The following is a 57,671-nucleotide window of genomic DNA, read 5'->3' on the forward strand; positions in this document are numbered from 1 at the left end:
GCTGTCCCAGTTCACCGCCGCCCCGCACATGCGCGATGGCATAAACAAACCCCCGATCCAGCAGACTCAGGCGACTGCTGCTGAAATCTGCGTCCATGCTAGCGCCATAAGAGCCATAACCATAAACCAGTAAGGGATTTTTCCCTTTGCGAAAATGCTTTTGATGGTAAACCAGCGAGACAGGAACCTCCGTACCATCGCGCGCGGTGATCCACACATGCTCACTGCGGTAATCGGCCGCGTCGAATCCGGGGACATCCGTCTGTTTGAGTACACGTCGCTCTCCGGTGTCCATATCCAGTTCAAACAGGGTGTCCGGCGTCGTCATGGATGAATAGCCATAACGCAGGCGCGATGTCTCCGGCTCGGGATTGTACGCCAGCCACGTTACGTAAGCCGGATCGTCGAAAGCAATCCCGACCACTTCACGCGTTTTGCGGTTGATTTGTCGTAAACTGGTTAAACCGCGCTGACGCTCCTCCACCACCAGCCAGTCGGTAAACAGCGTAAATCCTTCCAGCATGACGCTATCACGCGGCGGGATCAGCACTTCCCAGGCCTGTTCATCACGCACGCGGGTGCGATACAAACCAAAGTTTTTCCCCTGACGGTTAGATCGCAGATAAAACGCGTGCTGATAGTGATCAAGGCTGTACTCATGGTCTTTACGCCGTGGCAAAAATACCAGCGGCTCGGCATCGGCCAGCTCCGCATCAAGCAACAATACTTCGCTGGTTGTCGCGCTGGCGACATGGATAACAACATAATGCTGCGAGGTGGTTTTGTGCAGACTGACATAAAACATATCGTCAGCTTCTTCATACACCAGTTGATCATGAGTGGATGGTGAGCCAACGGTATGCCGCCATACCTGATACGGTAATAATGTTGTTTCATGTTTGCGAACATAATAAAAGGTCTGCGAATCGTTCGCCCAGACCAATTCCGGCTCAACATTATCCAGTACTTCCGGATACCAGTTCCCGGTTTGTAGATTGCGAAAACGAATGCCATATTGCCGACGAGACAGGTAATCCTCCGCCAGAGCCATAACGGTATTATCGGGTGATATTGCGAGTCCTCCCAGCGTATAGAATTCGCTGTGGGCTGCACGCTGGTTACCATCCAGCAAGGTATCCCATTCATCCCACTCTTCATTGAGAGCAGACTGGCGCTGATAAATGGCATATTCACATCCCGGTTCATAAATATGCCGGTAGCGATAACCATTTTTCACATAAGGAGCGGAAACATCCTGAGGGGGAATACGGTCGATAATTTCTTTCAGCACACGATCCTGCAATGCCTGCTGGGAAGCCATAACCTGGCGGCCATATGCATTTTCTTGTTGCAGATAGTCCAGCACTTCTGGCTGCGAGCGGGTGTCATCTCGCAACCAGTAATAATTATCAACACGAGTATCGCCATGCTGCGTCATGGCATGTGGAATACGAGGAGCTTTTGGTAGCATGTCATTGTTCTTCTGCTTAAACATCCTATAAGGGTGGCAAAAGTCAGCAATGATGCAAGCGAAACGTGCTCCTCAAGCGTAACTATTTAACCCGGCAACGCCTGTTTTTGCTGTTTGAGATCCTGCTCAATACCCTCACGAACATCCTGTGGGATCTTCAGTGCATCACCCAGCGCATTCAGATAACTGCGCTCCATAAAGTGGTCGATATCAATAGCTGCACAGCTCAGGAAGTAAATTTCCAGCGCCTCTTCTTCGTTGCGGATCCCTTGAGCGAGGCGTTGAGGATCAAGCGGTTGTTCAATGGCCCGCTCAATCAGAACACGCCCTTGCTCTTCCACTCCCGCGTCACGCAGCTGTTGTTCGATAGCGGCTCGCTCTTTAGCATCAATATGACCATCGCTTTTAGCCGCAAATACCAGCGCCAGGATCAGACGTTCAGTACGTTCATCCAGCGGTGTACTCTGCGTGCCAAACTGAGGTTCATCCTGGTGCGCTGCGCGGACTTTATCTTTGTATTTATTCCATAAAACGCTACCGGCGATCGCACCGCCACCAACCAACAGTGCGCTGGTACCGTATTTAGTGAGTAATTTGCGTGAGGATTTGTTGGCGACTAGTAATCCTGCCAGACCGCCTAATGCACCGGGAACCAGCAGTTTGCTCAGTCCTTGTTCACCGGAAGATGAACCGGATGATCCTTTTTGCCCAAGAAGAGATTGAAGTTGATTCAGCCAGTTAGCCATTTTGCCCCTCAAGTACAGACGAATAATCATCAAAGCGTACCCGAGGGGATGTCAGGAAGTGTTCAGGTCATCAAAAGATGTGCAAATTCAGCTACTGACGTTGCAGGTACTCCGCCGTGCCGGCTTTACAATCAAGCTTAACCTGATATTGAATATCGCTGCTTTTCCCACGAACGGTAAGAGGTACCGTCCATTGTCCGTCTTTACCAACAATATCCTGCGGGTTCACCCAGGCAACAGGATCAAGTTGCCCGAGCCTTTTTTGATCGTCGGCCCAACGTACAATACGGTTTTGCAGGTAGTCGCGTTTCACACTTGCCGCGATACCGTCAGCTTTCAAACCTTCACAGTTTGGAAAATTGACTGATTTACTCTCCGTATTAGCCGCAAAAACTGACACGCTGGCAGATAACAGCAGCAGGCTCAACAACGCTCTTGTTTTATTCATTCTTTTCTCCTTTATCCCCTTCGTCTTTCAGTCGCTATTAATGCAACGTGAAATCAGTTGGGTACAGCACAATGATTCAGGGAAAAGCATGGTACAAAACCTCAGGAGCGCAAGTCGGATCAGGCAGCCTGTGTATCATCCTCAGCAGAAGCATCGTTATCGACCACCTGTGGGGATGGCAGTTTGCCGTTTTTCAGGATCGCGCTCAGCACATCTTTTTGCTCAGCCAACCACAGGGAAAGCGCTTCACGCTGCTCATCTTCCAGCGCGACCGGTGACTGCTCCAGCCACGTATCGAGCAGATCTGCTGTATCAAGCATTTTGTCATAGGCATCGGCTTCCTTTTTGCTGGTAAACGACATTTTTTCCTCACCTTCCCGAATGACTACGTATTTAACTTCAACCGCCATTTTTGCAGCCTCATAAATTACCTGTATTTATGTACAGTATATTCTTTTTCACCCTTGAAATCAACCTGGTAATAAAGACAGACGCAAACGTTTTCGTATATACTGCGCCCAGATAAAACAGGGGATTAATTTATGACGTTATTAGGCACAGCGCTGCGTCCGGCAGCAACGCGAGTGATGTTATTAGGATCAGGTGAACTGGGTAAAGAAGTCGCGATTGAATGCCAACGCCTGGGTGTAGAAGTCATTGCCGTGGATCGTTACCCTGACGCACCAGCTATGCACGTTGCCCATCGCTCATACGTAATCAATATGCTGGATGGTGACGCTTTGCGTCAGGTTGTCGCGCACGAAAAACCACACTATATCGTTCCTGAGATTGAAGCCATTGCCACGAGTACGTTGGTAGCGCTGGAGCAGGAAGGTCTGAACGTCGTGCCTTGCGCGCGCGCGACCCAACTGACCATGAATCGTGAAGGTATCCGTCGCCTCGCCGCGGAAGAACTGTCCTTACCGACCTCATCTTTCCGCTTTGCTGACAGCGAAACTCGCTTTCGCGAAGCCGTGGCCGAAATTGGATTCCCCTGCATCGTGAAGCCGGTGATGAGTTCCTCCGGAAAAGGACAGAGTTTTATCCGTTCAGCCGATCAGCTTGCCAGAGCCTGGGATTATGCCCAGCAGGGTGGCCGAGCGGGCGCAGGACGCGTTATCGTGGAAGGTGTGGTTAATTTCGACTTTGAAATCACCCTGTTGACCGTAAGCGCCGTCGATGGTGTGCACTTTTGTGCGCCGGTAGGCCATCGTCAGGAAGATGGCGACTATCGTGAATCCTGGCAGCCCCAGAAAATGAGCGAACTGGCGCTGGAACGTGCACAGGAAATCGCTCGCAAAGTGGTACTGGCGTTGGGCGGTTACGGATTGTTTGGCGTAGAGCTGTTTGTGTGCGGTGACGAGGTGATTTTCAGCGAGGTATCCCCTCGCCCACATGATACGGGTATGGTGACATTGATTTCACAGGATCTATCCGAGTTTGCCCTGCACGTTCGCGCATTCCTCGGGCTTCCGGTTGGCGCAATCCGCCAGTATGGGCCATCTGCATCAGCCGTTATCCTGCCACAACTTACCAGTCAGAATGTCACATTTGATAACATTGACAGTGCCGTTGGTGCAGGGTTGCAACTCCGTCTGTTCGGTAAACCTGAAATCGACGGAACCCGTCGCTTAGGCGTCGTACTGGCGACGGCAGACAACGTTGACGAGGCGGTTGAACGCGCGAAAAACGCCGCTGCACAGGTGAATGTAGCAGGATAAAAAAAACGGGCCCGATGGCCCATTTTAAAGTATTCGCAGGCCGGGTCAGTGCAGCACTGCCCGGCACAACAGATCTTACTGCTTCGCGCCTTCTACGGCTTCGCGAGCCAGTTTAGTGATGCGATCGTAATCACCCGCTTCCAGCGCGTCTGCCGGAACCAGCCAGGATCCACCGATGCACAGTACGCTTTTCAGCGCCAGGTAGTCACGGTAATTCGCCGGAGAGATACCACCGGTCGGGCAGAAACGTACCTGGGAGAACGGACCTGCAATCGCCTGCAACGCTTTAGTACCGCCGTTAGCTTCTGCCGGGAAGAATTTAAACTCTTTCAAACCATAGTCCATACCCAGCATCAGTTCAGAAACGGTGCTGATACCTGGGATCAACGGAATAGTTCCTTCAGTTGCGGCTTTCAACAGGGGCTCGGTCAGACCTGGGCTAATCGCAAACTGCGCGCCCGCTTCCGTTACTTCCGCCAGTTGCTGTGGATTCAGAACGGTACCTGCGCCGACAATCGCGTCCGGGACTTCTTTAGCTATCGCGCGAATGGCATCCATCGCACATGCGGTACGTAAGGTCACTTCCAGAACGCGCACGCCCCCTGCAACCAACGCTTTCGCCATCGGCACCGCGTGTTCCAGTTTATTTACCACGATAACCGGTACTACCGGGCCAGTGGTCAGGATTGCTTCTGCACTTGTCTTCCAGTTTTTCATCAGAGTTTTCTCTCGCCTGATTACAAAATTTGTCGTTTAAAAAGTGATACAGGTTGCGCCCTGCTCCGCACCGGACAGCTTTTCGCGCAACGCGCTGAACATCTCACGGCCTGTTCCCACACGCGAAGCGCTGAGGTCAGGAATATGAGGCTGACGAGAGGCAAGTTCCTCTTCATCCACCAGCAGCGTCAATTCACCTGTCTGTCCATTCACACGAATGATGTCGCCATCACGCACTTTAGCCAGCAGCCCGCCATCATAGGCTTCCGGGGTTACATGGATTGCTGAAGGCACTTTACCTGAAGCACCTGAAAGTCGTCCATCGGTAACTAACGCGATTTTGAAACAACGGTCCAATAATACACCAAGTGGCGGCATGAGTTTATGTAATTCTGGCATTCCATTCGCTTTTGGTCCCTGATGGCGCACAACCACCACGCAATCGCGGTCCAACAGACCAGCATCAAAAGCAGGTAACACATCATGCTGACTTTCAAAGACAATAGCCGGAGCCTCTATGACCTGGTTCTCTACCGGCACGGCTGATGTCTTCATCACCGCACGTCCCAGGTTACCACTCAGCACTTTAGTACCGCCGTGATGCGAGAACGGCTTATCGAAAGTCGCGATCACATTGCTGTCGAGAGACTTCGTGGCACCTTCACGCCAGTCCAGCTCACCGTTGTTAAGCCACGGCTCAAGGGTGTAGCGAGATAAACCAAACCCGGCTACGGTGTTAACATCTTCGTGCAGCAGACCAGCATTAAGCAGTTCACGCATTAATACCGGTACACCACCTGCAGCCTGGAAGTGGTTGATATCCGCCGGACCATTCGGGTACAAGCGTGCCATCAGCGGCACGATATCGGACAGATCGGAGAAGTCATCCCAGTTGATCAAAATTCCGGCCGCGCGCGCCATCGCTACCAGATGCATCGTATGGTTGGTAGACCCCCCTGTCGCCAGCAGCGCTACGATCCCGTTGACCACCACTTTTTCATCGATCATTTTGCCGATCGGCATCCATTCGTTGCCATTTCCGGTCAGGCGCGTTACCTGACGAGCAGCAGCGGCTGTCAGCGCTTCACGTAACGGAGCATCCGGATGTACGAAAGAGGAGCCTGGCAGTTGCATCCCCATAAACTCAACGACCATCTGGTTGGTATTAGCGGTGCCGTAGAACGTACAGGTTCCTGGTGCGTGATAAGACGCAGCCTCGGATTCAAGCAGAGCCATACGGTCCACTTTTCCTTCTGCATACAGCTGACGAATACGCACTTTTTCTTTGTTCGCCAGACCGCTCGCCATCGGACCTGATGGGATAAAGACAGAAGGCAGATGACCAAAGGACAACGCCGCCATCGCCAGGCCCGGGACAATTTTATCGCACACGCCGAGGAACAATGCGCCGTCGAACATATTATGAGATAAACCCACCGCCGCAGACATCGCAATCACTTCGCGGCTTAGCAGTGAAAGCTCCATCCCATCCTGCCCCTGGGTCACGCCATCACACATAGCAGGCACACCACCGGCAACCTGCCCTACCGCATTGGCTTCATGCAGTGCTTTGCGAATGATAGCCGGATAATGTTCATACGGCTGATGCGCGGAAAGCATGTCGTTATAGGAGGTAATAATCGCGATATTGTTACGCAACATGCTTTTCAGCGATGCTTTGTCGTCAGGCTGACAGGCAGCAAAACCGTGCGCCAGATTTCCGCATGCCAACTGTGAACGGTGAACAGTTGTCGTTTTAGCCTGTTCGATGCGCGAGAGGTAGGCGGAACGTGTCTCACGAGAACGTTCGATGATACGTTGTGTTACGCGTAACAAATTCGGATTCATAGAGGCTCCTAAAATTTATCTGTCAGAGCGGTCGGATTAACAATGCGTTTCAAGATAGTTAAATTATGCTGAATCGCTTACTAGCCGTAGCTCAGGGGCAAAATCGTTTCAGGCAGTGTAATAAAAAAAGCCTCGCGGGTGAATCCACGCGAGGCTTAAAAGTGCAAAAATTATTCTACAATCTGTGTTAGATCATGTTACCGGTAAAATAACACCTAATGATTAGGTGATATTTTATTCGAATTCATTCCAGGAACGACCGTCACGAGTGATCATCGCCACGGAGGCAACCGGTCCCCAGGTCCCCGCCTGGTATGGCTTCGGCGCGTCGTTATCCATCGCCCAGGCTTCGGTGATGGAGTCGACCCACTTCCACGCTTCTTCTACCTCATCACGGCGTACAAACAGCGCCTGAATACCACGCATGGTTTCCAGCAGCAAACGTTCGTAAGCATCGGCCAGATGCGTTTGATTGAAGGTTTCGGAGTAACTCAGATCCAGCTTGGTGATCTGCAGATTATGCTTGTGGTCCAGGCCCGGTACTTTGTTTAGCACCTGAATATCGACACCCTCATCAGGCTGCAAACGGATTGTCAGTTTGTTCTGCGGCAGATCCTGCCAGGATTCTTTAAACAGATTCAGCTCAGGCGTTTTGAAGTAGACAACAACTTCAGAGCATTTCGTCGGCAGGCGCTTACCGGTACGCAGGTAGAATGGAACACCCGCCCAGCGCCAGTTGTCGATATCCACGCGGATAGCAACAAAGGTTTCCGTATTGCTGCTCTTGTTCGCGCCTTCTTCTTCCAGATACCCCGGAACTTTTTTACCCTGAGCAAATCCAGTGGTGTACTGGCCACGAACCGTTTTTTCACGAACGTTCGAGCGATCAATACGGCGCAGTGATTTCAGGACCTTCACTTTTTCGTCACGGATGCTGTCAGCGCTCAGGTCGGACGGCGGCGACATCGCGATCATGCACAGGATCTGCAACAGGTGGTTCTGGATCATATCGCGCATTTGACCGGCCTGGTCAAAATAACCCCAACGACCTTCAATACCCACCTCTTCCGCCACGGTAATTTCTACGTGATCGATAGTGCGGTTATCCCAGTTGTTCACAAACAGGGAGTTGGCAAAACGCAGTGCCAACAGGTTCAGTACCGTCTCTTTGCCGAGATAGTGGTCGATACGGTAAACCTGGCACTCTTCGAAATACTCGCCCACCTGGTCGTTGATTTCGCGGGAGGTCGCCAGCGACGTCCCCAACGGTTTTTCCATTACCACACGAGCAGGTTTAGCGTTCAGTTTTGCTTCGCCCAAACCTTTGCAGATTGCGCCAAAGGTGCTTGGCGGCATAGCAAAATAGTTAATAGTGGTACGTGCTTTCTGATCCAGCATCTCGCCCAGACGGTTAAATGCCGCGGTATCATTAACGTCCAGATTACAAAACTCCAGGCGACCACTGAGGGTGTCCCACAAACCTTCATCAATCTTTTCTTTCATGAAGGTTTCGAGCGCTTCGCGTACAACCTTGGTATAGGCTGCTTTGTCCCAGTCGGCACGTCCTACCCCAATAATGCGGGTATCCGGGCTAATCTGACCGGCCTTTTCCAGTTGATACAGGGAAGGCAGCAATTTCCGTCGCGCAAGATCGCCCTTCGCACCGAAAATGACCAGGTCACATGCCTGGGCTGTTTGCGTTACCGCCATGTCATTCTCCTCAGTTAAGTGCCTGGTGCTTTTGCCAGACACTGGTTGTAATTTTATTACAGTGCACTGTACTGCTTTTACGTGATTCAGTGAACCGTAAACGCTTATCCAGCCGTGCTGTTACCGTAAACAACGGCTTTGTTGGCGTTTACCGCAGCAAAATGGATAAAAAAGTCGCTTTTTTTCGTAGCCATAAAGAACCAGGAAAACCCGACTCCGATCATGTAATGAAAAAAAACAACAACTTTTCTGTCCATTTTGCCCCGTTCCTTCCTTAGCAGGGGTACTATCTACCAAAATTATCTCTCGATTTCCTGTATCGTTGAAATCGTTTTTGCCCATGACCCATGAGTCCACCTACATCATGAATATGCTGGAAAAAATCCAGTTAAAACTGGAACATCTGAGCAAGTCAGAACGTAAAGTCGCCGACGTTATTCTTACTTCACCCGACCAGGCAATTCATTCAAGCATTGCCACGCTGGCCCTGGAAGCCAATGTCAGCGAACCGACCGTCAATCGATTCTGTCGCAGTATGGACACGCGTGGTTTTCCTGATTTTAAACTGCATCTGGCGCAAAGTCTGGCAAATGGTACCCCTTATGTTAATCGCAATGTGGACGAGGATGACAGCGTAGAATCCTACACGGGGAAAATATTCGAATCGGCGATGGCTAGCCTGGATCATGTTCGTCAGTCGCTGGATAACTCGGCGGTAAATCGTGCAGTCGATCTATTAACCCAGGCGAAAAAAATTGCCTTTTTTGGGCTGGGTTCATCAGCAGCCGTGGCGCACGACGCCATGAATAAATTCTTCCGTTTTAACGTTCCAGTTATTTATTCAGACGACATAGTTCTGCAACGCATGAGTTGTATGAATTGTAGCGATGATGATGTCATTGTGCTCATTTCCCATACCGGAAGAACAAAGAGCCTGGTGGAGCTGGCTCAGCTGGCACGGGAAAACGATGCTATGGTAATCGCACTGACTTCTCCCGGAACGCCTCTGGCGCGAGAAGCTACGTTAGCTATTACCCTCGACGTACCGGAAGATACTGACATTTATATGCCCATGGTCTCTCGACTTGCTCAACTGACCGTGATAGATGTGCTGGCTACAGGATTTACTTTGCGCCGAGGGGCAAAATTTAGAGATAACTTGAAGCGTGTCAAGGAAGCGCTCAAGGAATCGCGTTTTGATAAAGAATTACTCATCAAGGGTAATGACCGCTAAAAGCAATAACAATGTTCTACCCTTTTATCATCCGGGTCGTTCATTTTTACCGTTAATTTTTGAGAACGGCCGGATCAATGTTCACGCAACACCTAGTTGTTTCAGTCAACGGAGTATTACATGTCCAGAAGGCTTCGCAGAACCAAAATCGTTACCACGTTAGGCCCGGCAACTGACCGCGATAACAACCTTGAAAAAATTATCGCTGCGGGTGCGAACGTCGTACGTATGAACTTTTCACACGGCTCTCCAGAAGATCACAAAATGCGTGCGGATAAGGTCCGTGAAATAGCCGCAAAACTGGGACGCCATGTAGCCATTTTGGGTGACCTGCAGGGGCCTAAAATCCGCGTATCCACCTTTAAAGAAGGTAAAGTATTTCTCAATGTTGGCGACAAGTTCCTGTTAGACGCCAACCTGGGTAAAGGTGAAGGCGACAAGGAAAAAGTTGGTATTGATTATAAAGGACTGCCAGCCGACGTCGTGCCAGGCGATATCCTGCTGCTGGACGATGGTCGCGTACAGCTAAAAGTACTGGAAGTTCAGGGCATGAAAGTCTTTACCGAAGTCACCGTCGGCGGCCCGCTCTCCAACAACAAAGGCATCAACAAACTGGGTGGTGGCCTCTCTGCTGAAGCGCTGACCGACAAAGACAAGGCCGACATTATTACTGCCGCACAGATAAGCGTCGACTATCTGGCGGTCTCCTTCCCACGCTGCGGCGAAGATCTTAACTATGCCCGCCGTCTGGCGCGCGATGCAGGTTGTGATGCGAAGATTGTCGCAAAAGTAGAACGTGCAGAAGCTGTCTGTGACCAGAATGCGATGGATGACATCATCCTTGCGTCTGACGTGGTCATGGTTGCTCGTGGTGATCTGGGCGTTGAGATTGGCGACCCGGAACTGGTGGGTATTCAGAAAGCGTTGATTCGTCGTGCTCGTCAGTTGAACCGTGCGGTCATTACCGCTACGCAGATGATGGAGTCGATGATCACCAACCCGATGCCAACCCGTGCGGAAGTCATGGACGTAGCTAACGCCGTGCTGGATGGCACCGACGCCGTGATGCTTTCGGCAGAAACAGCCGCAGGCCAGTACCCGGCTGAAACCGTCGCGGCAATGGCGCGCGTATGTCTGGGTGCTGAAAAAATCCCAAGTATTAATGTCTCTAAACACCGCCTCGACGTACAGTTTGATAACGTTGAAGAAGCGATTGCCATGTCCGCAATGTATGCCGCTAACCACCTGAAAGGGGTGACCGCTATCATCGCCATGACGGAATCAGGACGTACTGCGCTGATGACTTCGCGTATCAGTTCCGGTCTGCCAATTTTCGCCATGTCCCGTCATGAGCGTACGCTGAACCTGACATCTCTGTACCGTGGCGTCACGCCGGTTCATTTTGACAGCGAAACTGACGGCGTAGTTGCGGCCAGTGAGGCAGTTAACCTGCTGCGCGACAAAGGCTATCTGGTCTCCGGTGACCTGGTTATTGTGACGCAGGGCGATGTCATGAGCACCATTGGCTCCACTAACACCACGCGTATTCTGACCGTAGAATAGTGACGCGGTTGTATGTAAAAAAAGCCTCTCTGACGAGAGGCGTTTTTTTACTTTTTTAGGGTAGAGATCTTTGCGTTTGTACGGCTCAATTTCGCCAGGTTTACGGGTCTTAAGCAACTTTAAAATCCAGGTATACTGTTCGAGGTGCGGAGCGACAAAAATCTCCACCTCTTCATTCATCCGTCTGGCAATGGTGTTGTCATCCGCCGTCAGAATGTCGTCCATGGGTGGACGTACCTGAATCGTCAGACGGTGCGTTTTGCCATCATACACCGGGAAAAGCGGCACTACGCGAGCATGACATACCTTCATCAGGCGGCCAATCGCCGGCAATGTTGCTTTATAGGTGGCAAAGAAATCCACAAACTCGCTATGCTCGGGACCATGATCCTGATCCGGCAAATAGTATCCCCAGTATCCCTGACGAACCGACTGAATAAAGGGTTTGATACCATCATTACGCGCATGTAAACGACCGCCGAAACGACGGCGTACTGTGTTCCAGACATAATCAAATACCGGGTTTCCCTGGTTGTGGAACATCGCGGCCATTTTCTGCCCCTGAGACGCCATCAGCATCGCCGGGATGTCCACGCCCCAACCGTGAGGAACGAGAAAAATCACCTTCTCGTTGTTCTGGCGCATCTCATCAATGATATCCAGACCTTGCCAGTCTACCCGATGTTGAATTTTCTCCGGACCACGCAGCGCCAGCTCTGCCATCATGACCATCGCCTGAGGTGCGGTCGCAAACATCTCATCGACAATGGCTTCGCGCTCGGCTTCACTACGTTCAGGAAAGCAGAGAGATAAATTGATTAACGCTCTGCGGCGGGAGCTTTTCCCCAGACGACCAACAAGACGCCCCAGCTTCGCCAGAAGAGGATCGCGAAACGACGCAGGTGTTAATGCAATCCCGGCTATCGCCGCCACTCCCAGCCAGGCGCCCCAGTAGCGCGGATGACGAAATGATTTATGAAACTCCGGAATGTACTCAATATTCTTTTTTTTCGTTTCCATGCTCTTCCAGTATCTGGTGCCGCGAAAAGTAAATCTGCTGATAGTGTAGCGGCGCAGTGTGTCCCGTACAAAATAAAAAAGCCGGCACGCATTGCGTACCGGCTCCATCAGTATGTTTATTAATCGAAGCGCAGTTGAGGCAGAACCTCTTTCACCTGTGCCAGGTAATCGGTACGATCCGAGCCGGTCAACCCTTCCGTACGCGGCAGTTTTGCCGTCAGCGGATTCACGGCCTGCTGGTTAACCCATACTTCGTAGTGCAGATGTGGACCGGTTGAACGTCCGGTGTTGCCTGAAAGCGCAATACGGTCGCCACGTTTCACTTTCTGCCCCGGCTTAACCAACAGCTTACGCAGGTGCATATAGCGGGTGGTATAGGTACGGCCATGACGGATAGCTACATAGTAACCAGCAGCACCACTGCGTTTCGCGACAACCACTTCACCATCACCCACCGACAGTACCGGCGTCCCCTGCGGCATCGCAAAATCGACACCTTTATGCGGTGCAACGCGTCCGGTTACAGGATTCAGGCGGCGCGGGTTAAAGTTCGATGAGATACGGAATTGCTTCGCCGTAGGGAAGCGCATAAAACCTTTCGCAAGCCCCGTACCATTACGGTCATAGAATTTACCGTCTTCAGCGCGGATCGCGTAATAATCTTTGCCTTCAGAGCGTAAGCGTACGCCCAGCAACTGACTTTGTTCACGCTTCCCGTCCAGCATTTCGCGAGACATCAGAACCGAGAACTCATCGCCTTTTTTCAGTTTACGGAAGTCCATCTGCCACTGCATGGCCTTGATCACCGCACTGATTTCAGAACTGGTCAATCCGGCATCTCTTGCGCTGGCGACAAAACTCCCGCCCACGGTTCCTTTGATACGGCTGTTAACCCAGTCGCCCTGCTGCATTTCGCTGCTCATTTTGAAACCCGTCGCGGTGCGATCGTAAGTGCGGGTTTCACGACGAGAAACTTCCCAGGTCAAGCGCTGTAAATCACCTTCCGAACTCAGTGTCCAGGAAAGCTGCTGACCAATTTTCAGGTTTCGCAACTCTTTATCCGCAGCGGCAAGCTGGCTGATATCACCCATATCAATTCCATACTGATTCAGAATGCTGCTCAGCGTATCACCGGTAGAAACAACATATTCATGAACGCCAACCTCGCCAGAGGTTTTATCATCCAGCTCATCCTGTGGAATTGCTTCATCTTCCTGAGCGGCCTGATCGATAGGTTCGCTGGCCTCGGGCAACAGAGAACGGATCTCGCTTTTTTCCAGCTCGATGGTTTTAACAATTGGTGCAGATTCGGGGTGGTAAACATAAGGCCGCCAGACGGCGACGGCCAGTGTAAGAACGGTAAGCGACCCCAGCATAACGCGATGGGGTCGGGGCAGATTATTAAATGCCAGAGCGACAGAGCGGGCTATCTGTTGCACGTATTCACTTCCTCATTAATCTCCTTTCAGGCAGCTCGCATACTGGTTGGCTAATTGGTTCAGAAACGCTGAATAGCTTGTTTTACCCAGTTTGATATTTGTTCCGAGGGGATCCAACGTTCCCATTCGAACGGACGTCCCTCTCGCAACGGCTTCAACGACCGCTGGCCTGAACTGTGGCTCAGCAAAAACGCAGGTTGCTTTTTGCTCAACCAACTGTGTTCTTATTTCATGTAAACGCTGCGCACCAGGCTGAATCTCAGGGTTCACGGTAAAGTGACCAAGCGGTGTTAGTCCGTAGTGTTTTTCGTAGTAGCCGTAAGCATCATGAAAAACGAAATAACCTTTACCCTTGAGCGGCGCGAGCTCGTTACCTACCTGCTTATCGGTTGCGGCTAATTGTGCCTCAAAATCCTTCAGGTTGGCGTCAAGTTTGGCTCGACTTTGCGGCATAAGTTCCACTAATTTTTCATGGATTGCAACCGCTGAAGCCCGCGCTATCTCTGGGGAGAGCCAAAGATGCATGTTGTAATCACCATGATGGTGATGTTCGTCACTTTTTTCACCATGTGCATCACCGTGCCCATGATCGTCATCGTCATCGTCAGCCCCTTTCATGAGCAACGGTTTCACGTCGGAGAGCTGCGCAATCGTTACCTGTTTTCCATTAGGAATATTCTTGACGGATTTTTCCATAAACGCTTCCATTTCCGGACCAATCCAGACAACTAAGTCCGCGCCCTGTAAGCGTTTTACGTCTGATGGACGTAATGAATAATCATGTTCGGATGCGCCATCAGGCAGGAGAACCTGGGTGTCTGTTACCCCATCAGCAATCGCTGAAGCGATGAAACCTAGTGGCTTGAGAGAGGCCACCACAGCGGCATTTGCAGCCTGTGTTGCACTACCCCAAAGAGCAGCGGATAATGCTGCGAAAAGAAGCGTATTTTTATGTAACATAATGCGACCAATCATCGTAATGAATGTGAGAAATGTGATATTATAACATTCTATAACTTCTGCAAGACTAAAATTGATATGACGACTTTGGTTTCACTGGAAAATGTCTCGGTCTCTTATGGTCAACGCCGCGTCCTTTCTGACGTATCGCTTGAGCTTCGACCCGGTAAAATTTTAACGCTCCTCGGCCCGAATGGCGCCGGGAAGTCTACGCTGGTGCGCGTTGTCCTGGGGCTGGTAGCGGCTGATGAAGGAGTTATCACGCGCAACGGACAGTTGCGAATTGGCTATGTGCCACAAAAACTATACCTCGACACCACGCTGCCACTAACGGTAAGCCGTTTTCTACGCTTACGTCCAGACACGCAAAAAGCAGATATTCTTCCTGCTCTCAAACGCGTTCAGGCCGGACACCTGATGAATGCGCCGATGCAAAAGCTGTCTGGCGGAGAAACACAGCGTGTTCTGCTGGCCCGCGCATTGCTAAACAAACCCCAGTTACTGGTGCTTGATGAGCCGACTCAAGGAGTCGATGTGAATGGTCAGGTCGCTTTGTACGACCTTATTGATCAACTGCGACGTGAACTGGACTGTGCCGTACTGATGGTTTCTCATGACCTGCATCTGGTGATGGCAAAAACAGATGAAGTACTGTGTCTGAACCATCACATTTGCTGCTCCGGCACGCCGGAAGTGGTTTCTATGCATCCGGAATTCATCTCTATGTTCGGGCAGCGCGGCGCCGAACAACTCGGAATATACCGCCACAACCATAATCATCGCCACGATTTACAGGGTCGTATCGTATTACGTCGGGGAAATGGTCACTCATGATTGAATTGTTATTGCCCGGTTGGTTAGCCGGGATCATGCTGGCCTGCGCTGCCGGCCCACTCGGCTCGTTTGTTGTCTGGCGTCGTATGTCCTATTTTGGCGATACGCTGGCGCATGCCTCACTGCTGGGTGTCGCCTTTGGCCTGCTGCTGGATGTTAATCCTTTCTATGCCGTCATTGCTGTCACGCTAATGCTGGCTGCTGGCCTGGTGTGGCTGGAGAAACGCCCTCACCTCGCGATCGATACTTTACTCGGCATTATGGCGCACAGTGCGTTGTCACTGGGTCTGGTTGTCGTTAGCCTGATGTCCAATATTCGCGTGGATCTGATGGCTTATCTGTTCGGTGATTTGCTGGCTGTTACGCCGGAGGATTTGATCTCCATTGCCATTGGCGTTGTGATTGTTCTGGCAATACTTTTTTGGCAGTGGCGCAACTTACTGTCGATGACCATCAGCCCGGACCTCGCATTTGTCGATGGCGTGAAGCTGCAGCGCGTTAAATTGCTGCTGATGCTGGTGACAGCGTTAACTATTGGTGTCGCGATGAAGTTCGTTGGGGCTCTGATTATTACCTCACTGCTGATAATCCCGGCAGCAACCGCACGTCGTTTCGCTCGTACGCCAGAGCAGATGGCAGGCGTTGCTGTTGTAGTGGGAATAATAGCGGTTACAGGCGGGTTAACGTTCTCAGCCTTCTATGATACGCCAGCAGGTCCTTCAGTAGTGCTGTGCGCTGCGCTGCTGTTTATCTTCAGTATGGTGAAGAAGCAGGCTAGCTGAGTGCGCTGTATTAGCGAATAGTGATGCTGATGTATCTTATCCGGCCTACAGAATTGTAGGTCGGATAAACGCATTACGCTGACTCAGGGCATTGCAGGCGGTGTAATACCGAAATGGTTCCACGCGCGAACCGTCGCCATGCGTCCTCGCGGCGTACGTTGCAGGAACCCTTGTTGAATCAAATACGGTTCCAGCACGTCCTCAATGGTTTCGCGTTCTTCCCCAATCGCAGCGGCCAGGTTATCCAGCCCCACAGGTCCACCAAAGAATTTATCGATCACTGCCAGCAGCAGTTTGCGGTCCATGTAGTCGAACCCTTCGGCGTCAACATTGAGCATATCCAGCGCCTGGGCAGCAATATCCGCCGAGATTGTTCCGTCATGCTTCACTTCGGCAAAATCTCGTACGCGACGTAGCAAGCGGTTGGCTATACGCGGGGTGCCACGTGCACGACGAGCCACTTCCAGCGCCCCTTCGTCACTCATTTCCAGCCCCATGTAACGTGCGCTACGCCCGACAATGTGCTGAAGGTCCGCAACCTGATAGAACTCCAGTCGCTGCACAATACCAAAACGATCGCGCAATGGGGACGTTAACGACCCGGCACGGGTTGTCGCGCCGATCAACGTAAACGGTGGCAAATCAATCTTAATAGAGCGCGCAGCCGGCCCTTCGCCAATCATGATATCCAGCTGATAATCTTCCATCGCCGGATACAGAACCTCTTCCACAACGGGCGATAAGCGATGAATTTCATCGATAAACAGGACATCGTGAGGTTCAAGGTTGGTGAGCATTGCTGCCAAATCGCCTGCTTTTTCCAGTACCGGGCCGGAAGTGGTACGCAGGTTTACCCCCATTTCATTGGCAACGATATTGGCAAGTGTCGTTTTTCCGAGACCGGGAGGCCCAAAGATCAGCAGGTGATCGAGGGCATCGCCGCGCAGTTTCGCTGCCTGGATAAAGATTTCCATTTGCGAGCGAACCTGAGGCTGGCCGATATACTCCTCCAGCAATTTGGGGCGGATCGCGCGATCCACCAGGTCTTCAGGCGTGGTGCTGGCAGCCGAAATCAGGCGATCTGCTTCAATCATCCTTTACCTCACAATGCAGCGCGGAGCGCTTCACGAATCAGGGTTTCACTGCTGGCATCAGGGCGGGCAATTTTGCTCACCATGCGACTGGCTTCCTGTGGTTTATAGCCTAACGCCACGAGCGCAGCAACCGCTTCCTGCTCAGCGTCATCCGTTTCCGGACCAGCAGGTGACGTCAGCACCAGATCGGCTGCCGGCGTGAAGAGATCGCCATGCAGACCCTTAAAGCGGTCCTTCATCTCGACAATCAGGCGTTCAGCGGTTTTCTTACCAATACCCGGTAGTTTGACCAGCGCGCCTAGCTCTTCGCGTTCAACGGCATTAACGAACTGCTGCGCAGACATACCTGAGAGAATAGCCAGTGCCAGCTTGGGTCCAACGCCGTTGGTTTTTATTAACTCTTTAAACAGTGTACGTTCCTGTTTGTTATTAAAGCCGTACAGCAACTGTGCGTCTTCACGTACGACAAAATGCGTGAAAACAATGGCTTCTTTTCCTGACTCCGGCAGCTCATAGAAGCAGGTCATCGGCATGTGGACTTCATAGCCTACACCGCCTACTTCTAACAGTACCAGCGGGGGTTGTTTTTCGAGAATGATGCCTCTGAGTCTGCCAATCACGTGACGCTCCTGCGTTAAGGGCTAAAAGGTAATGCGCTATCATAAAAAAAGGCTGGATAGATATCCAGCCTCATTTATCACTAACGTAATCGACCACGCGCTAAATTCAGCCGGGTATCGCTCATTTGCATGGCGTTCTGGCTGACGTGGCAGTGGGTGATGGCAATAGCCAGCGCATCCGCAGCATCTGCCTGGGGGTTTGCCGGGAGTTTAAGTAACGTGCGCACCATGTGCTGTACCTGACTTTTCTCCGCGCTGCCTATCCCTACGACGGTTTGTTTCACCTGCCGCGCAGCATATTCAAACACCGGAAGGTCCTGGTTTACAGCAGCAACAATCGCTACTCCGCGCGCTTGCCCGAGCTTGAGAGCCGAGTCAGCGTTTTTCGCCATAAAGACCTGCTCTATGGCGAAATAATCTGGCTGAAACTGGGTGATGATTTCCGAAACGCCCGCATAAATCAGCTTCAGGCGAGACGGCAGATCGTCAACTTTAGTGCGAATACACCCACTACCAAGATAGGTTAGCTGTCTGCCAACCTGACGGATTACGCCATAACCGGTGATGCGCGATCCCGGGTCAATGCCGAGAATAATAGACATCACGCATCTCCTGTTAGTTTATGGCTTAACCACATCATTCTAACGTAGCGGCAACCTCATCAGAGATCTCACCGTTATGATAAACTTCCTGAACGTCGTCGCAGTCTTCCAGCATATCGATCAGACGCATCAGTTTCGGCGCAGTTTCTGCATCCATATCCGCTTTGGTTGACGGGATCATCGTCACTTCAGCGCTGTCTGCTTTCAGACCTGCAGCTTCCAGTGCATCACGCACTTTACCCATCTCTTCCCACGCGGTGTAAACGTCAATTGCACCGTCGTCGAAGGTTACAACGTCTTCAGCACCCGCTTCCAACGCCGCTTCCATGATGGTGTCTTCGTCACCCTGCTCGAAGGAAATCACGCCTTTTTTGCTGAACAGGTAAGCAACGGAACCGTCGGTGCCAAGGTTGCCACCGGTTTTGGTGAACGCATGGCGCACTTCCGCAACGGTACGGTTACGGTTATCAGACAGGCATTCAATCATGACCGCAGTGCCGCCAGGACCATAACCTTCATAGATGATGGTTTCCATGTTCGCATCATCATCACCGCCGACGCCACGTGCGATTGCACGGTTCAGGGTGTCACGCGTCATGTTGTTAGCCAGTGCTTTATCAACCGCTGCGCGCAGACGCGGGTTCGCATCCGGATCGCCGCCGCCAAGTTTGGCCGCCGTCACCAGCTCACGAATGATCTTGGTGAAGATTTTGCCACGCTTAGCATCCTGCGCTGCTTTACGATGTCTGGTGTTGGCCCATTTACTATGACCTGCCATAAATAATATCTCCAAAAAGCGTGCCTTCTCAGGCGACGTTAATTACAAATTCTTCAATCGCCTGCCGGTTACTCCACGACTTGGTTAACTGTGCAGCCTCTGCTGCATCAACCCAACGATAGGTCAGATGTTCGGTGAACACGATCTCTCGTTCAGAGGGAAGTGCCAGGCAAAACCAGGATTCCGTATTTCGTTCGATTCCCGGTGCGTAGCGATGACGTAAATGACTAAAAATCTCGAACTCCACCGTGCGCTGGCAGTCAATTAAGGTCAGTTGCTCGCAGGCAACATCAATGGTGACCTCTTCCTTTACTTCGCGCATGGCGGCTTGCGACGCGGTTTCACCTTCTTCAAGGCTGCCGGTGACCGACTGCCAGAAATCAGGATCGTCGCGTCGCTGTAACATCAGCACTCTCCCGGTGTCCTTTGCATAAATCACGACTAACACCGAGACAGGCTGTTTGTACTTCATATCAGTTATTCTCTGCCTTCTTCACAACCTGGATGCTCAGTTCCGCCAGCGCAGCTTCGTTGGCAAAACTTGGCGCTTCGGTCATCAGACACGCGGCAGCCGTCGTTTTCGGGAAGGCAATAACGTCACGAATGTTGTCGGTACCGGTCAACAGCATGGTCAGACGATCCAGACCAAATGCCAGACCCGCATGCGGCGGAGTACCGTATTTCAGCGCATCCAGCAGGAAGCCGAACTTCTCGCGCTGTTCTTGCTCATTAATACCCAGAATACCGAATACAGTCTGCTGCATGTCACCGTTGTGGATACGTACAGAACCGCCACCCACTTCATAACCGTTGATAACCATATCGTAAGCGTTGGCAACCGCATCTTCCGGCGCAGCTTTCAGCTCTGCGGCAGTCATATCTTTCGGTGCGGTAAACGGATGGTGCATCGCGGTCAGACCGCCTTCGCCGTCGTCTTCGAACATTGGGAAATCGATGACCCACAGCGGCGCCCATTTGGATTCATCTGTCAGGTTCAGGTCTTTACCCAGTTTCAGACGCAGTGCGCCCAGGGCATCAGCAACCACCTTCTTGTTGTCGGCACCGAAGAAAATCATATCGCCGTCTTGCGCGCCGGTACGTTCCAGAATCGCTTCTACGATTGAAGCATTCAGGAACTTAGCCACCGGACTGTTGATCCCTTCCAGACCTTTCGCACGCTCGGTGACTTTGATGTAAGCCAGACCTTTAGCGCCGTAGATCTTAATGAAGTTACCGTAGTCGTCGATCTGCTTACGGCTCAGAGCGGCACCGCCAGGTACGCGCAGGGCAGCTACGCGGCCTTTCGGATCGTTAGCCGGGCCAGAGAACACAGCAAATTCGACAGATTTCAGCAGGTCAGCAACGTCGACCAGTTCCATCGGGTTACGCAGATCCGGCTTATCGGAACCGTAACGACGCTCAGCTTCGGCAAAGGTCATGATCGGGAAATCGCCCAGGTCCACACCTTTTACTTCCAGCCACAAATTACGCACCAGAGCTTCCATCACTTCACGCACCTGTGGTGCAGTCATGAAGGATGTCTCAACATCGATCTGGGTAAATTCAGGCTGACGGTCAGCACGTAAATCTTCGTCACGGAAGCATTTGACGATCTGGTAGTAACGGTCGAAGCCGGACATCATCAGCAGCTGTTTAAACAACTGAGGAGACTGCGGCAGCGCGTAGAATTTACCTTTATGCACACGTGAAGGCACCAGATAGTCGCGCGCGCCTTCCGGTGTAGCTTTGGTCAACATCGGGGTTTCGATGTCGAGGAAGCCATGGTCATCCATAAAACGACGCACCAGGCTGGTAATTTTAGCGCGGGTCTTCAGACGCTGCGCCATTTCCGGGCGACGCAGATCCAGATAGCGATACTTCAGACGCGCTTCTTCAGTATTTACATGGTTAGAGTCGAGCGGCAGTGAATCTGAACGGTTAATGATGGTCAGATCGGACGCCAGAACTTCAATTTCGCCGGTCGCCATATCGGCGTTGACGTTTTTCGCATCACGCGCACGTACAGTGCCCGTAACCTGAATGCAGAACTCATTACGCAGTTCGGAGGCCAGCTTTAACGCGTCCGCACGGTCCGGATCGAAAAACACCTGCACGATACCTTCGCGATCGCGCATATCGATAAAGATCAGGCTACCAAGATCACGACGACGGTTGACCCAACCACACAGAGTCACCTGCTGCCCCTCGTGGGACAGGCGTAGCTGTCCGCAATATTCTGTACGCATGAGATATCCCTTAACTTTGCCGCAGGCGGATTGTCACCTGCTTTGCAGATGACGAAGTCGCAGCTTTAGCTGAATGTCACAACTGAATGAAAAAAGGCGGCTATTATACTGGAAATTCTGCCGCACGATAAGTCCGGTACTGACTGTACGCGTGTTTCCTACGCGGGTATTGCGTAATCTCACAAAAAATAACAAAAATTGTCGCCCCTTTCACACAGAATCGCGATTAAGGTGTAACGGAATTCTTTTTTTACTGGAGTCACCATGCTGGAACTGAACCCTAAAACTACCGCCCTTGTCGTGATTGACCTACAGGAAGGGATTTTGCCCTTTGCCGGAGGTCCTCACAGAGCTAACGACGTTGTGGCCCGCGCGGCAAGCCTAGCGGAAAAATTTCGTGCTCACGGTTCGCCAGTAGTGTGGGTTCGCGTCGGCTGGTCTGATAATTATGCCGAAGCGTTGAAACAGCCGGTTGATGCGCAGATCCCGGCAAAAGCATTACCCGACAACTGGTGGGATTACCCGCTCGCTCTGGGCAAATGTACCAGCGACCTGGAGGTTACCAAACGCCAGTGGGGAGCATTCTACGGCACTGACCTTGAGCTACAATTGCGCCGTCGCGGCATCGACACCATCGTCCTGTGCGGCATCTCCACCAATATCGGCGTCGAGTCAACGGCTCGTAACGCCTGGGAACTGGGTTTCAGCCTTATCATTGCGGAAGACGCCTGTAGCGCCGCCAGTGCCGATCAACATCAGGGCAGCATGACGCATATTTTCCCGCGTATTGCTCGCGTGCGCAGCGTTAACGAGATCCTGCAAGCGCTATGATCTATATCGGCTTACCGCAGTGGTCGCACCCGAAATGGGTGCGCCTGGGTATCACCAGTCTGGAAGAGTATGCCCGCCACTTTAACTGTGTGGAAGGCAATACTACTCTGTACGCGCTGCCGAAAGTCGATATCGTTTCTCGCTGGCATGCTCAAACCACAGACGCATTTCGGTTCTGCTTTAAGTTTCCAGCCACAATTTCGCATCAGGCCGCGCTGCGTAACTGCGACGATTTAGTGCAGGAATTTTTAACGCGGATGTCCCCGCTGGAAGCACGGATTGGGCAATACTGGCTACAGTTACCCGCGACTTTTGGCCCGAGTGCTCTCAATGCTCTGTGGCATTTTCTCGATACGCTTCCCGCAACCTTTACCTACGGCGTTGAAGTGCGTCATCCCGCGTTTTTTGCCAAAGGCGAGGAAGAAAAACAACTTAATCGCGGTCTGCATGAGCGTGGGGTCAATCGGGTCGTTTTAGATAGCCGCCCGGTACACGCGGCAATCCCTCATACTGAAGCCATACGCGATGCGCAACGTAAGAAGCCGAAGGTGCCGGTTCATGCCGTAGTGACAGCAAACAATCCGATGGTACGGTTTATCGGTAGCGATGATATGGCGCAAAATCAGCAATTTTTTGCCGTCTGGCTGGCAAAGCTATCGCTCTGGCGGCAGACCTCAACGCCATATCTGTTCTTGCATACGCCCGACATCGCACAAGCGCCACAACTGGTGGATACGCTATGGAGCGATCTGCGCACCGTGCTGCCAGAGATCGGATCAGCGCCATCTATTCCACAGCAATCTTCTCTTTTCTGAAAATGCCACCTATCATAGACAGTGCCATCAGCCATTTTAAAGGGAGTTTGTATGGTAAGCGCGCTTTATGCCGTATTAGGTGCGTTATTGTTGATAAAGTTCTCCTTTGACGTCGTTCGCCTGCGTATGCAGTATCGCGTTGCCTATGGCGACGGCGGCTTTAGTGAACTGCAAAGTGCTATCCGCATTCATGGTAATGCAGTGGAATATATTCCTGTCGCATTAGTGCTGCTGTTATTTATGGAAATGAACGGCGCAGAAACGTGGATGGTGCATATTTGCGGGCTTATTTTGATTGCCGGTCGACTGATGCATTATTACGGATTCCACCACCGCCTGTTTCGCTGGCGTCGTTCTGGCATGAGCGCCACCTGGTGTTCACTGTTGCTAATGGTGCTGGCGAATCTTTGGTATATGCCCTGGGAGTTGGTTTTCTCCCTGCATTAGCGCACAATACGCCACTTTATTTTTCCCGGATTTTTACGTTATGTCTCACCGCGACACGCTTTTTTCTGCGCCTATCGCCAGTCTGGGTGACTGGACCTTTGATGAACGGGTAGCTGAAGTCTTCCCGGACATGATCCAGCGTTCCGTTCCCGGCTACTCAAACATCATTTCAATGATTGGTATGCTGGCCGAACGTTTCGTGCAACCCCACTCACAGATCTATGATCTGGGTTGCTCTCTGGGCGCTGCGACGCTCTCGGTGCGTCGCAATATTCATCATGATAATTGCAAAATTATCGCCGTCGATAATTCCCCGGCGATGGTCGAACGTTGCCGCCGCCATATTGATGCCTATAAAGCACCGACTCCGGTCGAGATTGTCGAGGGAGATATTCGCAACATCACTATTGAAAACGCCTCTATGGTGGTGCTGAATTTTACCCTGCAATTCCTTGAGCCGGCTGAGCGCCAGGCATTGTTGGATAAGATTTATCAGGGGCTGAATCCCGGTGGCGCACTAGTGCTGTCAGAGAAATTCAGCTTCGAAGATACCCACGTTGGCGAACTGCTGTTCAACATGCACCACGACTTCAAACGGGCAAATGGCTACAGCGAACTGGAAATCAGCCAGAAGCGCAGCATGCTGGAAAACGTGATGCTGACCGACTCTGTTGAAACTCACAAAGCGCGTCTGCGCAAGGCCGGCTTTGAACACAGCGAACTGTGGTTCCAGTGCTTCAATTTTGGTTCTCTGGTAGCGCTGAAAGCTGAGGTTTCTGCATGATCGACTTTGGTAACTTTTATCAGCTAATCGCCAAGAATCATCTTTCTCATTGGCTGGAAACACTACCGGCGCAAATTGCCGCCTGGCAGCGAGATCAACATGGCTTGTTTAAGCAGTGGTCGAACGCGGTCGAGTTTTTACCGGAGCTGACGCCACATCGTCTGGATTTACTGCACAGCGTGACCGCCGAAAGTGCAGAGCCACTGAGTGAAGGGCAGCGCAAACGCATCGATACCCTGATGCGTAACTTGATGCCGTGGCGTAAAGGGCCCTACTCGCTGTACGGTGTGAATATCGATACCGAATGGCGCTCTGACTGGAAATGGGATCGCGTTTTGCCGCATCTGTCTGATCTAACCGGGCGAACCATTCTTGATGTTGGCTGTGGCAGCGGATACCACATGTGGCGCATGATTGGCGCAGGTGCGCATCTGGCGGTGGGGATTGATCCTACGCAGCTGTTCCTGTGTCAGTTTGAAGCGGTACGTAAGCTTTTAGGCAACGACCAACGCGCACACCTGCTGCCGCTGGGTATTGAGCAGCTTCCGGCGCTAAAAGCATTTGATACCGTTTTCTCGATGGGCGTGCTTTATCACCGCCGTTCTCCGCTGGAACATCTCTGGCAGTTGAAAGATCAACTGGTACAAGATGGTGAACTGGTGCTGGAAACGCTGGTGGTCGAAGGTGACGAAAACACCGTGCTGGTGCCGGGTGACCGCTACGCGCAAATGCGTAACGTCTATTTTATTCCTTCTGCGCTGGCGCTTAAAAACTGGCTGGAAAAATGTGGATTTGTGGATGTGCGTATCGCTGACGTGAGTGTTACCAGCACAGAAGAACAGCGCCGTACCGAGTGGATGATTACCGAATCACTGGCCGACTTCCTTGACCCGAACGACCACAGCAAAACGGTTGAAGGCTACCCCGCCCCATTACGTGCGGTTTTGATTGCGCGTAAACCGTAATGGATTGCCAGATAGCTGTTACGTATAGCACCACTTCTCCAAAATAGTTCAAGTTGCAGCAAGGCAGCCAACACCGCTGCGGCTTGGAATATGAAGGAGAAAAAAAGGCCCCTGTTGAAATTGCAGGGGCCTGGTACGAGCAAGCATCATATTGGGCGACATGATGCAACGGTAAAAATCAGCTGGCCTGATGGCATGCAATGATTGCTTTCATTTCAGCAACCGCCGCCCCGTCTACCGCATAGCGGGAATATTCATCCGCTTGTGCATCCGAAGACATCGACAACCCCGAATTGCGATAACGCATGGGTGAAGCCAGCCATACTCCGGCAGAACTGTGGACTTCCTGCACTCCGGCGTCGAGGAACTGCGACAAATTCGCGGCGCGAACCCCCGCTCCGGCCATAATGATTGGAGCACCCTCCTGCGCAATAAGTTCCATTATTTTTGTTAAACCTTGCTGTGCGTCTGATTTTTGACCAGAAGTCAGTACTCTTGCGATGCCCAATTGAGATAAATTTTTCAGTGCATTTAATGGGTTAGAACACATATCAAAGGCCCGGTGAAAGGTGACGCTTAACGGGCCGGCGGCAGCCATTATTTTTTCCATACGCGGCATATCGATATTGCCATCGACATCTAATACGCCGGTCACCACCCCTGAGAACCCCAACTCTTTGACCATAGCGATATCATCAAGCATCGCGGCAAATTCCCCATCGGTATAACAAAAATCCCCCCCACGCGGACGGATAATTGGGTTAACAGGGATGGAAACGTGCTGACGTACTGACCGCAATACGCCCAGAGACGGCGTTAAGCCTCCCTCCTTGGGGGCAGAGCAAAGTTCTATGCGATCCGCGCCATATTGCTGCGCTGTGCGCGCACACTCCATGCTGTAACAGCAGATTTCCAGCAATGCCATACTCACTCCTGTTGTTCGCTTGCCACAATCGCTTCAATTGACCACGGATGAAACTTGATGGTCACATTACCATCGCTAACCGCCAGCGTCGGATTCGGTAAACGCTCACGCTCTCCTTTCGGCGAACTGGTCTTGACGAATATTCCCGGCTGACTTAATCCCTCATCACACAGCAGTGCCAGTGCCCGGGTATTAAGTAATTCCGGGTCGCCAGGCAGAACGATTTCAATATGCTCCCAACCCTCGTGCGGGTAACGCTTCTCACCCGGCCATGGCAACTCGACAACTGTAAACTGCCAGTGTGCTACACAAACCGGCTCATTCAGTTTGAACAGGCAAATGGGTCTGCCGTTAATGATATTTTCCGACAGCAGTTCGCCACACTGTTCGAATCCCCGGCGCCAGCGCTCTGCGGTAGTATTTTGATGACAGCGCAGAGAAATGTGATCGGCTTCAAGCGATGAGATATCCAGACCAAGACGGGTGGAAAGCTCCGTTAACGCCTGAGTGAAATGCGGTAAATCTGCGGAAATATCATGCAGTTCTTCAACAGTCTGCCAGTTAGCCATATTGAATGCTCATATCCATATTCAAAGCCGCTAATTTACTCTGTTGCGCAGCCCCATCCAACTGCTGATTTTTTCAGATACAACATGAATAATTATACGTAATTACATTGTTTATATTTCAGTCAGCCGGCGACACTCGCAATGCTGACGGCAACGGCCATTTGCAGTATACTCCCGCCCTAAATTCTTAAACTGGTGCGGTGTATATCAACCCGCTTCATAAATGTAAGGTATTCCGGTGAATATTCAGGCTCTTCTCTCAGAAAAAGTCAGTCAGGCCATGATTGCTGCAGGCGCTCCTGCAGATTGCGAACCACAGGTTCGTCAGTCAGCAAAAGTACAGTTCGGCGACTATCAGGCCAACGGCATGATGGCAGTTGCTAAAAAACTGGGTATGGCGCCGCGACAACTTGCAGAGCAGGTGCTGACTCATCTGGATCTCAACGGGATTGCCAGCAAAGTTGAAATCGCTGGCCCGGGCTTTATCAACATTTTTCTCGATCCGGCATTTCTGGCGCAACACGTCCAGCAGGCGCTGACTTCCGAGCGTTTGGGCGTCACCCAGCCCGCTAAACAAACCGTTGTCGTCGACTACTCTGCGCCTAACGTGGCGAAAGAGATGCACGTTGGTCACCTGCGCTCTACCATCATCGGTGACGCGGCGGTACGTACACTGGAATTCCTTGGTCATAATGTGATTCGCGCGAACCACGTCGGTGACTGGGGTACGCAGTTCGGTATGCTCATCGCGTGGCTGGAAAAACAACAGCAGGAAAATGCCGGAGAGATGGCGCTGGCCGATCTTGAAGGTTTCTACCGCGATGCAAAAAAACATTACGACGAAGATGAAGAATTCGCCGAGCGCGCCCGTAGCTATGTGGTGAAGTTGCAAGGTGGCGATGCCTATTTCCGCGAGATGTGGCGCAAGCTGGTGGACATCACCATGTCGCAGAACCAGTTAACCTACGATCGTCTGAACGTCACTCTGACGCGCGATGACGTGATGGGTGAAAGCCTGTACAACCCAATGCTGCCTGGCATTGTTGCTGACCTGAAAGCCAAAGGTCTGGCCGTTGAGAGTGAAGGCGCAACCGTTGTATTCCTTGATGAGTATAAAAACAAGGAAGGCGAACCGATGGGCGTTATCATTCAGAAGAAAGATGGCGGCTATCTCTACACCACGACTGATATCGCCTGTGCGAAGTATCGTTATGAAACGCTGCACGCCGATCGTGTACTGTATTACATCGACTCCCGCCAGCATCAGCATTTAATGCAGGCATGGACTATCGTGCGTAAAGCAGGTTACGTGCCAGACTCCGTACCACTGGAACACCACATGTTCGGTATGATGCTCGGTAAAGACGGTAAACCGTTCAAAACGCGTGCCGGCGGTACGGTAAAACTGGCCGATCTGCTGGATGAAGCGCTGGAGCGCGCACGTCGCCTGGTGGCTGAAAAGAACCCGGACATGCCTGCCGACGAACTGGAAAAACTGGCGAATGCGGTCGGTATCGGCGCGGTGAAATATGCAGATCTGTCAAAAAACCGTACTACCGACTACATCTTCGACTGGGACAACATGCTCGCCTTTGAAGGCAATACCGCACCGTATATGCAGTATGCCTACACCCGTGTGCTGTCAGTATTCCGTAAAGCGGATATCGATGAAAGCACGCTTGCCAGTGCGCAGGTCATTATCAGCGAAGATCGCGAAGCCCAGTTGGCGGCCCGCCTGCTGCAGTTTGAAGAAACACTGACCGTTGTTGCGCGCGAAGGTACGCCGCACGTGATGTGTGCCTACCTGTACGACGTTGCCGGTCTGTTCTCTGGCTTCTACGAACATTGTCCAATCCTCAGCGCTGAAAACGAAGAGATCCGTAACAGCCGCCTGAAACTGGCACAGTTAACGGCGAAAACGCTGAAACTGGGTCTGGATACACTGGGTATCGAAACCGTAGAACGCATGTAAGCATATTAAAATATACTAGGCCTGAGTTCGTAATCCGGACTCAGGCCTTTTTTATTTCCGGACATGCTGGTCTGAAACAATTCACAAGGAATGACACATTTCCGTAGAGAGATGGAACATCTTTTGTCTGTTATCCCGTTTCAGCCTCCGTATCATTAGGCGGCGAATTAATCGGGTACGGGTCAATGACATTCAGAGATTTTGCAGCGGAAGAGAAACTCTTTCAGCGACGGGTAATGGTTGCCTTTGGCCTGGTGGTCATCTGTTTTGGCATCCTTGTCTATAACCTCTACAACTTACAAATTCGCGAGCACCAGTATTACACCACCCGCTCGAATGCCAATGACATCAAAATGCTGCCTGTCGCCCCAACACGCGGCATCATTTACGATCGCAACGGTATCCCACTGGTACGCAACGTCACCTGGTACGATATTTCAGTCACTCCCTATAAAATCAACGACATGGATACACTTCTAAAACAGTTAACGCCAATTGTTGACCTTACTGCGGATGATATTGACCAGTTTCGCCATGATCTGAAATCCAGCAGCCGCTATCGCCCTGTGGTGCTTAAAAATGCGCTGACCGATGTGGAGATCGCCCGCTTCTCGGTTAACCAGTTTCATTTCAGCGGCGTCACCATCAACAGCTATGAAGATCGCCAGTACCCTTATGGTGCAGAGCTGGCGCATGTACTCGGCTATGTCTCTAAAATCAACGACAGCGATCTAAAAGCGCTGGATAAAAAAGGGCTGGCAGAAAATTATGCCGCCGACCATAACATCGGCAAACAGGGAATTGAGCACTACTACGAAAACGATCTGCACGGTAAAACCGGGTATCAGGAAGTGGAAGTGGATAACCACGGACGCATCGTGCGCTTGCTAAAAGATGTACCGCCTGTCGCCGGTAAGGATGTTCATCTGACGCTGGATCTACACTTACAGGAATATATTGAGAGCCTGTTGGCAGGTCAGCGTGCCGCCGTACTGGTTGAAGATCCGCACGACGGTTCAGTGCTAGCCATGGTGTCGAATCCCAGCTACGACCCGAATCCGTTTGTAAAAGGCATTAGCTACCAGGACTATAACAAGCTACTACAGGATAAAGACCTGCCGCTGATAAACCGCGTCACGCAGGGGTTGTATCCCCCCGCCTCAACCGTAAAACCATACATGGCAATGTCAGCCTTATTGAGCGGAGTAATCACGCCACAAACCAGCTTCTTCGGCGCCCCGACCTGGACGCTACCCGGCACTGAACGCCATTACCGTGACTGGAAAAAAACCGGTCACGGTATGCTGGATGTGACCAAAGCAATAGAAGAATCTGCCGATACATTCTTCTATCAGGTGGCATATATGATGGGCATAGACCGGATACACAACACGCTCAGTCAGTTTGGCTACGGTAAACCCACCGGCATCGATCTCGATGAAGAGTACGACGGTCTATTACCAAGCCGCGACTGGAAACAACGGGTACATAAAAAAGCCTGGTATCAGGGTGATACGATTTCAGTCGGCATTGGTCAGGGTTACTGGATAGCCACGCCGATCCAGATGGTGAAAGCCATGGTGGCGCTGATTAACAATGGGAAAGTGATCTCCCCTCACCTGCTACAGGATGAAGAAAGCGGCAAATCCGTCACACCTTATCAGGCACCAAAAACGTCAACACAAATTGCCTCTGCCGCATCTCCCTATTGGGGGCTGGTGCGTCAGGCGATGTTTGGCATGGCGAATGAACCGAACGGCACGGGTTACAAATTTTTCCACACCGCGCCCTATGGTATTGCCGCTAAAAGTGGCACATCACAGGTTTTTAGTTTGAAGGAAAACCAGACCTACAATGCGAAGATGATCCCCATCCGCTTGCGGGATCATGTGTTCTATACCGCTTTTGCTCCGTATAAAAACCCGAAAGTCGCAGTGGCGTTGATTCTCGAGAACGGCGGCAGCGACGGTGTTACCACCGCACCGATAATGCGTCAAATCATGGATCATCTGTTTGCACCGCAGGAGAGCAACACACCATCAGATGCCACAGCAACACCTGGCCCGATAGTTGCGGCGTCATCGGGCCTCGCCATCAAAAATACTTACGCAAGTATTCGGTAAGACACAACATCGCCATCGCCTGTCCATAAGGCATCGAGGTCAGCGGGATATAGCGATAAAAATCGAGGTTGTGCCCCATCCCGGTACCAAAGGAGGTTTGCAGCAGTTCACCTTCCGGCGAAATATGTTTCACAATGCCTCTGATGGCCTTCTCCGCCACAGCCGCGTATTCCTGACCGACATAGCGTTTACGCACTGCTTTCAGGATCCCATAAGCAAACCCCGCAGTGGCCGAGGCTTCCAGATAAGAGTGCGGATCGTCCAACAACGTATGCCATAAACCACTCTCATCCTGACATTTCGCCAGAGCTGCAATCTGCGCGTTCAACACCTGTACCAGATAGCGGCGAACCGCATTATTTTCCGGTAAATCTACCAGTTCAAGGAAGTCAGGAATAACGATAGTTAACCAGCTGTTCCCGCGCGCCCAGCGCGCGTTGGCGAAGTTATGATGCCCTTCATAGTTCCAGCCGTGAAACCACAGCCCCGTTTCTTTATCCATCAGGTTTTGTACATGCAACAGGAACTGATACGTCGCTTCTTCGACATACTCTGGTCGGTTGAGCAATTGACCAATCTTCGCCAACGGTAAAACCGTCATCATCAGCGTGTCATCCCACATCTGCTGATGATTCTCTTCCGCCAGCGTAATGTGCTGCATGCCGCCGAAGTCAGTTCGCGGCATTTCATACATTGCCCACTCAGCCCAGGAATCAAGCCACGGTAAATAAGCGGGATTACGCGTTTCTTCATAGCGATAGGCCAGCGTCAAAAACGGTGCCATGGTGTTGACGTTTTTGGTGGTAGCCCCTTCAGCAAAGCGGTCGGCAAACCAGCTGTCGATGGTATCGCGCATCGTTTCATCGCCAGTTTGCTGATAATACTGATACATTCCGTACAAGCCGACACCGTGCGTCCACTCCCATCCAGCCCATCCTTTGGTATCAATGACGCGTCCATCGTCCAGTCGCAACAAGAACTCACCCGTTTGATCATTGATATTGACAAGGTTATGGGTCACCTTCTTAATAAGGTTTTTTAATTCATCTCTGGCAATAAAGTGTTCTGGCTGACGCAACAACGGACTGTGTTTCACTGGGTAAACAATCATCTACTTAACCTCTGTGCAATGTCGAATTCAATGCTGTGCCATGTTCCAGCCGTGACGCAGCAGGTTTATTACGATTCAGGTAACCAATATTGTTATTACCCCAAAGCGATTCATACGGCATGCCCGACAGCATCTCTACGGTAGCGCGAACCTGTGGCGTGAGCGTTTCCGGCATCGCCCGACCAGACTCACGCATTTTCGCAGTCTCTTCACGCAGGATGCTATGCGTTTGCAGGTTTAGCTTGAAACGCAGGGAAACGAGGAATCCAAGCGCCAGAACAATCAGCGTCCCGCAGCTCAGGATTAACAAGATGGTATGGCTGACCGCCGCAGGTTGCGTGCTTTGACCTGATACAAATCCAGACATCTGCATGACAATCCCCACCAGCATGACGGCTCCCGCCTGTGAGGCTTTGCGCGTTAGCGTCATAATGCCCGCGAAGATCCCTTCGCGACGCTGCCCCGTAATCACCTCATCAACATCGGCAATATAAGTGTAGGTATTCCACGGTACGTAATTGATGCCGCCACGCCCCAGACCAGCCATGGCGGAAACCAGCAACAATAAGGTATAAATATCGCTCAACCCGGCGTAATACAGCACTGCGTAAGAGAGTGAACTCAAACCGAACAGCACAACCACCATTCGGTAAGACGGCGCAGGTCCAAAGCGGATGCACAGCGGTATCATGGCGATAACCGCAATAAACTGGAAGATAGCCATCGTCCCCAGCAGATTCGAGGCCATTGAGGCATCCTGCATCAGCACGAAAACAACGTAATAAGTAAAGACTGCATTAAAGACGTCCTGCGCGATGTAGCCACCCAGATACATGCCCAAATGTTGGCGGAAAATCCTGACCCGCAGCGTCGAACTTAGCTCGACAAACAGACGGTTCATACTCTGACCAAAGCTCAGGCTTTTCTTCTCTTCTTCAGCCCGAAGCGCTGCTTCGGTCCATTCCTCACGCGGGCGCTCCCAGGTAAAAAACCATACGAAGGTTAGCATCAGCGCACACAACACCGAAAACACCAGACTCGCATAGAAAAATGAAACAGGGTTGTCTTTACCAAACAGAGTGAGCAGCACTCCCGGTAAGAACGAGGCAAGAATGGCTGACATTTGCGCCATTGAAATACGTGCACCAGAAAACTTGGTTTTCTGTTTAAAGTCATCCGTCATTTCCGGTACCAGTGTTTCATAAGGCACCAGAATCATGGTGTAAACCACATCAAACAGCAGATAAGTCAGCAGGTAATACCAGAACCCCATATCGCCAACCCACATTAGTGAGTAGCTAAAAACGCAGGGAATACCCAGAAGAATAAAGAATTTACGGCGGCCAAAACGCTTGCCAAGCCAGGTCGAACCAAAATTATCCGTTAAAAAACCCATTAACGGGCTAACCACCGCATCCAGCACCCTGGCGGTGGCAAAAATAAACGTCGCCTCGATAGGTGTCAGTCCACAGAAGGTAGTGTAGAAATAGAGTAACCATGCGGCGGTTAGCGCCGTTGTCCCCGCTCCTAAAAAGTCACCTGAACCGTAGGCAAAATAATTTACCAGACTAATTTTACGCGTGTTCATTGCCGTTACCCCTGCAAATTAATGGGAGGCCCCGCAATCCTCGTTTTGACATTGGGCATCCTTACAGGGTCACAGTAAAAGCTAACAGCAAGTGAAACCTTTCTATTTCTGCCAGCAATTCTGACGAAATGGCAACAGCACAAAGAGTCCGGCAACGTACGTCACCTATTTTATAAAACAGCGTTTCTTTTTAATCAAAGAGGCAGGTCAAAATTGCGAGGAAGCCAGCAGTTTCATCTGCTGGCTGATATAACGAAGGGAATTAACGGTAGTTCACAATCACCTGGTTACTTTGAACCTGCAAAGCCGGGATCAGACGTCCGCCACCGGGGACTTCCCAGACAAAATGCATCGGCTCAACGGCGGGAACATTGTTAAACCCGTGAGTCGTCCCGCTTTGCCCGTCAAGCTCGACACAGCGGGACTGAGAACATAAACGTACCCGTAATCCCGCAGGTGTTGGACCATTCAGCTCGTAACGCCAGGCTACCAGAGTCATCAACCCGGAAACTGGCTGGCTGGAGACAAGCGGTGCTGATGAGGCTGACTCACCACGATAATTTAAGGTAATGCCCATACCGCTTGCCTGCCAGGCGCCTTCTCCGGCGGCCTGCACCGCCAGAGGAAAGAGTAACAGCCAAAGAAACTTGCGCATTATTTACCCCCAATGGTCGCAGTCATGCGGATATGGCGGTTATCGGACAGCTCCATGTTCGACAGCACCACCAGTTGCGGTATGCTGCGACGTAGAAAGCGGGCCAGTAACGGACGCAATGCATGATTAACCAGCAGTACCGGCGGCGCCCCCAGCATCTCCTGACGTGATAATGCTTCCTGAGTCTGCGCCAGAAGTCGGTCTGCCAGCCCTGGCTCCAGACCACCACCGCCCTGCAGTGCTTGCAACAGCAAACGCTCAAGTGGCGTATCAAGGCCAATAACCTGAACTTCTTCGTTACCCGGGAACCACTGCTGAGTGATCGCCCGCCCCAGCGCAACACGCACCACGGCGGTAAGTTCATGCGGATCGTTCTGTAAAGGCGCGTGCTCTGCCAGCGTTTCGAGAATGGTGCGCATATCTCGAATGGGCACCTTTTCATCCAACAAATTCTGCAGAACTTTATGCAGCGTGGTCAGCGTCACGACGCCTGGCACTAAATCTTCAGTCAGTTTTGGCATCTCCTGCGAAACGCGATCCAGCAGTTGTTGCGCCTCCTGACGACCAAACAGCTCGGCGGCGAACTGACCAATCAAGTGATTAAGGTGGGTGGCGACGACGGTACTGGCTTCCACAACCGTAAAGCCCTGAATTTGTGCCTGTTCTTTTAGCGCGCTTTCAATCCAGATCGCATCCAGACCGAAGGCCGGGTCGACCGTTTTTTCACCTGGCAGCGACCCGGCTGCCGTACCAGGGTTGATTGCCAGCCAGCGCCCCGGATAGGCGTCACCGCTGCCAATCTCAACGCCTTTCATCAGAATGCGATAGCGGGCGGGTTGCAGATCCATATTGTCGCGGATGTGTACCACCGGCGGCAGGAAGCCCATATCCTGGGCAAACTTCTTGCGAATGCTGCGAATTCGCCCCAGTAGCTCGCCATCCTGCTGAAAGTCCACCATCGGGATCAGGCGATAACCAACCTCCATTCCCAGAGAATCTTCCAGTTGCACATCGTTCCATGTGGCTTCCACCACCGAGTTATTTTCCGGCATCTTCACCGACTGAGGTTCCTCTGGCGCTTTTTTCTCACGACCGCGCAACCACCAGGCAAGGCCCAGCAACGCTGCGGTAAACATCAGAAATACCAGGTTGGGCATCCCCGGAACCAGACCCAATAAGCCGAGTACCGCAGCACTGAGCAACATGACGCTGGGGTTACTGAACAGCTGGGTAACCATCTGTTCACCGACGTCCTGATCGGTACTCACGCGGGTTACGATAACGCCCGCCGCCGTAGAGATAACCAGAGCAGGGATTTGCGCAACCAGCCCGTCACCGATAGTCAACAGGGTATAACTTTCTGCCGCGCTTCCCATGCTCATGCCATGCTGCAATACCCCTACCAGCAAACCGCCGATCACGTTGATAACCATGATCAAAATACCGGCGATGGCATCTCCGCGCACGAATTTACTCGCACCGTCCATTGAGCCGTAAAAATCCGCTTCCTGCGTCACTTCTGAACGACGTTTTTTAGCCTCGTCTTCACCAATAAGTCCGGCATTCAGATCGGCGTCAATTGCCATCTGTTTGCCCGGCATCCCGTCCAGCACAAAGCGCGCGCCGACCTCGGCAATACGCCCGGCACCTTTGGTGATAACCATAAAGTTGATAATGACGAGAATAACGAAGACCACGATACCGATAGCAAAGTTACCGCCAACCAGAAAGTGACCAAAGGCCTCCACTACCTTTCCCGCCGCTGCCGAGCCGGTATGACCTTCCATCAAAATAATACGTGTAGATGCAACGTTCAGCGCAAGGCGTAACAATGTAGTGAACAGCAAAATCGTCGGGAAGGCGGCAAATTCCAGCGTACGCTGGGTAAACATAGCCACCAGCAGTACCATGATCGACAGCGCAATGTTAAAGGTAAATAATAAGTCGAGGATGAAAGCCGGCAGCGGCAGCACCATCATCGACAGGATCAGCAGGATGAGGATCGGCCCGGCAAGAATTTGCCATTGCGTGGATTTCAGATTGTTGGGCAGACGCAGCATCGCGACCAGATTAGCCATCAGTATTCTTCTCGTTCATGAAATCCAGTGCTTCTGGCACTGGAAGATTTCCAGGTTGTGGTGGACGCGTTCCGCCGGCCAGACGCCAGCGTTTTAGCTGCCATACCCAGGCCAATACTTCCGCGACGGCCGCATACAATTGGCCAGGTATTTGCTGACCAATATCAGCATGGCGATATAGCGCACGCGCCAGCGGCGGTGCTTCTAAAGTGGGAATACGATGCTCAGCGCCAATTTCACGAATACGCAAGGCCACCAGCCCTGCGCCTTTGGCAATGACTCTTGGCGCACTCATTTTATTTTCGTCATACTGCAAGGCGACCGAGTAGTGCGTGGGGTTGGTCACGATAACATCCGCTTTCGGCACATCCGCCATCATGCGACGCTGCGCTGCGGCACGCTGCATTTGGCGAATTTTTCCTTTCACATGCGGATCACCTTCACTTTCTTTAAACTCATCGCGAATATCCTGGCGTGACATCCGCAGCTTTTTAATGTGGCTATAAATCTGGAAAAAGACGTCAAACCCCACCATCGGAATGACCCCAAGCACCACCAGGAGTGCGCACATACCGACTAAATCCAGGGCATTACCCATCGCCGTCACCGGCGACTCGGCCATCAGACGCATCATCTCCGGCCAGTTATGCCAGAGATAAAATCCGGTTACGCTGCCAACCAGCGTGGATTTCAATATCGCTTTTAACAACTCCGCCCCGGTTTGCGCTGAAAACATGCGCTTAATACCCGGCAGCGGATTTAACTTCGAGAATTTGGGTTGCAGCGATTTACCACTGAAGATCAAGCCTCCCAGCATCACCGGAGAGATCAAAGCCACCAGAACCACGCCGGTAATCAGCGGTAACAGCGCAACCATGGCATCTTTAATCAGCAGGATGATTTGGCTGAGGATCAAGTTAGGGTCATTGACCATACTGTGATCAAAGCGCAGACCGGCAGACAACATTCCGGCCAGTTTACGGGCAAGCGACTCCCCACCGATCCAGATAATGCACACGCCCACCAGCAAAATAAGCAGTGAGGTAAGCTCTTTGGAACGGGGGATCTGCCCCTCTTCCCGCGCTTTTTCAAGTCGGTGGGGTGTGGGGGCTTCTGTTTTGTCGTCGTCGCTTTCTTCTGCCACGCATCAGACCCTGGATCGAGAGATAGGCGAGAATGATGCCAGAACAGTAATCCAGCAATGGGAAGAGTAAGCGGTAAAAAAGATGGGATTTATAGCTTTAACGCCAATTAGCAGCTCCGGCCTACATGCAAGTGTAGGCCGGATAAGATGCACGGACATCTCCATCCGGCAAATACGTATCAGAATCCGAGACTATCCAGCAGGTCGTCCACCTGATCCTGGCTTGCCACCACGCCGGCTTTCGAAGTATCAACCTGTGGGCCGTTGAGCAAGCTTTCGTTTTCGCGTTTTGGACGAGCGCCCTGCTCCGGAATATTCTCCAGCAGCACCATCAGCAGTTGACGCTCAATTTCCTGAATAACATCCATCATACGCTTGATAACCTGACCGGTCAGATCCTGGAAATCCTGCGCCATCATGATGTCCAGCAATTGGGCGTTGGTAAAGCTGGTATGACCGGGGACATCGCCCAGGAACTGTCGGGTGTCAGTGACCAGTTCACGGGCATCGGACAGCTCAATAGGATTTTCGAACCATTCATCCCAGCGTTTGGTCAGGGCTTTGGCCCCTTTTTCCATCGCATCCTGGTGCGGCTGCGAGGCTTCCACGCTGTTCAGTGCGCGCTCTGCCGCTTGCGCGGTCATCTGTACAACATAATCCAGACGATCGCGCGCATCGGGAATCGCTTCCGCCGCTTCTGCAATCGCCTGATCCAGCCCCAGTTCACGCAGGCTGTCGCGCAGCATTCGGGTTAAACTACCGATGCGCGCGATGATATCCCCTGCTGAATGTTCATCAACAGGTTTAATTTGTGGTTGCATCATCATCACACCCTCACATGCCCAGTTTCTCAAAGATTTTATTGAGTTTCTCTTCCAGCGTCGCTGCCGTGAAAGGCTTCACAACATAACCACTGGCGCCAGCCTGTGCTGCCGCAATGATGTTTTCTTTCTTCGCTTCAGCTGTCACCATCAGCACCGGCAGGGAGGACATGCCACCATCTGCACGAATAGTTTTCAGCAGTTCCAGACCGTCCATATTGGGCATATTCCAGTCGGAAATGACAAAACCAAACCCACCCGCCTGCAGCTTGTTCAGCGCATCCACGCCGTCCTCAGCTTCTTCAACATTGTTGAATCCCAGCTCTTTAAGCAGGTTACGCACGATGCGACGCATGGTGGAAAAGTCATCCACAACCAAAAATCTCAGCTCTTTATCCGCCATAAAATACTGCTCCTCATTAAATACGTATTGCCTGTCCGGCACTGATTTTCGCCAGCATCTGCTGGCTTACCTGGCTAAGATCGACCACTTCGCTCACGCCACCCATATTGATGGCCTCGCGCGGCATGCCGAACACCACACAACTTGCTTCGTTTTGCGCGATAGTCCAGGCGCCAGCCTGGTGCATCGCTAACATTCCGGCTGCGCCATCGTTACCCATCCCCGTGAGGATCACTCCCACGGCATTGCGCCCCGCGTGTTTTGCTACCGAATGAAACAGCACATCCACAGAAGGCCGGTGCCGGTTCACCGGCGGGCCATCATGAATTTTGATCTGATAGTTGGCCCCGCTGCGGGCCAGCTCCATATGTTTGTCGCCAGGTGCGATATACGCATGCCCGGGTAAGACGCGCTCCCCGTCTTCTGCCTCTTTCACGCTGATCTGACACAACTTGTTCAGACGTTCGGCAAACGACCGGGTAAACCCAGGCGGCATATGCTGCGTGATAATCACCGCCGGGCTGGAAAGCGGCAGTGGTTGCAGTACATGGCGTATAGCTTCCGTTCCCCCGGTCGATGCGCCAATGGCGATCAGTTTTTCAGAGCTGAGCAGCGGCACAGCTTTCAGCGTCGCCGGTGCAGAAATCGGCTTATGCGCCGCCAGACGCGCGCGCGATGCGGTACGAACTTTCTCCGCAATCATCTCGCTATAGGCCAGCATCCCTTCACGGATCCCCAACTGTGGCTTGGTGACAAAATCAATAGCACCCAGCTCCAGCGCCCGCAGCGTCACTTCAGAGCCTTTTCCGGTCAAAGAAGAGACCATCACCACCGGCATCGGGCGCAAGCGCATGAGTTTCTCGAGAAAATCGAGACCGTCCATGCGCGGCATTTCCACATCCAGGGTCAGGACATCGGGATTGAATTTTTTGATCAAATCCCGGGCTACCAGCGGATCCGGCGCAGTTGCGACCATTTCCATATCACTGTGGCTGTTAATAATCTCGGTCATGATTTGACGCATCAATGCGGAGTCATCGACCGACAATACCCTGATTTTACTCATGCTTTATCCTTACCTAGCGCATACACCGTCTGTCCGCGCAGGCTAAACTCGCGCACGAGGTTGCTAAAGTTTTCTGAATGACCGGCAAATAACAGTCCGTCAGGTTTAAGGAGTGGAACAAAACGGTGCAAAATGTCCTGTTGAGTCGTTTTATCAAAATAGATCATGACGTTACGACAAAATATGGCGTCGAATGGACCGGGCACGTTGTATTTTTTATCCAACAAATTCACACTGGAAAACTCAACATGACTCGCCAGTTCTTGTCGTACACGGACCAGTCCTTCATGTGGCCCGGTACCGCGCATGAAATAACGCTGCAGCTGCTGTGGCGACAGGGTTTTCAGTTCATCAAGGCGATAAATTCCGTTTCTGGCCTTTTCCAGCACTTCAGTATCAATATCGCTGGCAAAAACGCGCCAGCGCCCCGGCGCCATACCTAAGGTATCAGCCAGCGTAATTGCAATACTGTAGGGTTCTTCCCCTGTAGACGCCGCCGCGCTCCAGACGCGATATTCACCGTTGCGTCGACGAGCGTGGTCAGACAGCACCGGAAAATGATGCCCTTCGCGAAAAAAAGCGGTCAGATTGGTGGTCAGGGAGTTAATAAAGGCCTGCCACTCAGCACTGTTCTGGTTAGCTTCCAGCATGCTGAGATAACGACCAAAATCATCCAGTTCCAGAGTACGTAACCGACGAACCAGGCGGTTATAAACCATGTCCCGCTTGTGGTCGGCCAACACGATCCCCGCGCGCTGGTAGATTAATTGACATATCCGACGAAAATGCGCGTCAGACAGCGCGAGGCGCTGTGTCATCTGTAACAATAATGACGTTTGCCCGGAGGGCAGAGATGATGTCATAGCGCCTTCTCAATCACATTCAGGATACAACAGGTACAACCTTTGGCTGCGCCAGTTCTCGTTGTACTACGGTTTGCTCTTCAAGCTTAAAAAACGCGACGCAAGCTGAGAGATGATCGGCCTGATCGGCCAGTTGCCCGGTAGCAGCGGCTGCCTCTTCGACCAGTCCGGCGTTTTGCTGCGTCACCGAGTCCATTTGGCTGACGGCCTGCGCCACCTGCTCAATTCCTCTACGTTGTTCATCGGAAGCCGAGGCAATCTCCCCCATAATGTCGTTAACCCGGGTAACCGAGCTGACAATCTCTGTCATAGTGCGCGCTGCCATATCCACCAGTTGCGATCCCTGATGCACACGGGTGACGGACTCCTCAATCAGTCCTTTGATTTCTTTCGCAGCCTGCGCGCTGCGGCTGGCCAGATTACGAACTTCCCCAGCCACCACGGCAAAGCCACGCCCCTGTTCACCTGCACGGGCGGCTTCTACTGCGGCGTTGAGTGCCAGAATGTTGGTCTGAAAAGCAATGCTGTCAATCACGCCGATAATATCGCCTATCTTTTGCGAACTGGCTGTAATCTCATGCATCGTACTGGCGACTTTAGCCGTCTGTTCACCGCCTTTGTGCGCAGTGTCTGCGGCACTTTTCGCTATTCCGGATGCCTGGCGCGCATTATCGGCATTCTGTCCAACAGTGGCGGTAAGCTGTTCCATACTGGCTGCTGTTTGTGCCAGCGATGCAGCCTGCTGCTCGGTACGCGAAGACAAATCGTTATTGCCCATCGCTATCTCCGAGATCCCGGTATGCATCGCGGAACTGCCCTGGCGAACATCATTCACCGTTGTGCGCAGCGCCTGTTGCATCGACTTCAGGCTGGCAAAAATAGCTGATATTTCATTACGGCCATACACCGCAACCGGTCGTGCGAGGTTCCCCGCCGCGATGCTGTCGAAATGACTACCAATAATAGCCAGCGGCTGCACAATCATTTTGCGTGACCAGAACAATCCCGCGGTTGTTAACAGTACTGCCAGCACCAGCATGCTGGCGAAAATCACCGCCGACATATGGTAATTACGTTGGCTATGTTCCCCTGCCGTCTGCAAAACACGGTCAATGTTGCTCTGCCATGCGTTAACGTTCTTATCAAAATCGTCCTGAGACGCCTGCACTGGCGCAGTCAAAAAATCTGACAACTGATTACTTTCAAGCCAGGTCGCCTGATGCTCCAGATCGCTATGCCACTGGATGAAACTTTTCTCCGTCGCCTTTTGTAGCGCGTTCCCTTCTCCCGCATTCTGAGTCGTCGCCATAAAACGTTTAAACAGCAATCCAGACTGCGCCAGGCTATCTCGCGCAAGGATCATCAGCGTTTTAATCTCCTCTGGCGGATAGCTAAGAGCAGTCAGCGTCCCGGCCTTGTTTAACGCTGTACTGGCCTGTAATAACACAGCGCGGGTTTGCGCCAACGCAGCGCGTTGCTGATTACTCTGTTCGACCTGATTGAGACTCTGAAAACCGTCCCGAAATGCCCAGAAAGACAAGCCATTACTGCCAATCTGCAAAACACCGCAGAGGATTAAAATCAAAAACAGCGTGGTCGAAATTCGAATACGATTAAACATCAACGCTCCCATCAGGCGGCGCGGGCCGCGGTTCAACTATCAGTCAAAATGTTTCCCAATTAGTGTCTTGTTCGGTGGCCGTCTGTCGCGGATGCGACGCCGGAGCCGTTGTTGCAGAAGGCCGGGTATCACGCAATTTAGCCGACACTGGACGTGATGCCAGGCGGAAGGTAGATACGGACTGGGTTAAGCGACTGGCCTGTTCTTCCAGTGCTGCTGCAGCGGCGGCGGACTCCTGCACCAGCGAGGCGTTCTGTTGCGTCACGCGGTCCATCTCAGATACGGCAAGCGCAACCTGGTCTATCCCGCGACTTTGTTCATCAGAAGCCGAAGCAATTTCACCCATAATGTCAGTGACGCGCGTCACTGCATTGACGATGTCATTCATGGTTTCTCCGGCGCTTTCTACCAGAACAGAACCGGTATCGACCCGCGAGACAGAATCTTCAATTAAGGCTTTAATCTCTTTCGCCGCCTGCGCGCTACGGCTCGCCAGGTTACGCACTTCTCCCGCAACCACCGCAAAACCACGGCCCTGCTCACCTGCACGGGCGGCTTCTACCGCTGCGTTCAACGCAAGAATGTTGGTCTGGAATGCGATACCGTCAATGACGCTGATGATGTCGGCAATTTTCTTCGAACTGTCGGCTATTTCGTGCATGGTGTTAACCACACCATCAACCACTTTGCCGCCATGTTGGGCCGTATCGGAGGCGCTTTTCGCCAGTTGAGATGCCTGACGCGCGTTATCCGCGTTTTGCTTAACAGTTGCCGTAAGCTGCTCCATGCTGGCTGCGGTTTCTTCCAGCGCAGAGGCCTGCTGCTCAGTACGGGATGAAAGGTCAGTGTTGCCACTGGCAATTTCACTGGTGCCGGAATAAATCGCATCGGATCCTTCACGCACCAGCGTTACCGTTTCAATCAGCGAACGCTGCATATGATCGACTGTGCTTGCCAGTTCGCCGATTTCATTACGCCCGCTGACGGTCAGCGATGTTGTTAAATTACCGCTGGCAATCTCACGAATATGGGCAATAACGCGGGACAACGGGTTGAGCAAGGTATGACGTATGCCGTACCAGACCACCACCAGAATCAGCACCAGTACCACGGCCAGAATACCGAGCTGCCACTGGGCAAAGTGGTAATCCCGTGCGCTTTCATCAAAAGCATGCAGGTAGAGTTTTTCGCTAACGCTGGCATATTTTCCTAACGCTTCACCGAGGGCGTTTTGCATCCCCTGAGTAGGCTGAGCGAAATATGCATCCATATTGCCGCTTTCCAGGAACTGAACCAGCTCCGCTAACGCCGCATGATACTGCTGATATTTCTCATCAACGTTGCCGCTGGCTTCTGCCATATCAGGCAAAGGCGTGATGTTTTTAAAGTTTGCGTAATGCGCTTCTGCTTGCGCCAATGTGCCTTTCGCATTCTTCAGCAGATCGTTTTTCGCGCTGCTCTGCTGATTAGATGCGTCCATCATCATGCGCGCCGATGAACGGCTCAGGTTAATGCGCGTTTGCAGCATTAAGTCCCATGTTGAGGTGAGTTCACTTTGCTGCTGTCGAAGATCGTTTGAAATAACAAAACTTTGCTGGTTCTGTTGCAATGACGAGAACAACAGACCACCGGAAACAAGCTGTAGCAGTGCGAAAACCCCCAGCACCATCATCAGCATTGTTACAACGCGGATACGGTTAAACATAAGGCACCTTCCTGAAAACGAGTTATCAACGTTATCGGCACTCACTGAGATAACTTTACGTTTGCGAAAAGGAAAACCTGGGGGAAATGAACGGCTGAGGCTGATGTGAAGACATTAACGTGCTGACGCCACAAATCGCCAACAAATAAACACCATAATTATCATGTGTATAACACGAGAAAACGGTTATTACGACGACTAACTAACCATCACTGAATGCCACTATGTGATTTCGATCACATAATCACGCCTCAAATACCACAACAAAATGGATAAAAAATTAAAAAAAGTTGTATCCGAGTACGCTTTAATTCAATTTATATGATGAATATTTCGTTACCACTTAATAAGTATAAAAAATGAGTAACCGAACAATAAATGTTAAATCCTGAGAGGGCTTTTTAGTGGCAAGTGCAAACAAACTCACGTTGTTTATCGTGATCTTCATGCTGGCGGGGATCCTGTCGGGCGCGGTGATCCACTCCTATGCCTCCCCAGGTGTCGTTACCACCTGGGCTGATAATATTACACTGCTTACCGACATCTTCTTGCGGCTGATTAAAATGGTCATCGCACCTTTAGTCTTTAGCACGCTGACTGTCGGTATCATGCGCCTGGGAGAAACGTCGACTATTGGGCGCGTTGGCGGTAAAGCGATGATCTGGTTTATCAGTTCCTCTGTACTGTCTATTCTGGTAGGCCTTTTCGTTGTCTCCCTTGAGCAACCGGGAAGCGGGCTGAACCTGGCGATTCCGCTGGAAGCAACGGATACCGGTCTGGCCGTCGGTGGCATGAGCCTGAAAGGTTTTCTGTCTCATACCATCCCAACCAGCATTGCCGACGCCATGGCAAACAATGAGATCCTGCAAATCGTCGTGTTCTCAATGTTCTTCGGTATCGGTGGGGCATCACTGGGTGAGAAATTTAACGCACCGCTGGTCGCTGCGCTGGACGTGGTTTCCCACATTATGTTGAAGGTGACGGGTTATGTTATGTACGTCGCGCCGTTGGCTATCTTCGCCGCTATCTCTTCCGTCATTGCCACGCAGGGATTGGGTATTCTGCTCAACTACGCCTCATTTATTGGCGGCTATTACGTCGCCATCCTGCTGACCTGTCTGGTATTGCTGGCTGTAGGTTATATCGTGCTGAAGAAAGAGGTGTTCCGGCTGGTCAGCATGCTGAAAGATCCGGTGTTGGTCGCCTTCACTACCAGCAGCTCAGAGGCAGCCTATCCGAAAACACTGGAACAGTTAACGACGTTTGGCTGCTCCCGCAATATCGTGTCGTTTGTTCTACCCATCGGCTATTCGTTTAACCTGGTCGGCTCGATGGTGTATTGCTCATTTGCCTCAATGTTTATCGCTCAGGCCTATAACATCCACCTCTCATTCGCGGAAATTACCGTACTAATGCTAACGCTGATGTTGGCTTCAAAAGGGATTGCAGGTGTGCCACGCTCAGCGCTGGTGGTACTGGCTGCGACCATTCCGAACTTCAATATTCCGGTTGCAGGGATCCTGTTACTGATGGGTATTGACCACTTCCTCGATATGGGACGTTCGGCGATTAACGTTTTAGGCAACGGGATCGCTACGGCAATGCTGGCGAAGGATGAAGGTTTACTACAGGAAGAACCCGAGCTGGTTGAGCAGAAAGTGTAAGGTGTAAAAAAGCCGGGTATCGCTAACGCTTACCCGGCCTTTGAAATATGCCACTATGTTCCGGCTTTATTTATGCCACGTGATTAGCCGCAATATCCAACAACGCCATCTCTTCGCTGTTAAGCAACTTCTCAATATTTACCAGAATCAGCATCCGATCGCCCAGCGCGCCCAGTCCGGTCAGGTATTCCGTTGACAGCGTGACCGCAAATTCCGGCGCAGGACGGATTTGATCTGTAGTCAGCGACAACACATCAGAAACACCATCAACCACAATACCCACCACACGTTGTCCCAGATTCAGTACAATCACTACGGTGTTCTCGTTGTAATCAACATCGCTCTGGCTGAACTTCACACGCAGGTCAACGATCGGCACAATCACACCGCGCAGGTTAGTGACCCCTTTAATAAAAGAAGGTGTATTGGCGATACGTGTGACCTGATCGTAGCCACGAATTTCCTGCACTTTCAGGATATCGATACCGTACTCTTCATCCCCCAGCGTGAACACGAGGAATTCCTGACCTGACGGTTCGCCGGCCAGTTTAGTTACATTACTCATACCGGTCATATTATTCCCTTTCTTACTCAATCAGGCGGCTGTGATCGCCACACGTTGTTCGCGGTTTAACCCCTGCAATGCAGAAACATCGACAATCAGCGCGACGCTACCGTCGCCGAGGATCGTTGCAGCAGAGATGCCAGGCACTTTGCGGTAGTTGCTTTCCAGGTTTTTTACCACCACCTGGTGTTGACCAATTAACTGATCAACCAACAGCGCGTATCGACGCCCCGCGCTTTGCAAAATCACCACGATGCCCTGAGTCGCTTCGGTTTTTGCACCTTCGACTTCAAAGACTTTCCACAACTCAACCAGCGGTAGATATTCGCCGCGCACTTCCAGAACACGTTCTCCCCCGGCCAGCGGATGGAGATCTTCTTCGCGGGGTTGCAGTGATTCCATGACGGCATTCAGCGGCAGAATAAAGACCTCATCCGCCACGCGGACGGACATGCCATCAAGGATAGCCAGCGTCAGCGGCAGCAAAATCCTGATAGTCGTACCCTGGCCCTGTTTTGACTGGATCTCAACATGTCCTCCCATCTCCTGGATATTACGCTTCACCACATCCATACCGACACCACGGCCGGAAACATCCGTTACCTGTTCGGCGGTCGAGAAACCAGGCGCGAAGATCAGCATGCCGACTTCGTCATCGCTCATGTTGTCGTGGATCGGCATCCCCTGGGAGATAGCTTTCGCCAGGATACGCTCACGGTTCAAGCCTGCGCCGTCGTCGGTAACTTCGATACAGATATTCCCGCCCTGGTGTTCAGCAGAAAGCGTCAAATTACCGATCGGACTTTTCCCGGACTCGAGGCGTTTTTCCGGCAGTTCAATACCGTGATCAAGGCTGTTACGCACCAGGTGCGTCAGCGGATCGATAATGCGTTCAATCAGACTCTTGTCGAGTTCAGTAGAGCTACCAATCTGCGTCAGCTCGACCTGTTTACCCAGTTTGCCCGCCAGATCGCGAACCAGACGAGGGAAACGGCTGAAGACGTACTCCATAGGCATCATACGAATCGACATCACCGATTCTTGCAAATCGCGGGCGTTACGTTGTAACTGCCCCATGCTGGTGATGAGATCGCCGTGATTTACCGGATCCAATTCGTTAGAACGTTGGGCCAGCATCGACTGCGTAATCACCAATTCACCGACCAGGTTAATCAACTGATCGACTTTCTCTACCGCTACGCGAATGCTGGTTGACTCACTCGCACGAGCAGGTTTTTCACGTTCCGCACGTCCATGTTGTGGTTCACTGGCGGCCGCTTTAACCGCTGGCACCGGGGCAACCGGCTGCGGCTCGTCGACGACGGCAACTGCTGCAACTTCCGCTTCAGCAGGTGCTGAGGTGACGGTTTCAAATTCAATCTGATCGGCTTCGATCACGAAGCAGAGCACGGCGATAATGTCATCTTCTGCGAGGTCACCATCGAGCGTTGCCGACAGCGAATCGCTTCCCTTTACCACATCCGTCAAGGTCGCCAGATTCCCCAGTTCCTCTTCCAGTAAATCTACTTCACTGGATTTCAGACGCGAGAGAACAATACGTTTTTTGACCTCTTCACCTGCTGTCGGGGCGTCTGGTGCCATCGCCTCTTCCTGCATCGCCGTACTGTCAACAACGCTCAGTTTGGCGGAGTTGACGACCGCCGGTGCGGTTTCGCCTTTGGCTTCGAGCGCTAACTGTCGTAACGCATTACAAATGTACTCAAAGCTGGCGGCATCCGGCTCCTCTGAGTTTTTATAGGCGTCGAGCTGTTCCTGCATAATATCTTTCGTTTCCAAAAACAGGTTGATAATGTCGGCATTGAGCTGCATCTCGCCACGCCGCGCTTCATCCAGCAGGTTTTCCATTAAATGGGTCGTTTCCTGCAAAATAGTAAAGCCGAAAGTGCCCGCGCCGCCTTTAATCGAGTGCGCTGCACGAAAAATGGCATTCAGTTGTTCGGAATCCGGGGCTTCAGGAACCAAATCAAGCAGGTGCTGCTCCATGTCGGCCAACAGTTCGTCAGCTTCATCAAAAAAGGTCTGATAAAAATCGCTAATATCCATGCTCACGCTATCACCTCGGATTGGCTGGTGGCGATGTGGGAACGCTTGCCGACGGCATTGCCGCAGGCTGTTGTAATACACTTACCGGCTCATTCTGGCTTTCAGCGTTTTCATGCAAAATGGCCTCTTCCGCCTGCTTATTGAGTACCAGCAGACTTATACGGCGGTTGATGGCGTCCTCAGGACCGCGATCGCTCAGACGCATCGTGGCGGCCATGCCTACCACCCGTAATACTTTTCCCGTGTCCAGGCCTCCGCTGACCAGCTCGCGACGCGATGCATTGGCGCGATCGGCTGACAATTCCCAGTTGCTGTACCCTTTCTCACCGTTGGCATAAGGATAATCATCCGTATGGCCGGAGAGACTGATGCGGTTAGGGATCCCATTCAGGACAGGTGCAATGGCTCGCAGGATATCGCGCATGTAAGGCTCAACCTCGGCGCTGCCAGTCTTAAACATCGGGCGGTTCTGGCTGTCGATAATCTGAATCCGCAGCCCTTCCTGAACTAAATCAATCTTCAAATGCGGACGTAGCGCACGCAGTTTAGGATCGGACTCGATTAACTGGTCCAGATCACCGCGTAATTTACTCAAGCGACTCTGCTCCATGCGCTTTCTCAGGTCATCGATATTCGGCTGCTTATTCACTTCACCCTGTTGCTGGGTGTAATCGTCCCCGCCGCCAGGTATTGGGCTTTGGCTATTCGAAATACGATTTCCACCGGTCACCGCAGTGGCCAGAGGGGTACGAAAATACTCTGCAATCTGGATCAACTCTTTCGGGCTGGAAATGGAAATCAGCCACATCACCAGAAAGAAGGCCATCATCGCAGTCATAAAATCGGCGTAGGCAATTTTCCATGAACCATGCGCCCCACCGCCGTGATTTTTATGTTTTCGTCGTTTTACGACGATAATAGGATGGGCCTGATTTTTCATGCGTCCTCGGTCGTTTGCTGCGGAGTCGGGTTTCTCACCGCACGAACATGTTCTTCCAGTTCGATAAACGAAGGACGCTCACTGGAATACAGCGTTTTACGACCAAATTCGACGGCAATAGGAGGGGCATAGCCATTCAGGTTTGAGAGCAGAGTGATCTTCACGCACTGCATCATTTTGGTCGTTTCAGCACTCTTCTGGCGCAGTACGCTGGCAAGCGGAGAAATGAATCCATAGGCCAGTAAAATACCGAGGAAGGTTCCTACCATGGCGTGCGCAATCAGCGCACCCAGTTCAGCCGCCGGACGATCGGCTGAGGCAAGTGCATGCACAACGCCCATAACTGCCGCCACGATACCGAATGCGGGTAAAGAATCACCGACCATCGCCAGGCTGTTGGCCGGGACTTCAGCTTCACTCTCATGAGTCTCAATTTCTTCGTCCATCAGCGCTTCAATTTCAAACGTATTCATATTGCCGCTGATAATCAGGCGCAGGTAATCGACGATAAAATCAAGCATGATGGCATCCGCGAGGATGCGCGGATAACTGGCGAAAATTTCACTTTCTTTTGGGTTTTCAATATCGCGCTCGAGCGAGAACATGCCCTGCTGACGAGACTTGGCCATCAGGCGATAAAGCAGTGCCAGCAGATCCATATACATGGCTTTGGTGTATTTCGAGCGACGAAAAAGCAACGGGATCGCTTTCATCGTCCCTTTGATGGCTTTGCCGTTATTGCCGACGATGAATGCCCCAATACCCGCACCACCGATGATCACCAGCTCAGCCGGTTGATAGAGTGCCCCAAGGTGTCCGCCGGTCATCATATAACCGCCGAAAACTGTACCAATAACAACCAGGTAACCTAATAAGATAAGCACGACATCATCCTTTCGCAATTGACTATGACAGGATGCGCAGTCGGGCAGTTAACTCAGAGGTCAGGACAAAAAAAAGCAGCGGTAATCTCTTACCGCTGCTGGAGTGTTTATCCACACCGTATCAGTTAAACAGCCTGTTCGATCTGTTCATCCAGCAGTTGTGGAATAATATCGGCAGCATTCTGGGAAAGTTTACGTCTTTTTACGGCCCGCGATGGCGGCTGGCATAAACTGCATGCAAAGCTGCCCACAGGTTGATGCGCGTGAGTAATAAAATTCCCGCCGCAGCAGTTGCAGGTGGACAGTTCCAGCAAGCCACTGTCGACAAAACGCACAAGAGTCCACGCGCGTGTTAACGCCAGCAAGGGTCCTTCCTCAGGCTGCGGACACTGTTCAAGATATAAACGGTAGGCTTTAATTACGGCATCCACGCCGCTGCACAGACCCGTTTTAAGAAGAAACTGCCAGGCGTTGCAAAACATAGAAGCATGTATATTTTGCTCCCACGTCATAAACCAGTCGGTTGAGAAAGGGAGCATACCTTTTGGCGGAGGGCTACCGCGTAATTCTTTGTAGAGCTTAATGAGTCGGCCACGGCTTAACTGCGTTTCGCTTTCCAGCATTTGCAAACGGGCGCCCAATGTGATTAATTCCATCGCTAGCTGGATATCACGCGCTTCCTGAACAATGCTTTTTTCGCTCATCATCAAGCCCTTTTCTTACGCGCCGCATCATCAATGTCGCTTAACAGACGCGTTGAAAGCATGATACCGGTGTGAATTTGCTGAAGATCGTCAACGCGAGAATCTTGCGTCAGTCGAGTAACAGTTTGGTGATCATCGAAACGGAAATGACATACCAGTTGATTTGTTTCAGCCAGTTTGACCATTTGAGGAAGTGTTAGTGTTGCCAACGTGTCCGCCATCTCTTCGCTGATACCAAGGCGGAACATCGCGGATGCTTTATCCTGAACGATCAAACGCTGTGCAAGCAATAAATATGACAAATTGATGTCATAAATGTGTTTCAGCAACTCGGATGTATGCATTATTTGCATCCATAATAACCAACATGATTTTTATGCGGTAAAACCGCACCCCGTGATGTCGCCGGGAAGGCCCGGAAAAAAAAAACAAAGGTCAAATACATAGCAGCGTTACGGCACTTACGCGTTGTGTAAACATTCCCTTTTAAGAAGGCCGCGTTCCTTACAAGCTCACATCAATTCTTACAAATGTCTAAGATTTTTCCTAATTCGACGCAACTCTACCCGCCACCCGTTACACATACAACGGAGCGATGCTGCGAATTTAAAGAATATGTGACACAGATCACATAAAGCAGCTAAAGGATTAACATAAATCCATCAGCGCGGCTTTTACTTTGCTTGTTTTTTGAACTATCGTTCTTCATTTCAATTCCATGCGTACGAATATTATTGCAATGAAACCGAATAGCACCTTATTTACCTGCGTTAATATCACGCACTGAAATAACATGCTGAATAACTTATTCACTATGAAACGTTATTTCATTAAATGCTTTATAAACAACAACTTAAATATTAAGGTCAATTAATTAATACCGCATGGTGACGACATCTTAAATGTTAATTAATGTTTAATTTTTATTAACACATTGTTTTCATTAGCAGTTGATTTCACTTAAATCACCTGAATGCATTTCAGGCTCATTTGACGTGATTATTCTATTTATAAGAATAATTAATGAATAATCATGATGGCATTCACACTATTGTCAGGTGAAACGATGCAGTATTGAGCTAACCCGAGTAAACATGAAAGTTCTCTCATAATTCTTATATAAAGGAGCGAGTTATGAGCTATGCGCACATTCTTGTTGCTGTTGCAGCCACCCCCGAAAGCCACCAGCTGTTAGCGAAGGCCGTTTCTATCGCTCGCCCTGTAAATGCCCGTATTAGCCTGATAACCCTTGTCTCGGACCCTGAACTGTATAATCAATTCGCTGCACCAATGCTGGAAGACCTGCGTGAAGTGATGCAAGAAGAGACACAGGATTTTATTGATAAGCTCAGTAAAGAGGCTCAGTACCCCATTGAGAACACCTTCATCACCTATGGGGCACTGAACGAACATATTCTCGACGTGTGCCGCAAGCACGCTGTCGATCTTGTCATTTATGGCAACCATAACCAGAGCTTCTTTTCGCGAGCATCCTGCTCAGCGAAAAGCGTTGTCAGCGCAAGTCAGGTGGATGTGCTGCTGGTTCCGCTGGCGGGTGACTAATCACCGAGCATCGGATTTCAGGCCAGTTTGGGCAATGAGGCCACGTTGTCGTGCGGCTGGCTTTCAGCATGACGTGGCGCGACCTTTTTTAGGTCACGAATAAAACTGGCCTGCCAGTTGTCGATATCGTTTTTGACAATCGTCTCCAGCATCCCGGCGTGACGCGAAATACGCTCATCAAGCGGCATGATTAACGCTCTGTTCAACGCGCTGGCAACGTCATCCCGATCGTAAGGGTTAACGATCAGCGCGGAGGCCAGCTCATTCGCCGCCCCGGCAAACTGTGATAACACCAGTACGCCGGGATTGGCAGGATCCTGTGCGGCGACAAACTCTTTTGCCACCAGATTCATGCCGTCCCGTAATGGCGTAACCAGCCCAACATCCGAGTAACGGAAAATCTTCATCAGCAATTTGCGGTCAAAATACTGGTTCAGGTAGTAGAGAGGCGTCCAGCCCAGTTGACCATATTTGCCGTTAATTCGCCCGGCTTCGGTCTCTAGCTGATGACGAATATCCTGATAAGCCTGAACTTCTTCGCGCGATGTCGGCGCTATCTGTGTATAACGAATCTTACCGTGGTGCTGAGGGTAATTTTCTAACAAAGACTCATAGGCCTGAAATCGCTCCGGCAGGCCTTTGGAGTAATCCAGCCGCTCGACGGAAAATATATTCTTCACATTCTTTAATTCAGCCTTTAACTGCGCCATTTTCGGCGGAAGCGGCCCTGCCGCCTGCTTGGCGATTTCATCCGGCGCAATACCAATAGGATACACCTCAGTGCGAAACGCTTTATTCCAGGCATGGTGATGTTTGTCGCGTGTGGTCACTCTGGTTTGAGCGCTCAGACAATCGAGAAAAGCCTGACGATCATTTTCGGTCTGGAACCCGAGTAAATCAAAATCACACAACTGCTCAAGCAATACTTTGTGTGGCGGTAGCGCGGTGAAAATTTCCGGCGTCGGAAAAGGAATATGCAGGAAAAAACCAATACGGTTATTCACACCACGCTTACGCAGTTCACTGGCAAACGGGAGTAAATGGTAGTCGTGAACCCAGATGATGTCGTCATCACTAAGCAGTGGCAGCAGTTTATCAACCAGTAAGGCATTCACCCGCTGATAGCCTTCCCATGCAGGACGCTGAAACTGCACCAGATCCAGCCGGTAGTGAAATGCAGGCCATAAAACGGCGTTCGAAAACTGACAGTAATACTCTTCGTAATCCTGTTCGCTCAGATTAAACGATGCCCAGGTAATATTGCCGCGGGTAACTTTTTTTAGCGGTTTATCTTCATTGCCTGTTTCACCGCTCCAGCCAAACCATAGCCCGCCTGCGGCCTTCAGAGCGCCCAGTACACCGACCGCAAGACCACCTGCGTTCCCTTTATCATCCGGTGAGGCAATTCGATTAGATACTACGACTAAACGGCTCATAGCTATCTCTCCTGTCATTCGTTGTTTTTTGTTCTTGCTGCGGACAGTTGATTTGCTCCAGCCAGCGCCAAACATCTGTTACGCCTGCCAGACGCCATGTCGCCTGAGTCGCCCCGCTTCCCACCTTTACGGAGATACCGCCGGCGCGGTTCACTACTCTAAAACCGGCCTCATCCGTCAGGTCATCACCAATAAAAACGGGTACTCTTCCGGCAAAAGGGGCTTCCTGCATAAAGGCATCTATAGCTTCTCCTTTATTCGTACCTTTTGGTTTAATCTCCACGACGCATTTCCCAGGCTGTAGCGCAAGCTGCGGCCATTTATGGATGATGTGCTGAGCCAGTGCCAACAGCGCCGCCTCATGCTCAGGAGCCTGTCGATAATGCAGGGCAAAAGCCATGCCTTTTGCTTCAAGCGTGGTGCCTGGCAGTTCTGCCATCGCCGCATTTAGTAGCACACCAATTTCACGTTCAACATCCTGAGGTAGACTCACAATATGGGCATGGCCATTGATGTCGCGGCGTTCTGCCCCATGCACTCCAGCAAGCGGAAAGCGAAAGGGAGTAGTGAGTACGTCAAGCTCAGCCATTGAGCGCCCTGAAATCAATGCCAGTGCTCCCGCATTTTGCGCCGCCAGGCGATGTAACAAATGCAGGACTGTCTTAGGGACAACTACCTGATCAGGATGCGGTTTAATCTCTGCCAGGGTTCCATCAAGATCGAAAAAATAAGCACAGTTTGCAGATAGCTCAGGGGTTACGGTTAGCGATGCTGTCACCCGAATCTCCTCCTCATCATTGTCTGTGCGACGCGCGGATCGCGCCGTATATGTGATGTATGACGGATATAAGTATAGACAGTGTGACCAGGCTCGCCATTTGGAAAAACAATCGCCAGCCGGTATAGCGGCTGGCGATGAGGAGAAGCTAGACTAAAAAGTTGGCAATGAAATTATCAAACAGTACGCTTCGCTTTTTGTTTGTAACGGTCGAAGATCACCGCCGCCAGCAGGATTAAGCCTCGAACCACATATTGTGCAAACGGAGAAATGTTCAGCAGGTTCATCGCGTTTTCAACGGTTCCAAGAATCAGCACCCCGGCGACTACATATGAGATTTTTCCGATGCCGCCTTTGAGTGAAACGCCCCCTAAAACACAGGCTGAAATCACAATAAGCTCATAACCGATAGAGGTCATTGGCTGGCCGCTGGTCATGCGCGATGCCAGAATAATCCCCGCAACGGCGGATACCAGGCCGGAAAGAATAAAGATAATTATCTTGGTGCGTACTACCGGAACCCCGGCCAGACGCGCAGCCTCCTCATTACCACCAATTGCCAGCGTATTACGTCCAAAGGTGGTTTTATTCAGCAGTAGGCCAAAAATAATAAAGCAGCCTACCGTCAACCAGATGGGTGCCGGCAACCCTAACCAGTTGGCATAGCCGAGTGCAAAAAAGCGCTCGTCTTCAATCCCTACCGCTTTACCGTCGGAGATAATGTAGGCCAGACCGCGAACAATCTGCATAGTTGCAAGCGTGGTGATCAGCGCATTAATTTTTAAACGTGCAATTACGAACCCATTCACCAGGCCGCACAGAACGCCTAACAACAGTCCTGCGGCAACGCCAATCCACAGGCTTTCCGTCATATTGATGACCACAGCGGTTGTAACCCCGGCGCAGGCAATTACCGAAGCGACCGAGAGGTCAAAGTCACCGGATGCCAGGCAAAACAGCATCCCGCAGGCGACCATACCCGACATGGAAACAGCCAGCCCCAGCCCCTTCATATTAATAAAAGTGGCAAAGTTAGGTACGAAGATGGCGCAAACCAGGAACAATGCGGCGAAAACCACCAGCATCCCATATTGATCCCAAATTCTGCCAAGATTTAGCGCCGATTTTGATGCGCCAGAACCCGATGTAGAAACCGAAGACATTATACTCTCCTTATTCAGGCTACAGCCTGGCTGACTTTAGGCATAGCAAGGCTTAGCGCCTGCCGTTCATCCGCCTGTTCATGAAGTAACACCCCCGCAATCTCCCCTTCCCTCATCACTACGATACGGTCGGCGACACCGAGAACCTCCGGCAGGTCACTGGACGCAAACAGCACGGCAACGCCGCGCGCCGCCAGCGCATAGATCACGTTATAAATCTCATGTTTCGCACCCACATCAATGCCGCGCGTAGGTTCGTCGAGCAGAATCACTTTCATCTCTTCCGATAACCAACGCCCCAGAATGGCCTTCTGCTGATTACCGCCGGAAAGGTTCATGATTAATTGCTCTGCACCCGGCGTTTTAATGTTCAGTGCGCGAATATGGTGGTCGGCATTCGTTTCTTCCCAGTTGTTGTTGATCAGGCAACCACCAAGTACATGTTTACGACGCGCGCTGATATTGATGTTGTTACGTACCGAATGCACAGGAATAATCCCTTCGGCTTTTCGATCCTCAGGACACAGCATCATCCCCGCCTCGATAGCGTGGCTGGGTTTACGGATGTTGACTGACTTTTCATCAATAAATACCTGACCGGCGGTGATCCGCGTCCCTCCAAACAGCCCTTTCATCAGTTCGCTACGTCCGGCTCCAACCAGCCCGAACAACCCGACGATTTCGCCACTGCGTACTGATAAACTGATCGGCGTACGTACACCGGGCGCCTTCACCTCATGCAGACGCAGACGTTCTGCACCATAAGGTCTGGATTTCCAGCCGTAGATATCTCCGAGGTCACGCCCCACCATTGCCTGTACCAGCGCCTCGTGATCAACCTGCTGCATATCTGTAAAGGTTTTAACGTACTGACCATCTTTAAACACGGTGATGGCATCACTGAGGGCGAAAATCTCTTCCATTCGGTGCGAAACATACAGAATGACTCGCCCCTCATTACGCAGTTCACGAATGACGCGAAACAGATTCTCAATCTCCCTGGCGGAAAGGGAGCTGGTTGGTTCATCAAAGGCGATAATTTTGGCATTGCGCGCCAACGCTTTCGCAATCTCCACCATTTGCCACTGACCAATAGAGAGATATTTCAATGGGGTGGACGGATCGATATCCATCCCTAAATGTTTTAACTGCAGACCCGCTTCGTAGTTCAGTAGCGAGCGATTAACAATTCCACCCTTGTGCGGAAGCTGGCCTAAATAGATGTTCTCGGCGACGGTCATTTCCGGCACCAGATGCAGCTCCTGATAAATTATGGCGACACCGGCGTTCAGCGCGGTGGTTGTATCCGCAAAGGAAACCTCCTGTCCGCGGATCACCAAAGAACCCGTCGTTGGCGCATAGTTACCGCTGAGAATTTTTAATAATGTTGATTTCCCGGCGCCATTTTCACCCATCAGGGCATGCACCTGACCGGCATAGCAGTCAAAGCTGATATCCGTTAGCGCCTTAACGCCAGGAAAGGTTTTGCCAATGCCACGAAATGAGAGATACGGGGTAGACTGTTGCATAACGTCTCCGTGAGTCAGTATCGTTCTAACCTGTTGCCGGATGGCGGCGTTGCCTTGTCCGA

52 protein-coding genes and 1 pseudogene are annotated in these 57,671 nt (G+C 51.5%); 14 read left to right on the forward strand and 39 right to left on the reverse strand.

The window, feature by feature from the left end:
- The 4 genes from AACS05_RS13515 to yebG all read right to left on the reverse strand — a co-directional run.
- On the reverse strand, window positions 1-1,471 hold a 1,471-nt coding region (locus AACS05_RS13515), incomplete at its 3' end, for an oligopeptidase B (protein ID WP_223307001.1).
- Between the two features lie 86 nt (window positions 1,472-1,557).
- Window positions 1,558-2,217 (reverse strand): tellurite resistance TerB family protein, encoded by a 660-nt coding sequence (locus AACS05_RS13520; RefSeq protein WP_045444076.1) that lies wholly within the window; start codon window positions 2,215-2,217, stop codon window positions 1,558-1,560.
- A gap of 91 nt (window positions 2,218-2,308) precedes the next feature.
- Window positions 2,309-2,665, reverse strand: a complete 357-nt coding sequence (gene yebF / locus AACS05_RS13525) for a protein YebF (protein WP_045444079.1) — start codon at window positions 2,663-2,665, stop codon at window positions 2,309-2,311.
- Window positions 2,666-2,784: 119 nt separating this feature from the next.
- Window positions 2,785-3,075, reverse strand: coding sequence for a DNA damage-inducible protein YebG (yebG, locus tag AACS05_RS13530; RefSeq protein ID WP_045444082.1), 291 nt, complete (start codon window positions 3,073-3,075; stop codon window positions 2,785-2,787).
- Window positions 3,076-3,207: 132 nt separating this feature from the next.
- On the opposite strand from yebG, the gene purT reads away from it, so the two are divergent.
- The gene (gene purT / locus AACS05_RS13535; protein WP_045444093.1) at window positions 3,208-4,386 is read left to right on the forward strand and encodes a formate-dependent phosphoribosylglycinamide formyltransferase; all 1,179 of its coding nucleotides are present in this window, start codon (window positions 3,208-3,210) and stop codon (window positions 4,384-4,386) included.
- A 75-nt stretch (window positions 4,387-4,461) separates the two neighbouring features.
- Here purT and kdgA read toward each other — a convergent pair whose 3' ends face one another.
- The 3 genes from kdgA to zwf all read right to left on the reverse strand — a co-directional run bounded on the left by kdgA (window position 4,462) and on the right by zwf (window position 8,661).
- Window positions 4,462-5,103: a bifunctional 4-hydroxy-2-oxoglutarate aldolase/2-dehydro-3-deoxy-phosphogluconate aldolase gene (gene kdgA, locus AACS05_RS13540; protein WP_003034901.1), complete on the reverse strand. Its 642-nt coding sequence runs from the start codon at window positions 5,101-5,103 to the stop codon at window positions 4,462-4,464.
- Window positions 5,104-5,139: 36 nt separating this feature from the next.
- Complete coding sequence (gene edd / locus AACS05_RS13545) at window positions 5,140-6,951, reverse strand: phosphogluconate dehydratase (RefSeq protein ID WP_045444097.1); 1,812 nt, start codon at window positions 6,949-6,951, stop codon at window positions 5,140-5,142.
- Window positions 6,952-7,185: 234 nt separating this feature from the next.
- Window positions 7,186-8,661 carry a glucose-6-phosphate dehydrogenase gene (gene zwf, locus AACS05_RS13550; protein ID WP_045444100.1) on the reverse strand — a complete coding sequence of 492 codons (1,476 nt, stop codon included), beginning with the start codon at window positions 8,659-8,661 and terminating at the stop codon, window positions 7,186-7,188.
- Window positions 8,662-9,025: 364 nt separating this feature from the next.
- Here zwf and AACS05_RS13555 point away from each other — a divergent pair, with 364 nt between their 5' ends.
- Together AACS05_RS13555 and pyk are read left to right on the forward strand one after the other, a co-directional pair.
- Entirely contained in the window at window positions 9,026-9,895 is an 870-nt protein-coding gene (locus AACS05_RS13555) for a MurR/RpiR family transcriptional regulator (protein WP_045444103.1), read from the forward strand.
- A gap of 120 nt (window positions 9,896-10,015) precedes the next feature.
- Window positions 10,016-11,458: a pyruvate kinase gene (pyk, locus tag AACS05_RS13560; protein WP_045444106.1), complete on the forward strand. Its 1,443-nt coding sequence runs from the start codon at window positions 10,016-10,018 to the stop codon at window positions 11,456-11,458.
- A 51-nt stretch (window positions 11,459-11,509) separates the two neighbouring features.
- Here pyk and lpxM read toward each other — a convergent pair.
- The 3 genes and pseudogenes from lpxM to znuA all read right to left on the reverse strand — a co-directional run.
- A pseudogene (gene lpxM, locus AACS05_RS13565) lies at window positions 11,510-12,478 on the reverse strand (lauroyl-Kdo(2)-lipid IV(A) myristoyltransferase); the annotation flags it as partial.
- A 119-nt stretch (window positions 12,479-12,597) separates the two neighbouring features.
- Window positions 12,598-13,917, reverse strand: a complete 1,320-nt coding sequence (gene mepM / locus AACS05_RS13570; RefSeq protein WP_071828974.1) for a murein DD-endopeptidase MepM — start codon at window positions 13,915-13,917, stop codon at window positions 12,598-12,600.
- A gap of 15 nt (window positions 13,918-13,932) precedes the next feature.
- Window positions 13,933-14,877: a zinc ABC transporter substrate-binding protein ZnuA gene (gene znuA, locus AACS05_RS13575; RefSeq protein WP_045449673.1), complete on the reverse strand. Its 945-nt coding sequence runs from the start codon at window positions 14,875-14,877 to the stop codon at window positions 13,933-13,935.
- A gap of 78 nt (window positions 14,878-14,955) precedes the next feature.
- On the opposite strand from znuA, the gene znuC reads away from it, so the two are divergent.
- Window positions 14,956-15,711, forward strand: coding sequence for a zinc ABC transporter ATP-binding protein ZnuC (gene znuC / locus AACS05_RS13580; protein ID WP_045444112.1), 756 nt, complete (start codon window positions 14,956-14,958; stop codon window positions 15,709-15,711).
- Window positions 15,708-16,493, forward strand: a complete 786-nt coding sequence (gene znuB, locus AACS05_RS13585) for a zinc ABC transporter permease subunit ZnuB (RefSeq protein ID WP_045444115.1) — start codon at window positions 15,708-15,710, stop codon at window positions 16,491-16,493. The genes znuC and znuB overlap by 4 nt, the downstream gene beginning before the upstream one ends.
- A gap of 83 nt (window positions 16,494-16,576) precedes the next feature.
- On the opposite strand, the gene ruvB is transcribed toward znuB, so the two are convergent.
- The 6 genes from ruvB to aspS form a co-directional block, all read right to left on the reverse strand.
- Window positions 16,577-17,587, reverse strand: a complete 1,011-nt coding sequence (gene ruvB / locus AACS05_RS13590; protein WP_045444118.1) for a Holliday junction branch migration DNA helicase RuvB — start codon at window positions 17,585-17,587, stop codon at window positions 16,577-16,579.
- 8 nt (window positions 17,588-17,595) lie between these two features.
- Complete coding sequence (gene ruvA / locus AACS05_RS13595; protein ID WP_045444121.1) at window positions 17,596-18,207, reverse strand: Holliday junction branch migration protein RuvA; 612 nt, start codon at window positions 18,205-18,207, stop codon at window positions 17,596-17,598.
- 80 nt (window positions 18,208-18,287) lie between these two features.
- Entirely contained in the window at window positions 18,288-18,809 is a 522-nt protein-coding gene (gene ruvC, locus AACS05_RS13600) for a crossover junction endodeoxyribonuclease RuvC (RefSeq protein WP_045444124.1), read from the reverse strand.
- A 34-nt stretch (window positions 18,810-18,843) separates the two neighbouring features.
- Entirely contained in the window at window positions 18,844-19,587 is a 744-nt protein-coding gene (locus AACS05_RS13605) for a YebC/PmpR family DNA-binding transcriptional regulator (RefSeq protein ID WP_045444127.1), read from the reverse strand.
- 28 nt (window positions 19,588-19,615) lie between these two features.
- Complete coding sequence (gene nudB / locus AACS05_RS13610; RefSeq protein ID WP_045444130.1) at window positions 19,616-20,059, reverse strand: dihydroneopterin triphosphate diphosphatase; 444 nt, start codon at window positions 20,057-20,059, stop codon at window positions 19,616-19,618.
- 1 nt (window position 20,060) lies between these two features.
- Window positions 20,061-21,833, reverse strand: a complete 1,773-nt coding sequence (aspS, locus tag AACS05_RS13615; protein ID WP_045444133.1) for an aspartate--tRNA ligase — start codon at window positions 21,831-21,833, stop codon at window positions 20,061-20,063.
- A gap of 264 nt (window positions 21,834-22,097) precedes the next feature.
- Between aspS and AACS05_RS13620 the strand changes: the two genes are divergently transcribed.
- From AACS05_RS13620 to cmoB, 5 genes are read left to right on the forward strand one after another with little or no spacing between them, the layout of a single operon-like run.
- Window positions 22,098-22,664, forward strand: a complete 567-nt coding sequence (locus AACS05_RS13620; RefSeq protein WP_045444136.1) for a hydrolase — start codon at window positions 22,098-22,100, stop codon at window positions 22,662-22,664.
- Window positions 22,661-23,479, forward strand: a complete 819-nt coding sequence (locus AACS05_RS13625) for a DUF72 domain-containing protein (RefSeq protein WP_045444139.1) — start codon at window positions 22,661-22,663, stop codon at window positions 23,477-23,479. The genes AACS05_RS13620 and AACS05_RS13625 overlap by 4 nt, the downstream gene beginning before the upstream one ends.
- 51 nt (window positions 23,480-23,530) lie before the next feature.
- Window positions 23,531-23,926, forward strand: coding sequence for an MAPEG family protein (locus AACS05_RS13630; RefSeq protein WP_016153418.1), 396 nt, complete (start codon window positions 23,531-23,533; stop codon window positions 23,924-23,926).
- A gap of 40 nt (window positions 23,927-23,966) precedes the next feature.
- Entirely contained in the window at window positions 23,967-24,710 is a 744-nt protein-coding gene (cmoA, locus tag AACS05_RS13635; RefSeq protein ID WP_045444142.1) for a carboxy-S-adenosyl-L-methionine synthase CmoA, read from the forward strand.
- A complete protein-coding gene (gene cmoB / locus AACS05_RS13640) occupies window positions 24,707-25,675 on the forward strand; it encodes a tRNA 5-methoxyuridine(34)/uridine 5-oxyacetic acid(34) synthase CmoB (RefSeq protein WP_045444145.1) in 969 nt (322 codons plus the stop codon). Before cmoA ends, cmoB begins: the two co-directional genes overlap by 4 nt.
- Before the next feature lie 178 nt (window positions 25,676-25,853).
- Here the strand turns inward: cmoB and cutC are convergent, their stop codons facing one another.
- Window positions 25,854-26,600 (reverse strand): copper homeostasis protein CutC, encoded by a 747-nt coding sequence (cutC, locus tag AACS05_RS13645; RefSeq protein ID WP_045444147.1) that lies wholly within the window; start codon window positions 26,598-26,600, stop codon window positions 25,854-25,856.
- A gap of 2 nt (window positions 26,601-26,602) precedes the next feature.
- Window positions 26,603-27,169: a VOC family protein gene (locus tag AACS05_RS13650; protein ID WP_045444150.1), complete on the reverse strand. Its 567-nt coding sequence runs from the start codon at window positions 27,167-27,169 to the stop codon at window positions 26,603-26,605.
- A gap of 238 nt (window positions 27,170-27,407) precedes the next feature.
- Between AACS05_RS13650 and argS the strand changes: the two genes are divergently transcribed.
- A complete protein-coding gene (gene argS / locus AACS05_RS13655) occupies window positions 27,408-29,141 on the forward strand; it encodes an arginine--tRNA ligase (RefSeq protein WP_045444152.1) in 1,734 nt (577 codons plus the stop codon).
- 185 nt (window positions 29,142-29,326) lie between these two features.
- Complete coding sequence (gene mrdA, locus AACS05_RS13660) at window positions 29,327-31,264, forward strand: penicillin-binding protein 2 (protein WP_045444154.1); 1,938 nt, start codon at window positions 29,327-29,329, stop codon at window positions 31,262-31,264.
- Here mrdA and bglB read toward each other — a convergent pair.
- From bglB to tar, 11 genes are all read right to left on the reverse strand, one after another.
- The gene (gene bglB, locus AACS05_RS13665) at window positions 31,236-32,375 is read right to left on the reverse strand and encodes a beta-galactosidase BglB (RefSeq protein WP_045444157.1); all 1,140 of its coding nucleotides are present in this window, start codon (window positions 32,373-32,375) and stop codon (window positions 31,236-31,238) included. The two genes, mrdA and bglB, sit on opposite strands and share 29 nt — an antisense overlap.
- 4 nt (window positions 32,376-32,379) lie before the next feature.
- The gene (locus tag AACS05_RS13670; RefSeq protein WP_045444160.1) at window positions 32,380-33,963 is read right to left on the reverse strand and encodes an MFS transporter; all 1,584 of its coding nucleotides are present in this window, start codon (window positions 33,961-33,963) and stop codon (window positions 32,380-32,382) included.
- A 262-nt stretch (window positions 33,964-34,225) separates the two neighbouring features.
- Window positions 34,226-34,618: a flagellar protein FlhE gene (gene flhE / locus AACS05_RS13675; RefSeq protein ID WP_045444162.1), complete on the reverse strand. Its 393-nt coding sequence runs from the start codon at window positions 34,616-34,618 to the stop codon at window positions 34,226-34,228.
- Window positions 34,618-36,696 (reverse strand): flagellar biosynthesis protein FlhA, encoded by a 2,079-nt coding sequence (flhA, locus tag AACS05_RS13680; protein ID WP_045444164.1) that lies wholly within the window; start codon window positions 36,694-36,696, stop codon window positions 34,618-34,620. The genes flhE and flhA overlap by 1 nt, the downstream gene beginning before the upstream one ends.
- Window positions 36,689-37,840, reverse strand: coding sequence for a flagellar biosynthesis protein FlhB (flhB, locus tag AACS05_RS13685; protein ID WP_045444166.1), 1,152 nt, complete (start codon window positions 37,838-37,840; stop codon window positions 36,689-36,691). Before flhB ends, flhA begins: the two co-directional genes overlap by 8 nt.
- Before the next feature lie 179 nt (window positions 37,841-38,019).
- Window positions 38,020-38,664 (reverse strand): protein phosphatase CheZ, encoded by a 645-nt coding sequence (gene cheZ, locus AACS05_RS13690; protein WP_045444169.1) that lies wholly within the window; start codon window positions 38,662-38,664, stop codon window positions 38,020-38,022.
- A 10-nt stretch (window positions 38,665-38,674) separates the two neighbouring features.
- Entirely contained in the window at window positions 38,675-39,064 is a 390-nt protein-coding gene (gene cheY, locus AACS05_RS13695; protein WP_045444172.1) for a chemotaxis response regulator CheY, read from the reverse strand.
- 16 nt (window positions 39,065-39,080) lie between these two features.
- Complete coding sequence (gene cheB, locus AACS05_RS13700) at window positions 39,081-40,130, reverse strand: protein-glutamate methylesterase/protein glutamine deamidase (protein ID WP_045444175.1); 1,050 nt, start codon at window positions 40,128-40,130, stop codon at window positions 39,081-39,083.
- Window positions 40,127-40,993, reverse strand: coding sequence for a protein-glutamate O-methyltransferase CheR (cheR, locus tag AACS05_RS13705; protein ID WP_045444179.1), 867 nt, complete (start codon window positions 40,991-40,993; stop codon window positions 40,127-40,129). The genes cheB and cheR overlap by 4 nt, the downstream gene beginning before the upstream one ends.
- Window positions 40,994-41,012: 19 nt before the next feature.
- Window positions 41,013-42,614 carry a methyl-accepting chemotaxis protein IV gene (gene tap, locus AACS05_RS13710; protein WP_045444181.1) on the reverse strand — a complete coding sequence of 534 codons (1,602 nt, stop codon included), beginning with the start codon at window positions 42,612-42,614 and terminating at the stop codon, window positions 41,013-41,015.
- Between the two features lie 43 nt (window positions 42,615-42,657).
- The gene (gene tar, locus AACS05_RS13715; protein WP_045444183.1) at window positions 42,658-44,319 is read right to left on the reverse strand and encodes a methyl-accepting chemotaxis protein II; all 1,662 of its coding nucleotides are present in this window, start codon (window positions 44,317-44,319) and stop codon (window positions 42,658-42,660) included.
- Between the two features lie 404 nt (window positions 44,320-44,723).
- On the opposite strand from tar, the gene AACS05_RS13720 reads away from it, so the two are divergent.
- The gene (locus AACS05_RS13720) at window positions 44,724-45,983 is read left to right on the forward strand and encodes a dicarboxylate/amino acid:cation symporter (protein WP_045444186.1); all 1,260 of its coding nucleotides are present in this window, start codon (window positions 44,724-44,726) and stop codon (window positions 45,981-45,983) included.
- Window positions 45,984-46,053: 70 nt separating this feature from the next.
- On the opposite strand, the gene cheW is transcribed toward AACS05_RS13720, so the two are convergent.
- The 6 genes from cheW to flhD all read right to left on the reverse strand — a co-directional run bounded on the left by cheW (window position 46,054) and on the right by flhD (window position 51,484).
- On the reverse strand, window positions 46,054-46,557 hold the full coding sequence (gene cheW, locus AACS05_RS13725) for a chemotaxis protein CheW (RefSeq protein ID WP_045444189.1): 504 nt from the start codon (window positions 46,555-46,557) through the stop codon (window positions 46,054-46,056).
- Window positions 46,558-46,578: 21 nt separating this feature from the next.
- Window positions 46,579-48,612, reverse strand: coding sequence for a chemotaxis protein CheA (gene cheA, locus AACS05_RS13730; protein WP_190284578.1), 2,034 nt, complete (start codon window positions 48,610-48,612; stop codon window positions 46,579-46,581).
- Window positions 48,613-48,622: 10 nt separating this feature from the next.
- Window positions 48,623-49,552 (reverse strand): flagellar motor protein MotB, encoded by a 930-nt coding sequence (gene motB / locus AACS05_RS13735; RefSeq protein ID WP_045444198.1) that lies wholly within the window; start codon window positions 49,550-49,552, stop codon window positions 48,623-48,625.
- Entirely contained in the window at window positions 49,549-50,436 is an 888-nt protein-coding gene (motA, locus tag AACS05_RS13740; RefSeq protein ID WP_045444201.1) for a flagellar motor stator protein MotA, read from the reverse strand. The genes motB and motA overlap by 4 nt, the downstream gene beginning before the upstream one ends.
- Before the next feature lie 125 nt (window positions 50,437-50,561).
- Window positions 50,562-51,140, reverse strand: coding sequence for a flagellar transcriptional regulator FlhC (gene flhC / locus AACS05_RS13745; RefSeq protein WP_045449675.1), 579 nt, complete (start codon window positions 51,138-51,140; stop codon window positions 50,562-50,564).
- A gap of 2 nt (window positions 51,141-51,142) precedes the next feature.
- Window positions 51,143-51,484, reverse strand: coding sequence for a flagellar transcriptional regulator FlhD (flhD, locus tag AACS05_RS13750; RefSeq protein ID WP_003034622.1), 342 nt, complete (start codon window positions 51,482-51,484; stop codon window positions 51,143-51,145).
- Between the two features lie 790 nt (window positions 51,485-52,274).
- Here flhD and uspC point away from each other — a divergent pair.
- Window positions 52,275-52,703: a universal stress protein UspC gene (gene uspC, locus AACS05_RS13755; protein ID WP_045444205.1), complete on the forward strand. Its 429-nt coding sequence runs from the start codon at window positions 52,275-52,277 to the stop codon at window positions 52,701-52,703.
- 17 nt (window positions 52,704-52,720) lie between these two features.
- Here uspC and otsA read toward each other — a convergent pair whose 3' ends face one another.
- From otsA to araG, 4 genes are all read right to left on the reverse strand, one after another.
- A complete protein-coding gene (gene otsA, locus AACS05_RS13760; RefSeq protein ID WP_045444208.1) occupies window positions 52,721-54,139 on the reverse strand; it encodes an alpha,alpha-trehalose-phosphate synthase in 1,419 nt (472 codons plus the stop codon).
- On the reverse strand, window positions 54,114-54,917 hold the full coding sequence (gene otsB / locus AACS05_RS13765; RefSeq protein WP_045444212.1) for a trehalose-phosphatase: 804 nt from the start codon (window positions 54,915-54,917) through the stop codon (window positions 54,114-54,116). The genes otsA and otsB overlap by 26 nt, the downstream gene beginning before the upstream one ends.
- Before the next feature lie 176 nt (window positions 54,918-55,093).
- Window positions 55,094-56,080 (reverse strand): arabinose ABC transporter permease AraH, encoded by a 987-nt coding sequence (araH, locus tag AACS05_RS13770; RefSeq protein WP_045444215.1) that lies wholly within the window; start codon window positions 56,078-56,080, stop codon window positions 55,094-55,096.
- 14 nt (window positions 56,081-56,094) lie between these two features.
- Window positions 56,095-57,609 carry an L-arabinose ABC transporter ATP-binding protein AraG gene (araG, locus tag AACS05_RS13775; protein ID WP_045444218.1) on the reverse strand — a complete coding sequence of 505 codons (1,515 nt, stop codon included), beginning with the start codon at window positions 57,607-57,609 and terminating at the stop codon, window positions 56,095-56,097.
- Window positions 57,610-57,671 lie beyond the last annotated feature (62 nt).

The sequence above is a fragment of the Citrobacter sp. S-77 genome (genome assembly GCF_963864895.1).
In the GTDB taxonomy this organism is placed as follows: domain Bacteria; phylum Pseudomonadota; class Gammaproteobacteria; order Enterobacterales; family Enterobacteriaceae; genus Citrobacter; species Citrobacter murliniae.

What these genes read in the sequence shown, in the direction of transcription:
- motB (WP_045444198.1), bottom strand. Translation starts at nt 49,552, where the DNA reads ATGAAAAATCAGGCCCATCCTATTATCGTCGTAAAACGACGAAAACAT.
- AACS05_RS13625 (WP_045444139.1), top strand. Translation starts at nt 22,661, where the DNA reads ATGATCTATATCGGCTTACCGCAGTGGTCGCACCCGAAATGGGTGCGC.
- bglB (WP_045444157.1), bottom strand. Translation starts at nt 32,375, where the DNA reads ATGATTGTTTACCCAGTGAAACACAGTCCGTTGTTGCGTCAGCCAGAA.
- AACS05_RS13650 (WP_045444150.1), bottom strand. Translation starts at nt 27,169, where the DNA reads ATGGCTAACTGGCAGACTGTTGAAGAACTGCATGATATTTCCGCAGAT.
- ruvC (WP_045444124.1), bottom strand. Translation starts at nt 18,809, where the DNA reads ATGTCTATTATTCTCGGCATTGACCCGGGATCGCGCATCACCGGTTAT.
- nudB (WP_045444130.1), bottom strand. Translation starts at nt 20,059, where the DNA reads ATGAAGTACAAACAGCCTGTCTCGGTGTTAGTCGTGATTTATGCAAAG.
- cmoB (WP_045444145.1), top strand. Translation starts at nt 24,707, where the DNA reads ATGATCGACTTTGGTAACTTTTATCAGCTAATCGCCAAGAATCATCTT.
- ruvB (WP_045444118.1), bottom strand. Translation starts at nt 17,587, where the DNA reads ATGATTGAAGCAGATCGCCTGATTTCGGCTGCCAGCACCACGCCTGAA.
- AACS05_RS13620 (WP_045444136.1), top strand. Translation starts at nt 22,098, where the DNA reads ATGCTGGAACTGAACCCTAAAACTACCGCCCTTGTCGTGATTGACCTA.
- znuC (WP_045444112.1), top strand. Translation starts at nt 14,956, where the DNA reads ATGACGACTTTGGTTTCACTGGAAAATGTCTCGGTCTCTTATGGTCAA.
- flhE (WP_045444162.1), bottom strand. Translation starts at nt 34,618, where the DNA reads ATGCGCAAGTTTCTTTGGCTGTTACTCTTTCCTCTGGCGGTGCAGGCC.
- tar (WP_045444183.1), bottom strand. Translation starts at nt 44,319, where the DNA reads ATGTTTAACCGTATCCGCGTTGTAACAATGCTGATGATGGTGCTGGGG.
- AACS05_RS13555 (WP_045444103.1), top strand. Translation starts at nt 9,026, where the DNA reads ATGAATATGCTGGAAAAAATCCAGTTAAAACTGGAACATCTGAGCAAG.
- flhD (WP_003034622.1), bottom strand. Translation starts at nt 51,484, where the DNA reads ATGCATACATCCGAGTTGCTGAAACACATTTATGACATCAATTTGTCA.
- araH (WP_045444215.1), bottom strand. Translation starts at nt 56,080, where the DNA reads ATGTCTTCGGTTTCTACATCGGGTTCTGGCGCATCAAAATCGGCGCTA.
- araG (WP_045444218.1), bottom strand. Translation starts at nt 57,609, where the DNA reads ATGCAACAGTCTACCCCGTATCTCTCATTTCGTGGCATTGGCAAAACC.
- cheB (WP_045444175.1), bottom strand. Translation starts at nt 40,130, where the DNA reads ATGAGTAAAATCAGGGTATTGTCGGTCGATGACTCCGCATTGATGCGT.
- cheZ (WP_045444169.1), bottom strand. Translation starts at nt 38,664, where the DNA reads ATGATGCAACCACAAATTAAACCTGTTGATGAACATTCAGCAGGGGAT.
- yebG (WP_045444082.1), bottom strand. Translation starts at nt 3,075, where the DNA reads ATGGCGGTTGAAGTTAAATACGTAGTCATTCGGGAAGGTGAGGAAAAA.
- otsA (WP_045444208.1), bottom strand. Translation starts at nt 54,139, where the DNA reads ATGAGCCGTTTAGTCGTAGTATCTAATCGAATTGCCTCACCGGATGAT.
- AACS05_RS13670 (WP_045444160.1), bottom strand. Translation starts at nt 33,963, where the DNA reads ATGAACACGCGTAAAATTAGTCTGGTAAATTATTTTGCCTACGGTTCA.
- znuB (WP_045444115.1), top strand. Translation starts at nt 15,708, where the DNA reads ATGATTGAATTGTTATTGCCCGGTTGGTTAGCCGGGATCATGCTGGCC.
- purT (WP_045444093.1), top strand. Translation starts at nt 3,208, where the DNA reads ATGACGTTATTAGGCACAGCGCTGCGTCCGGCAGCAACGCGAGTGATG.
- cmoA (WP_045444142.1), top strand. Translation starts at nt 23,967, where the DNA reads ATGTCTCACCGCGACACGCTTTTTTCTGCGCCTATCGCCAGTCTGGGT.
- yebF (WP_045444079.1), bottom strand. Translation starts at nt 2,665, where the DNA reads ATGAATAAAACAAGAGCGTTGTTGAGCCTGCTGCTGTTATCTGCCAGC.
- mrdA (WP_045444154.1), top strand. Translation starts at nt 29,327, where the DNA reads ATGACATTCAGAGATTTTGCAGCGGAAGAGAAACTCTTTCAGCGACGG.
- cheW (WP_045444189.1), bottom strand. Translation starts at nt 46,557, where the DNA reads ATGACCGGTATGAGTAATGTAACTAAACTGGCCGGCGAACCGTCAGGT.
- flhC (WP_045449675.1), bottom strand. Translation starts at nt 51,140, where the DNA reads ATGAGCGAAAAAAGCATTGTTCAGGAAGCGCGTGATATCCAGCTAGCG.
- cheR (WP_045444179.1), bottom strand. Translation starts at nt 40,993, where the DNA reads ATGACATCATCTCTGCCCTCCGGGCAAACGTCATTATTGTTACAGATG.
- AACS05_RS13605 (WP_045444127.1), bottom strand. Translation starts at nt 19,587, where the DNA reads ATGGCAGGTCATAGTAAATGGGCCAACACCAGACATCGTAAAGCAGCG.
- AACS05_RS13520 (WP_045444076.1), bottom strand. Translation starts at nt 2,217, where the DNA reads ATGGCTAACTGGCTGAATCAACTTCAATCTCTTCTTGGGCAAAAAGGA.
- uspC (WP_045444205.1), top strand. Translation starts at nt 52,275, where the DNA reads ATGAGCTATGCGCACATTCTTGTTGCTGTTGCAGCCACCCCCGAAAGC.
- cutC (WP_045444147.1), bottom strand. Translation starts at nt 26,600, where the DNA reads ATGGCATTGCTGGAAATCTGCTGTTACAGCATGGAGTGTGCGCGCACA.
- kdgA (WP_003034901.1), bottom strand. Translation starts at nt 5,103, where the DNA reads ATGAAAAACTGGAAGACAAGTGCAGAAGCAATCCTGACCACTGGCCCG.
- cheY (WP_045444172.1), bottom strand. Translation starts at nt 39,064, where the DNA reads ATGGCGGATAAAGAGCTGAGATTTTTGGTTGTGGATGACTTTTCCACC.
- tap (WP_045444181.1), bottom strand. Translation starts at nt 42,614, where the DNA reads ATGTTTAATCGTATTCGAATTTCGACCACGCTGTTTTTGATTTTAATC.
- AACS05_RS13630 (WP_016153418.1), top strand. Translation starts at nt 23,531, where the DNA reads ATGGTAAGCGCGCTTTATGCCGTATTAGGTGCGTTATTGTTGATAAAG.
- cheA (WP_190284578.1), bottom strand. Translation starts at nt 48,612, where the DNA reads ATGGATATTAGCGATTTTTATCAGACCTTTTTTGATGAAGCTGACGAA.
- edd (WP_045444097.1), bottom strand. Translation starts at nt 6,951, where the DNA reads ATGAATCCGAATTTGTTACGCGTAACACAACGTATCATCGAACGTTCT.
- aspS (WP_045444133.1), bottom strand. Translation starts at nt 21,833, where the DNA reads ATGCGTACAGAATATTGCGGACAGCTACGCCTGTCCCACGAGGGGCAG.
- znuA (WP_045449673.1), bottom strand. Translation starts at nt 14,877, where the DNA reads ATGTTACATAAAAATACGCTTCTTTTCGCAGCATTATCCGCTGCTCTT.
- pyk (WP_045444106.1), top strand. Translation starts at nt 10,016, where the DNA reads ATGTCCAGAAGGCTTCGCAGAACCAAAATCGTTACCACGTTAGGCCCG.
- flhA (WP_045444164.1), bottom strand. Translation starts at nt 36,696, where the DNA reads ATGGCTAATCTGGTCGCGATGCTGCGTCTGCCCAACAATCTGAAATCC.
- zwf (WP_045444100.1), bottom strand. Translation starts at nt 8,661, where the DNA reads ATGGCGGTAACGCAAACAGCCCAGGCATGTGACCTGGTCATTTTCGGT.